A 47,004-nucleotide genomic window follows, 5' to 3' on the forward strand; every position below is an offset into this window, starting at 1 on the left:
ATTCTATCATTGGATTTGTAAAATTAAATTCCATATAAATTGATTTAGGGATGGAATTTAGTTTTTCAATTTACTAAATAGATATAATCTATAAACAAATGTGAATTTGTTTATAGATTTTTTATATTTTGTGCTATAATATATAAAAATATGTCTTGGAGGAGAATTATGAGCGAAAGTAGAATTTGTATTGCTTTAGATTTTCAAACAAAAGATGAAGTGAAAGCATTTCTAGATAAGTTTGAAGATGAAAAACTGTATGTCAAAATTGGAATGGAATTATTTTATGGTGAAGGAATTGAAATGATTAAAATGATCAAAGAAAAAGGACATAAAATTTTTCTTGATTTAAAATTACATGATATTCCTAATACTGTAAAAAGTGCCATGAAGCAATTAGCTAAATTAGATGTTGATATGGTTAATGTTCATGCTTCAGGAAGTATTGCAATGATGAAAGCCGCTATTGAAGGTTTAAATGAAGGATCACAAGGTGGAAAGCGTCCTTTATGTATTGCTGTAACATGTTTAACATCATTAGATCAAAAAGTTTTAGATGATGAATTATTAATTCATGAACCATTAGAAAATGTTGTTTTAAAATGGGCTCAAAATGCAAAAGAAGCTGGATTAGATGGTGTTGTGTGTTCACCATTAGAATCAAAAATTATTCATGAAAATTTAGGAATGGATTTTTTAACAGTCACACCTGGAATTAGACTTGCTAGTGATAGTGTTAATGATCAAAAACGTGTGACAACACCAGCTATGGCAAAAGAGTTAACATCAAGTTATATTGTTGTGGGAAGAACAATTACAAATGCTGAAGATCCAGTCGCAACATATAAAGAAGTTTATAAACAATTTCAAGGAGAGTAGAGAATTATGGAAAAAACAATAGCAAAAGATTTATTAAGTATTCAAGCAGTCTTTTTAAGACCAAATGAGCCTTTTACTTATGCATCAGGTATTAAATCACCAATTTATTGTGATAATCGTTTGACATTATCTTATCCTGAAGTCAGAAAAGATATTGAACAAGGATTAGCAAAACTTATTAAAGAACATTATCCATCATGTGAATGTTTAATGGGAACAGCAACTGCAGGAATTGCACATGCAGCCTTAGCAGCTGATATATTAGATTTACCAATGGGTTATGTACGTGGTGGAGCGAAATCACATGGGAGAAATAATCGTATTGAAGGTTTAGTGAAACCAGGTATGAAAGTTGTTGTGGTTGAAGATTTAATTTCAACTGGTGGTTCATCATTGGAATGTGTTGATGCTTTAAGAGAAGCAGGATGTGAAGTTTTGGGAATGGTTGCGATCTTTACATATGGTTTAGCAGATTCTACAAAGAATTTTGCAGCTAAGGAATGCAGTTTCCATACATTAACAAACTATGATACATTGATTCAGGTTGCAGTGGATCATAAATATATTGAAGCAGCTGACTTAGAAAAACTAAAAGCATGGAAAAAAGATCCTCATGATGAATCTTGGATGAATAAATAAGAAATATAAAAAAGCAAGTTATATCAATCATTTTATAAGGTTCTATTACTTGCTTTTTTTTGTTGTATTTCATTGTATATTGATGTAGAATATCATAGAAAACGTATAAGGTGGTGTAATATGAAATTAAAATATAAATCTTCTTTGTTTGTAATAAAAGCAGCTATTATTGGTTTTTTTGCAACGTTACCAATGTTTTTTCAATTGGAAGTCAATTCATTTCAAGAGATATGTAAATATCTAGGAGTTAAGAATGATATACATATATTAGATTCTTACTTAAATAAAATAAGATTTCTTATTGGAGATTTTTTAATGTCTTTTGATGGGAGTTCTGTTGCATTTTTAGTAATCTTTATAATTTTTATATGCTTATATTTAAAATTTAATAGTATTGCAGATAAGAAACTAAAAAAATGTATTATAATTCCATCATTACTATTTGCATTTTTTGAAGTATTTGGTGAATCGTTTGCAAAAACAGATAGTTGGAATTTGATTTTTACTAATTATAGAACAGTTTTGAAGGGTTGTGTTTTATTTATAGGATATACCTCTTTTTTCGTTATTATATTGGGGTTATTGTTTTATTATTTAAGTACGAAAAAATTATTCCATACTCAATTACAGGAAAAAGATTGGTTTACTGCAAATAAGAAATCTTTTTTTGTAGTTATGGGTATAATATTGCTATGTTGGTTACCTTCTCTTATTTTCAATTTTCCTGGTATTACTAACTATGATTTTTTTGATATGTTAGATAGTTTTTATGGAGTTGAAACATATAGTTTAAGAGCAGTCACATTAATTGATCCATCTGTAACATTAAATAATAATAATCCTGTTTTACAGACATTGTTAGCAGTTGGGTGTATGAAAATAGGAAATATATTGCATCTTCCATGGTTAGGGTTAATGATTTTCTGTTATGGGCAAGCTTTAATGTTTACGGCAGTATTGTCTTATGTTATATATAAGTTGGCTCAATTGGGAGTTCATAAATACATAAGAGTTGGTTTGGTTTTATTGTTTGGATTAGTCCCAGTTAATGCTAATTATGCTGTCACGACCTTAAAAGATGTCAATTTTGCTTTTGTGTTTGTATTGTATTTATTATGTCTTTTAGAGATGGTTAGATCTCCTGAAATATTTTTCAGAAATAAAAAGAAGCTTATATACTTTTCGGTAATAAATCTAATTTTAATGTTATTAAGAAATAACGGAGCTTATGTTTTAATACCAACAGATATTGTGTTATGTATTTATTTTAGAAAATATATTAAACAAATTATTTTCCCAACATTTATACCAGCATTTGTATTTGTTGTTATTATTTCTAATGTTATTTATCCTTATTTTAAAATTGCGCCTGGAAGTAAAAGAGAAATGTATTCTGTACCTTTTCAACAAACAGCTAGATTAGTTAAGGAATACGGTGATGAAATCCCCGAAGAAGACAGAATAATCATTAATAAGATCTTAAATTATGATACAATAGACGAAAGATATCAACCAGAGTTATCTGATAAAGTAAAGGCAACATACAAGAAAGATGCAACAGCTGAAGAAATGAGAGATTATTTAGGCGTTTGGGCAAAATGGTTATTCATTCATCCAGAAGTATATGTTCAGGCAACTATGAATAATTGTTATGGATATTTTTATCCTGAGGCAAAAAGCTGGATTGCCTATACTGAAATTACTCCACCAGGTAAACGATATGGTGTTTCGAGTCCAGAAGTTTTATCAACAGGACGTCGTATTGTTAATGAAATACCAGAAATAGTTCGTGATATACCAATCCTTGGTTTAACTGAAAGTATTGGTTTTTATACATGGCTAATGATTTGTAGTATTGCTTATTTGATATATATATCAAAAAAATCTGTAATATTAGTTTATACACCTCTTATAGTATTATTGTTGACATGCATGGTTTCACCAGCAAATACTATGATGAGATATATTTATCCATTAATTTTAGGAGTACCAATATTGATTGCATATATTTTGCATATACAAAATGAAGAAGGAGATGTCAATAATGTCTAAAATCTTAATTATCATTCCTTGTTATAATGAAAAGGAAAGTATATTAAAAGTTATAGATTCTATTAAGAAATTAACTATCTCTGTTGATTATATTGTTATCAATGATTGTTCTACAGATAATACCTTGGATATCTTAAAAAAATCAAATGTAAATTATTTAGATTTACCAGTTAACTTAGGTATAGGTGGTGCTGTTCAATCTGGATATAAATATGCTAAAGAAAATGATTATGATATTGCTATTCAAATAGATGGAGATGGACAACATGATCCACAATATATAACAGATTTGATTAATCCAATTTTATCAAATGAAGCAGATGTATGTATTGGATCTAGATTTATTAAAAAAGAAGGATTTCAATCTTCGGCATTGCGTAGATTAGGAATAAATATTCTTAGTACATGTATATCAGTATTTTATAAAGAAAAAGTTTATGATGTTACAAGTGGATATAGAGCAGTTAATAAAAATTTAATTGATATTTATGCTAATGATTATGCTCAAGATTATCCTGAGCCAGAAGCTCTTGCCACAGCTATTTTATTTCATCAAAGAATCAAAGAAGTCCCTGTTATTATGAACGAAAGAATCGGAGGACAAAGCTCAATACATAGTTTTAAATCTATCTATTATATGTTAAAAGTATCTCTTGCAATTATTTTTAAACGATTTAGTCATCGAAAGGAGAAGTAGGCATGAATAGACTTTTACAAGTTTCTATGATTCTAGCCATTATTTTTTATTTCATATGTTTGTTTTCTTTATTGAGAAAAAATAAAGTTACTTTAAAATATATATTATTATGGCTTTTTACGGGATTAATTATGTTTTTAATAGCTGTTTTTCCGGCAATATTAGAAGTACCTTTACATTTATTAGGAATTGTTGAATTCACGAATGGAGTATTTGCTTTGATTTTGTTTTTCTTAATATTAATTATTATGTTTTTAACAATTGCCGTCTCTGATTTAGGTGAAAAGCAAAGAATTTTGGTTCAAAAAATGGCAATTTATGAAAAGAGAATACGAGAATTGGAAGAAAGAGAGAAAATATCATGAAGATGTTAATATTATGTCTAGTAAATACTTTAATGATGGTATGTGGACAAATTCTATTTAAAATAGGAAGTAACGGCAAAGAAATTACTAGCCTAATTGATATGATTAGACTAATGTTTTCTCCAATTGTATTAATTGCATTGTGTTTATATGCTGGTACAACAATGTTATGGTTATATATATTAAGTAAAGTGGATATAAGTTTTGCTTATCCTATTCAGGCATTGGCCTTTCCTGTAGTTATGATTGTGTCTGCATTTATATTTCATGAACAAATACCAATGTTAAGATGGGTAGGAGTTATTATAATTTTTATAGGTGTGTTACTTGTTGTTCAAAAGTAGTATAATAATATTGCTTTTTGTGTTATAAGAAAAAAGAGTTTAATATACTCATTGGAGGACATTTATGTTTAAAAGTATAAAATATGTATTGCAAGAAAATTTTCATAATTTGTTTAGAATTTATTCGATTTCTAAATATGAACTTCTTGCGGATATGCGAGATTCTAAATTAGGATTGTTTTGGAATTTTGCACATCCATTAATTCAAGTTTTAACATATTGGTTTGCATTTGGAATCGTTTTTCAAAAAAAGGCTGTTACATCATATGGTGTGACAATTCCATATATTTTCTGGATGATGGGTGGAATGGTTGTTTGGTTTTTTATATCTCCATGTATTACCAATGGATGTAATGCTGTTTTTTCAAAAGTTAATGTCATTACAAAAATGAAATTTCCTGTAAGTATTTTACCTGCTACTGTTGTTATGAAAGAATTATTTAATCATTTTTGCTTGATGGTTATTTTAGTTATTGTCTTCTTATTTGGTGGTATATATCCAAGTTTACATTGGTTTGGTTTGATTTATTATGTGTTATGTGCAATTATTTTTTCAATTTCTTTATCATTAACCACATCAGTATTAAACATGTTGGCAAGGGATACGAGAAAACTTGTTTTAGCATGTATGCGTTTATTGTTATATTTAACACCTATTTTGTGGGACATTAATCAGTTGACACATATGCCAAAGTTTGTTGGGTGGATTATGAAAGCTAATCCGATTTATTATGTTGTACAAGGATATAGAGATTGTTTCTTTTATCATAAAGGGATTTTATTTTATTCACATTCGATGATTGCTTTTTGGATCATAACTTTGATTTTGTTTGTTTTTGGTAGTTGTATGATGTATAAATTTAAACATAAATTTATTGATTTAATTTAAGTGAGGTAAATCATGGAAAAAGAATATGCAATAGAATTTAAACATGTTTCTAAAATATACAATTTAAAATCAAAAGATAAGAAAAATTCAAATGATAAAAGGTTTTATGCGTTAAAAGATATTAATTTTAAAATACCTAAAGGTGAAGTTGTAGGCATTCTTGGAACAAATGGTTCGGGAAAATCAACATTGTCGGTTATTTTGGCAGGAATTAGTGAGATAGATGAAGGTCAAATGATTGTTAATGGTGAGCAGGCTTTAATTGCTATTAATACTGGATTGAATCAACAATTGACAGGTTTAGAAAATATAGAATTAAAAGGAGCATTGCTTGGTTTATCAAAGAAACGTATACAAGAAATTACAGAAGGAGTTATTGAATTTGCTGAGATTGGTGATTTCTTATATCAACCAGTAAAAAAATATTCAAGTGGTATGAAATCAAGATTGGGATTCTCTATTAATCTGTGTTTAGATCCTGATATTTTAATTGTTGATGAGGCTTTATCGGTTGGTGATAAAGGATTTGCACAAAAATGTATTAATAAAATGAAAGAATTAAAAAGAACTGGTAAGACTATCGTCTTTATATCACATTCCTTACCACAGGTTAGAGATTTTTGTGATACTGCAATGTGGATAGAAGGCGGAATGTTAAAAGAGTATGGTGATATTAAAGATGTTTGCGATCATTATGCTGAATACGTTGATTATTATAATTCTTTGGATAATGCTGGTAAGAAAAAAGAACGTGATGAGAAATTTAATAAAAGAATTATCCCCCATGTTAAAAGAAGAGGAATTTTTGATAAAATATTCGGATAGTGAGAAAAGAGGTATATCTAAAAATGAAAAGAGTTATTACATATGGAACATTTGATTTATTCCATGTTGGACATTTGAATATTCTAAAACGTGCTAAGGAGTTAGGGGATTACTTAGTTGTTGCAGTCTCAAGCGATGCTTTTAATGCTATAAAAGGAAAAAAATGTGCTATTCCTGATACTGAAAGAATGCAAATTGTAGAAGCAATTAAATATGTTGATGAAGTCATTCCTGAAAATTCATGGGATCAAAAAATAAATGATATAAAAACTCATAATATTGATGTTTTTGTTATGGGTGATGATTGGAAAGGAAAATTTGATTATTTAAAAGATTATTGCGAAGTTGTTTATTTGCCAAGGACGCCTGATATTTCTACAACACAAATAAAAAAAGATTTGAAGTTGAAATAAAGTTCGCATAGAAAGGATGTTTATAGTGAGTGATATAAAAGTTTCAGTTATTGTTCCTATTTATAATGTTGAGGAGTATTTGCCTCGTTGTATTGATAGTTTAATCAATCAAACATTAGATAGTTATGAAATTATATTAGTCAACGATGGATCACCTGATCAATCACAAAAAATAATTGATAAATATCAAAAGATGTACCCTGATAAAATTGTAGGGTTGATTAAAGAAAATGGTGGACTATCTGATGCAAGAAATTATGGAATTCCTTATGCAAAAGGTGAATATATTTCATTTTTAGATAGTGATGATTATGTGGATTGTACATTCCTAGAAAAAATGTACAATAAAGCTATTGATACCCAATCACAAATTGTTGTTTGTGGATACTATGGAGTCAATGAAATAAATGGAACATATAGATGGTTACAAAAAGGTAATATTGATATTTATAATCAAAGTGTGTTGGAATGCCCATCTTTAATCCATTTAAATGCTCCATATGCTTGGAATAAAATATATCATAGATCATTATTTGAACAGACAAAATTTTTATTCCCAAAAGGATGGATTTGGGAAGATATACCTACTATATATCCTCTTTTAGCAAAAGCAAATAAAGTATCTAAAATTGATGAACCATTAATTTATTATGTTCTTAAAAGAAAAGGATCTATTACAGCAACTTATTCTCGCAAGCAACTGCAGTTATTCCAATCATTACAATTGTTGAATGAGCGCTTTAAAGAATTGAATTTATTTGATCAATTATATGATGAATTATTATTTATTAATATGAGACATATCATATTTAGATTTAAAGAATTTCATAAGTATAAAGATGCAAAAATGAAAATATCTTTTGTGACTGAAGGATTTAAACATTTAAATAAATATTTTGCTGACTGGAAAAATAATCCGTATTATTTTACATTTTATGATGTGGGTAAACCTGTTAAACAATTCTTTATGAAGAAAAAAATTTATTGGTTTGCTTCCATATTAGTTCCTAATACAATTCATAAGATTTGTGCTAAGATAAAAAGAACTATGAAAAAAGCAAGAAAGATTTTTTCTAGAAATAATCGAGTGAAGTATTCTTATGCATATCATTATAAGCATAGTGAAATTATTGAAAATACAGTATTATTTGAATCGTTTCATGGTACAACAATATCTGATTCACCATTTTATATGATGAGGGAATTAGCGAAAACACATCCTGAGATGAAAATTTATGTAACAACTCAAAATTATGATACACATAAAGAATTATTAGATAAATATCAAATTAATGCAACGCTTGTAAAATTAAATACTAAAGAATATGCTAAGATTTTAGCAACTTGTCAATATTTAGTTAACAATGTATCATTCCCACCATATTTTATAAGAAGAAATGGTCAAAAATACATAAATACTTGGCATGGTACACCATTAAAGACATTAGGTAAAAATATGGTGGAAGGTATCGAAGATATGAGTAATATGCAAAGAAACTTTTTGCATAGTACTGATTTGCTTTTTCCAAATGATTTTACGATGGTTCATATGATGGAAGATTATAATTTGTTTAAACTTTTTACTGGTAGAGCGGTTTTATGTGGTTATCCAAGAAATACTATCTTTATGAATACGCAAGAAGCAATGAAAATAAGGGAACAGTTTGATCTAGTAGGAAAAGAAGTATTTGCCTACATGCCAACATGGCGTGGTGGACAAAGTAGTGGTGCAGTTAATGAAACATATGAAAAACAATTAAAAGATATATTAAATAAAATCGATAATGTTTTGAATGATAATCAGGTGTTTTATGTGAATTTGCACTCATTAGTTAAGGATTCTATAGATATTTCAGGGTATAAACATATTTTAAATTTCCCGAATATTGATAATTATGAATTTTTAAATTGTGTAGACATTCTTATTTCAGATTATTCAAGTGTTTTCTTTGATTATTCTATTACAAAAAAACCTATAGTATTATTTATGTATGATTATGAAGAATATATGAGTAATAGAGGAACATATTTTGATGTACGTACTTTACCTTTTGAAAAAATTTATACTATTGAAGATATGTTAGAATATATTCAAGGTAAACGAAAGAAAGTTGATCAATCTCAAGAAAGCCAAGATTATTATGATCAATTTACACAATATGATGATATTTATGCGACAAAGCTTCTCAATGATTATTTCTTTGATGGAAAAAATAACAATTTACAAGTATTTGACTATAGTTCAAATAAGTTAATAAAACATACATTATATTTTCCAAGCAAATGTTGTGAAAGAAAAGACTGTAAACAGTTAGAAGAAGTAAAGAATATGGATAAACCTATTATGTTTTTATTAAAAAATCAATTTAACTATTTGTTAAGAAAAACGTTATTAGATGATTATAATAATCATGTAAGTTATGTGGTAACGAATCCAAATATTCCATATACTTTATTTGAACGAATGAAATTATTTATATCAAAAATATTTTCTTTTATTAATATTGATTCGTTGATGCTGAGAGCATTTGATAATCTTTTACCACATATTCAGATACAAAAGATAGAGTATCGAGAGAATCCAAATAAATTTACAAGAAGGTTAGTTAATTCATATAACAGATTGAGTGATAGACTTAACAACAAGAGATAAATTATATAAATTTAAGTTTTTCAATTTCTTGTTTAAAAATAAATAACTATCATATAGGTATTTTAGACTAAAAAGTTTTAAGTTAGTAGCGGGGTATTTTGACCTCGCTTTTATTTTAAATGACCTTTTAAAGTTGAATAGATAATATTTGATTGATGACTATTTGCCGTCTTTTTTTCTATTTAATAGCTTTTTTATGCTCGTTTGCAGTATTTTTTACATATAAACAATGCGGATCTAGTGAATGTATGAACTTATTTTTGATTCTTTTAAATTTTTGAATTAAATCTGTAATATGGATGATTTTTTAATATCGCTATTTTTCATATATGTTAATTGATAAGTATTACTCATTATATGAGCAAAAAATAATGAAATGGGAAGGATGAATAGTTTGAAAGATATTTTATTATCTTTTCATAGATCAATGTCAAGAAGATCAGATGTAAAACTTTTTTACAATCAAAAAAAAAAAGTATACCGATAGTTATAAATGAAACATACTCCTGTTTTTTATAGATAATCTATAAATATAAAAGCATATTGATTTTTTATGTAGAATATTCATATTTAGTTTAAGATAAGTGTTATTTTGGAGAGTGTATAAAATGATATTTTAAGTATATGCATAATTTGTAGAATTACACAGAAATTCCATATTAGTGATATATATTTAATATACGAAAGTGAGGGAAGTATGAAACGAAATAAAAAAAAGTTAAATACATATCATGTCTTAACTTTAATTGTAATAATTTTAACAATCTTTATTATTGGACATGTGGTAATAAATAAGAATACTATATATTTGGCTGAAAATCTAGATAATATAAATCTTGAATTAGGTGAAGAATATCAATTGAGAGCAGTAGATGAAAATAATGAGGTCATAATATATGAATCAAAAGATCCAACTATTGCAAGTGTTGATGAAAATGGAAAGATTTTTGCTAGAAAAAGTGGTAAGACATTTATATATGTAGGAACCCAAAATAAAATGAAGCAAAAAAAAGTAGGTGTGAATATACCATATAAAAAAAATGATTTTGATAAATATCAACGTATTCATGTAAAGAATAAACCTAATTTAAAATTTGAAGTTAATACTGTATATGATTTAGATGCAAGTATAGATGAATCTTTTTCAAAAGGTGATAGATTAATTTATTCGTCCAGCAATACTAATATTGCAAGTATAGATGATTCTGGCAAGTTAGAAATGCTCCGTGAAGGCGTAGCTAAGATTACAGTACAAATTGAAAATACTGATATTAAAGAAGAGTATGATATACATATATTTAATAAGATCAAGAAAGTTCAGAAAATTATAGTAAATAAAAATCAGAAAAATATTTTAGAAGTAGGAGACAAAATGAATTTAAATGTTTCTGTTTTTCCAGAAGACGCAGACAATAAAGGTGTTAAATTTAGTTCAAGTGAATCTACTATTGCTTCGATAAATGAAAAAGGTGAAATCAAGGCAATTAGACCAGGTATCACAATTATTAATATGATTTCTGAGGATGGTAATACTAAAGAAAAATTTAAACTTAATATTTCAAGAAAAAAAGCTTATTTGACAAATGAGATATTAAAAACCGCAGGTATAGATGAATGTAATAAAGTTATGTTTGTTGCTCATCCAGATGATGAAAGCTTGTGGGGCGGAGGTCATTTGTTGGAAGATAAATATTTTGTTGTATGTATGACAAATGAATTTAATTCTGTTAGAAAAAAAGAGTTTTATAAAGCTTTGGAATATACACAAGATAAGGGAATTATATTACCTTATCCAGATTTGGTAAATGGAAATAAAAGTAACTGGAATCACAATAAGGAAGGTGTTAAAGAGGAAGTAAATTTAGTTCTTTCTTATAAACCTTGGGATGAAATTGTAACACATAGTCCTAGAGGGGAAACAGGGCATAGGCATCATAAGTTTGTTAGTCAAATAGTTACATCAAGTGTAAAAAATAATAATTTATATGATAAACTATTGTATTTTGGTAAATTTTATGAAAAAAACGAAGTTCCTTCTTCATTGGAATCTAATTTAAAACAGGAGATAATTGATAAGAAATATAAATTATTGGATATTTATGCAGCAGAAAAGAAATCAATAGAAGCTTTTTGGAAACAAATGGTACCATTTGAATATTGGAAGAAAGCTGTTGTTTGGAAAGATAATTAAATTATACATGATAAAGTTAGCAGTTCATTATTTATATTTTTGTAAAATTTAAACGTCAATTGACGATGATATAATTTATAATCTTAATACAAATCAAAGTCTTTTTATAGATGTATGAATGAAATAGAATAAATATAAAAAATTACATAAATACCTATAAAAATGGATCTAAAATAAGACAATAAAAAATATAAGTTACGTCTGATAATGTATATAGAAAAATCAAAATATAGTTTAGCGTTTGATAAGTTTAGATGGTTTTTTAAAGATGAAAGTAAAACCAAATTCAAATAAAAGGGAGTTGCTCCCTTTTTTATTTAGTGATAAACTATATACGATTGGAGAAGTGAGAAAATGTTTGTTTTAAGAAAAATAAAAAAACTAGCTGGATCGATTATTAGAATTTTATATAAATTAACATATCATTTTATCTCTATTGATGATAAATTGGTTATCTTTATATCTTTTCATGGAAGAGGATATTCTGATAATCCAAGGGCTATTTATGAACAGATGAGAAAAGATCCTAGATTTAATGATTACAGGTTTATTTGGTTTATTAAAAATCATAAAAAGAAAAATGTCAAAATAGAAGGAGCTGAAATTAAAGAATACTTAAGCTTACCTTATTTTTATTATATGTCAAAAGCAAAATATTGGATCATCAATTGTAAAATGCCTACATATATATGCAAGAAAGATAAACAAATTTATTTGCAGACATGGCATGGGACTCCTTTAAAAAGATTGGGGCATGATATTATAGCATCTGAAGATACTACTTTTTATAGATCTGGTATGTCTTTTGAACAAATGACAAAATCATATGATATAGATGTTGAAAGATATAATTATATGATTTCTCCAAATGCCTTTTGTACTGAAGTTTTTCAAACATCATTTCAAATTAATAAAGAGCGTTTAATTGAAACAGGTTATCCTAGAAATGATTTTATTACGAATGCTACAAAAGAAGATGTCATCAGTTTAAAGAAAAAATATCATTTACCTTTAGATAAGAAAATAATTTTATATGCTCCAACATGGCGTGATAATTCATATGTGGCTTCTGGCTATACTTTTGAATTAGAAGCTGATTTTCATAAATGGAGAAAAGCGTTAGGTGATGACTATGTTGTTGTATTTAAACCTCATTATCTTATTATTAATAAGTATGAAAATGATGAAACTTTAACTGGCTTTTTGTATTCTGTGAAGGCTGAAGCTGAAATAAATGAGCTTTATGTTATGAGCGATATTCTTGTTACTGATTATTCAAGTGTATTTTTTGACTATGCCGTGTTAAATCGTCCCATTTATTTCTATATGTACGATTTAGACCAATATAAAGGTGAACTCAGAGGCTTTTATTTAGACATATATACAGAATTGCCTGGAAGAATTTATGAAGATGAAAGCAAGCTTTTAATAGATATTAAAGAGAGTGTTTATGATTATTCATTTTTAGAATCTTTTAATCAAAAATTTAATGCTTGGCAAACAGGAAATTGTGCTCAAAAAGTTATTGATATTATTTTTTCAGATATAAAATAATTTTCTTGAAATCAGATACATAGTTTTATCATATGATGGAAAGTAAGAAGGGAACTTCTTGCTTTTTCTTATTTTAGATGAACATCATATCAAAGATGTTGAAATCTTTATAAAAAGTAATATAACCATTTATATGGTGATGAAAAATAAAAAAATATTTGTTAGAAACTTTTATAAGTGATTTTATTTATGTGGATAATAAGTAGTAAGAAAGAATGAAATAAACCTATTTTATGATAGACTCTTTTTTAATGCACAAAAAGATGTTAAAATAGAGCCATAGGAGATTGAATATGGGATTACAGAAGATTATTTTAAATATAGTATTAAAAATTGAAGTTTTTTTTATTTCATTTTTTAAGATTCACAATAATAGAATCACTTTTATATCTTTAGAAGATAATCATTTGACATCTGATTTTTTAAAGATTTATCAACAATTGCCACTAGAAAAATATGATGTGCGTTTATGTCTCATTCATTACAAGAAGAATTTATGGGGACAGTTTTTATATTTTATCAATTGTATGAAACAATTGTATTATGTATATACATCAAAAATTATTTTTTTACATGATAATAACTATGTGGTTTCACATTTTAAAAGAAAAGGGGTACAAGTGATTCAGGTATGGCATGCTTGTGGAGCTATAAAGAAATTTGGTAATGTGATTGAACGTCAGTATCCTATTTCTAATTATGACTATGTTTTAACAACTTCATCTTATTGGAAGGAAGCATATAGTCAAGCATTTAGTGTTCAACAAGAACAAGTCTTGCCTGTGGGAATGCCAAGAACTGATGAATTATTTCATCAACAATGGATTGATGAAACGAAAGAAAAACTTTATCAAAAATATCCAATGCTGAAAAATAAGAAGATTATTTTGTATGCACCGACTTTTAGAGGGAATATATATAAAGGATTTTCAGCGATTCATTTTGATGCTCAAAAAGTGATGAATCAGTTAAGCGATGATTTTGTGTTGATATATAAATTTCATCCTTTAATGGGAAATTATCATTTACAAAAAGATAATCGTATTTTGAATATGAATCATGAAGATACACATGAATTATTTTGTATAAGTGATTATTTGATTTCGGATTATTCATCTATTGTTTTTGATTTTATGATTTTAAAGAAACCGATGCTTTTCTATATTCCTGATTATGAGCAGTATTGTCAAGATTTAGGGGTATTTGTAGATGTGAGGGATTTAGGTTATCCAGTTTGTTATTGTGAAGAAGACGTTGTACAGTCATTACAAACTTATCATGTTGATGAAGATCTGTTTCAAAAAATGAAGAATCAATTTTTTGAAATTCATGATGGTCATAGTACATTACGTGTTGTAGAACTGGTGGAAAAATTATGTGAAATGGAGAATGATATCAATGAGTAAAATAGCAATTATTGGAACTGGAACATGGGGAATAGCGCTTGCAAACATGTTAAGTGAAAAACATTGTGTGAAAGCATGGTCAGCGATTCCTGAAGAAATTGAATATATTCAAAAAAATCATAAACATCCTAAATTAAAAGATGCAATCATTTCTTCATCTATACAATTGTCCTGTGATTTATCAGATACTTTAGATGATGTAGAAGTTATTGTTATGGCTGTTCCATCTATTTTTGTAAGAGAAACAACGAGAAAAATAATTCCATACTTAAAACCTGAACATATTATTGTTGATGTCGCAAAAGGAATGGAAGCTCAAACATTAATGACAATGTCAGAAATCATTTATTCTGAAATTCAAGATCAGATGGATTTTGAATATGGTCATATTGTTGCTTTATCTGGACCCACTCATGCAGAAGAAGTTTCAATAGGTTTACCATCTACTATTGTATCAGCTTCAGTAGATGAATTGATTGCCCAAAAGGTTCAGGATATATTCACGAGTTCTTTTATGCGTGTTTATACAAATAAAGATATTAAAGGTGTAGAAGTTTGTGGTTCTATGAAAAATATTATCGCTTTAGCAGCTGGTATTTCTCATGGTTTAGGTTATGGAGATAATGCGATTGCAGCTTTAGTGACAAGAGGAATTCATGAAATATCACGTTTAGGAATTGCTATGGGATGTTCTATTCATACTTTCTATGGACTGGCAGGGTTAGGTGATTTAGTTGTCACATGTACAAGTCAAAATAGTCGTAATAATCAATGTGGAACGTATATTGGTCAAGGATATGAAGTGAATGAAGCCATAAAAAAAGTAGGAATGGTTGTTGAAGGAATTAATGCATTAGATGCTGCCGATCTTTTAAGTGCTCGTTATCATGTTGAATTGCCAATCATTAGAGCGGTATATGATGTTGTGAAATTTGGTTTGGAACCACAATTATCGGTTCAAAGATTATTCCAGAGAAAAAGTAAATCTGAAATTCCTTTTTCAATATTAGAACTTGTTCATGAAAATAGAGAAATGAAAAATCAAAGGGGTGTAAAAATGAAAAGAGTCATTACATATGGAACATTTGATCTTTTGCATTATGGACATATCAATTTATTAAGACGTGCAAAAGCTTTAGGTGATTACCTTATTGTTGCTTTATCAACAGATGAATTTGTTAAATTACAAAAGCATAAAGAGTGTTATTTTAGTTATGCCGAGAGAAAATCTTTACTAGAGGCTATGAGATATGTTGATCTTGTTATACCTGAAGAAAACTGGGATCAAAAGAAGGAAGACTGTCAGCAGTATCATATTGATGTTTTTGTAATGGGTGACGATTGGGAAGGACAGTTTGATTATTTACGTGATCAAGGTGTTGAAGTCGTTTATTTGCCTAGAACACCTGAAATTTCAACATCGCGTATAAAAAAAGATTTACATGAATAAAATGCATGAACATTGATGTTATAAAGTTAAAGAGTTCACTTCTGATAGTGGACTTTTTATATATCATTATGTTTTTATCTTTTGTTCTAAATTCTTTTTCTATTCATATATTAGTTGTATGATAGGAGGACATTATGAATAGGGGAGAAATTTATTATGCAGATTTATCGCCAGTTATAGGAAGTGAGCAAGGAGGATATAGACCCGTATTAATCTTACAAAACAATAAAGGAAATAAATATTCGACGACGGTGATTGTAGCACCTATTTCTTCAAGAATGACAAAAAATGATTTACCAACACATGTGATTATTGAAACACCATTTTTAGAAAAGAAATCAGTCATCTTGTTAGAACAGATACGAACAATTGATAAAAAAAGAATAGATGAACGTTTAGGAGTCTTGTCAGAATCCTTGATGGATAAAGTGAATTCGGCCATTAAAACAAGTTTAGACATTAAATAAGAGATATGATATAATGGTTGCAATTAAGGAGTGATATAGATGAATATTAGAAAGATTAAAGAAAGAGCCAATCAACTGTTGAGTGTTGATAAGCAACAATATATACGTATTCTTATGATATTAGTATTGTTGGAATTGATTCCAACTTTATTTAGTACAGGACATGATATATTATCACGCATAATTTATATCATAATAAGTCTTGCTTTTATTGCTGTTTCACATGGATATGTTGTCAGTTCATTAAAAATGGTTAGAAATCAATCTTCATTATTATCTGATGATGATGCTCTTGTAGGGTTTAAAAGATTTAAAGGATTGTTTTCTACATATTTATTGAATAACATTGTTTTATTTTTTATTACTTTTGCTGCTATGTTTATTTTAATGATGATTTTTGGTGCTTTTTTATCAGGAATTCAATTAGATAGTTTTGCTAATGAAATATCATTATCAGGAAATTATACACAAGTATTATTGAGTATTTTCAGTCAATCACCATCACTTTTAGCTGCATTTATATTGTTTTATATGCTTATGATTGTTATTGTGTTTGTGATATCTTCTTATTTGTTTGCAGTTCCATATTTACTTGAAAGATATCAAATGACAAATTTAATGGCTATTAAAGAATCTTATCGTTTTATGAAAGGACATATTTTTGATTATATTAAATTAAATCTTTCATTTTTAGGATGGATTCTTGGATTGATGATTATTCAAATGGGATTAAATCGATTATTGATGTTTTTACCTATTTTAGGCGCTTTAATAAGTGCTATTATTACAGGTATTATTGGGGTTTATACTTATTTACCACGTTATCAATTATCAAAAGCTATTTTCTTTGAAGAATTAGCATATTATCGTTATGATCATCATCAGACATACGGTGGAGATGAAAATCATGTTTAACCAACATTTTAGTAGAAGAGTGCCAACTCAAGTGAAATGGATGTTTATTTTAGTGATTTTACCACTTTATATGTATTGTGGTTCATTGATTTTGAGTGCTCTGTTTAAATTTATTATTTTACAATTTCATATTCAGTTTGATTATAATCAATTAAATGCCTATTTAAATCTTATTTTTGATTTGATCTTATTGGTTTTAGCTGGCTGGTTATTGAAAGATAGTATGATTGAACAGTTTAAAGATTTTAAGAAAAATATCAAAAACAATTTGTTTTATGGTTGTATTGTAGGTGTTTTATTGATTTATGTTTGTCAAATTATTGGTGGATTGCTGACACTGGCATTAGGTGGAAATCAGACAAGTGAAAATCAGCAGTTAATTGAATCTATCACAACTTCCTATCCAGTGATTATGATTTTTGTATCATGTATATTGGCACCTATTGTGGAGGAAATGTTATTTAGAGGGATTGTTTTTGGATGGATTTATGAATGGAATCCAAAGATGGCACATTTGATTTCAGCCTTTATATTTGGTTTTATTCATATTATGTCAGCTGTTTTTGCAGGCAATCTTTTAGAATGGGTACAAATTTTTTCTTATGGATTGATGGGATTTGCATTAAGTTATTTATATGAAAAACAAAATAATATATATGTTCCCATTTTATCGCATATGATGAATAATATCATTTCGATGTGTTTAGTGTTATTGTAGTGTAAAGGTTTTTGAAAAGTCAAAAACCTTTTTTCATACAAAAAAAGCAACCCCAAAGGGTTGCCTATATCAAATAAATAAGAATTCCAATACTGATTCCTAAAATCATACCACAAATAACATCACTCAAAAAATGAACAAATAAATAAATTCTAGATAAACCAATAAGAAAGGCAAAAAGATAAGCGAAAAGACCATATGTAGGGAAGAAAAGAAAAAGAATAGTGCTACATGCAAAAGAAGAGGTTGTGTGGCTAGAAGGAAATGATGAGTCATTTGGAGTTGGAACAAGTAATTGAACTTCGGGATACAGATGACATGGACGTTTTCTTTTGATAAGAGATTTGATTGAAATTTGTCCAATAAGCGCAGAAACAATCAATGCCATCAGCATATGAATAGACATGGAACGGGCTGCAGGAATTACATTGGTTAATAAAATAATAATAAGCCATATAATACCAAAATCACCACATGAACTGATGAACTTCATAATGCGGTTAAGTACATGATGGTGATACAAACTGATCATGTAAAAAGATACACGTAAATCCAAACGATGGATTTGATTAAGAATAGTCTTCATTATCGGAATCTCTCCTTAAAATATAAATAATGATTTTGATAAAACTAATAAGAATAATCTGAAAAATAAAAATATTGAAAAGTTGAACACCATCTAAAGAAAACATCTGATTATGCATAATGTAATCCTGGTAGGATGGTATCATAGGTATAATAGTATGCAAACTGTTAAAGAATACCTTAAAGCAGGCCTCTATTATACTATAATATCCTTGAAATAGAAGAGCTAAAATATGGAAGAACCCCTGATCATTTTCAAATTGAGGAATAAAAGCAATATAAACAATAATTCCTACAAAAATAATCAAAAATGAAGTTGCAACAATATAAATAAAATTAAAAACAAGATTTAACCACGAAAAAGATGTATCACTATCTTCTTCATCATCTGTGATATCAATTTGAGATTCATCTGTTTGTTCTTCATGAATAACAGGAGAATGATTTTTATAATTGATTTGTGAAAGTAGAGCAGTGAGTTCCTCTTCTTCCTGTTTATTTAATGAAGAAAAAGTTTGTTTTTTTGTAGATGAAGTGTCTTCTTCTTTTTTCTCTTGAGGTGTAGATTCTTGAAAGAAATCTTTTTGTTCATTTTCATCATCAAATTGAAATGTTTTTCTAGGACGTGTCTTTTGCATATAGACACTCCCATCCTTAACAACAGGTTCATTAAGATGGGATAAATGATATGCATAGGTTTGATTCACAATTTGATTTAACTGTGAATCATCAGGATAGTCCTTTTGCCATTTATCTTTGACTTGTTCTAATTCTTGCTTAGACATATGTTTATGCATTCCAAGCAAAGCAGAATACATATCCATTTCATTATAACGATCAAATAAAAGCACATTTAAAACTTCAAAAAGATTATGACAGGTCTGATAAGACGTTTCTTTTTCATATGTTCCAGCTGGTTTTAAATCTTCACAGAAAATGACATTCATATGTAATTGACAACTTGCTTTATTAAGAGCTTCAAAAGAAGAAATGACTAAAGTGTTTTCAGGTTTGATATGAAAATGTTCAGTTATATTTTCAAGAATTTCCGTGGCAGGAAGAGGCATGCTGACCATATCACTACCAATAATATAATGAACTTTCTGATCAAGATGACACATAGAAAGATATGTTTTGGCATCTTTTTGACGATGAGTAGATATAATTGCAATAGGAATATTTTTTTGGTGTAAATATTCAATCAATTCTAACAGCCCATCTTTTGGCTTTAAACCTTTATATGTCAAATATTGCATCATTTCTCTTTCAATTTTTGCATTAAAAAGTCCTTCGCTCATGATTGTTTGGATAGGACAGTCTTTGTACATATCATACATGTTAGAAAGATGATGATAAAAATCATCTAGAGAATAGCTAAGATGATGACTCTCGCAGAAATGATGTGTATAGTTGTATCTATATCTATTTAAGTTAAAAATAGTTCCGTCTAATGGAAGAATAGCAAGCTGAATATTTTGAATAGATTGTTTATACATCATATCACCACCTTTATGCTTAACATTATATCAAATATTATGTAAATATTCCATTTAAATATCTTGATTTTTCTTAAAGTTTAGTGTATTATATATTCGTTAATCATCTCTCCGTAGCTCAGCTGGCAGAGCATCTGACTCTTAATCAGAGGGTCCACGGTTCGATTCCGTGCGGGGAGACCAGTAGAAAATAAAAGTCTGCATGTTATTGTGGACTTTTTTATTTATATTTTACATAAAATTAATATAAATTTCATATCGAAATGATTTTTATATATGTTATTTTTGTTAGAATGATAGTGGCTATTGTGTAAGTCATCTTAGTGTCAGTTCTGTTTATGCAATAGTTGAAATAAAGGTATACCTTATTTCGAATAATTCTCACTATCTCATGTTGTCAAAACCAATCTCTTAACACACAAAGACAACACATAAAAAATCAGATTTGTTCTGATTTTTTATTTTTTTATTTGATTGTATTTACAATAAGAGAAAAGAGGTTTAAACTTATAGTTAGCGATATTTAACTTGAAAGAAGGAAATGATATGAAAAGATTTGGAAATGATGAATGTTGGTGTGGGAGTCATAAAAAATATAAAAAATGTCATGAAAAATTTGATGAAAGACTGCAATATTTAAAAAAACAGGGATATGTTATTCCAAAACGTGCAATGATTAAAAATGATAAGCAAATAGAAGGAATCAGACAGGCTGCCATTGTGAATAATGGGTTATTAGATTATATTGAAGAACATATTTGTGCAGGGATGACAACTCAGCAGATAGATGATATGACTGTTGAATATTTAAATAGTCATGATGCTTCTTCAGCTGATCTTCATTATGAAGGCTATCCTAAAAGTATTTGTACATCTGTTAATGATGAAGTCTGTCATGGGATTCCTAGTGATGATGTGATATTAAAGGATGGAGATATTATTAATGTTGACGCAACGACATGTTATAAAGGATATTATGCTGATGCCTCACGTATGTTCATGATCGGCAATGTCAGTGATGAAGCTAAACAGCTGGTTGCAGTTACACGTGAATGCTTATATAAGGGGATAGAATCTATTCAACCATTCAAAAGTACCATTAGTGATATTGGTAGAGCTATTGAAACGCATGCACATCAATATGGATATAGTGTTGTCAGAGAGTTTTGTGGACATGGTGTCGGTTTATCTATGCATGAAGATCCTTATGTACTTCACTTTGATCCACATTGTCCTACAACTGTGCTTGTGCCAGGTATGGTGATAACAATTGAACCGATGATTAATGCAGGAGAGCGCTTTATTCATATTGGCTCTAATGATTGGACAGCTTATACAGATGATGGCTCATTATCAGCCCAATGGGAACATACACTTTTAGTGACGGATACAGGAGTAGAAATTCTTTCTATGTAATACCGATTAATTTCGGTATTTTCTTTTTATGAAATTATGATTATCTCCAATTGAAAAAGGTGTAAAATATTTTTCATAGAGGAGGTATATAAAATGAGTTTTCCTAAAAATTTTTTATGGGGAGGAGCAGTTGCTGCAAACCAATGTGAAGGAGCATGGCTAGAAGATGGAAAGGCTCCTAATGTAACTGATGTCATGGTTGGTATTGGATCTAAAGATCCTGGGTTGAAATGGAATCAAGATACGCAAAAATACGAAATGTGTCTAGATCCCAATAAGGTTTATTTAAGTCATGAGGCTATTGATTTTTATCATCGTTATGAAGAAGATTTAGAGTTAATGGCTGGAATGGGATTTAATTGTTTTAGAACTTCTATTGCCTGGGGTAGAATTTTCCCTAATGGCGATGAAGAAGAACCTAATGAAAAAGGTTTGGCATTTTATGATCGCTTAATTGATAAGATGTTAGAGTTGCATATGGAACCAGTTATTACATTAAGTCATTATGAAACACCATTACATCTTATTACAGAATATGGAGGATGGCGTGATCATCGTTTGATTGATTTTTGGAAGCGTTATGTGACAACTGTCTTTGAGCGTTATAAAGGGAAAGTGAAATATTGGTTGACTTTTAATGAAGTGAATAATATGATGCGTAATCCTTTAGTTGCAGGAGGCGTTTTGACATTAAATCCAGAAAATCCTGAAGATCCAATTGGATCAACAACATTTGAAGATAAATGGCAGGCTTATTATCATTTATGTGTAGCCAATGCCTGGACAGTGAAACTTTGTCATGAAGTGGATCCACAAGCCAAAGTAGGATGCATGTTAACATGTTCATCAGTAGCAACTTATCCATATAACTGTGATCCTGATAATGTATGGGGTGCATTTGATACTGTAAGAATGTCTAATTTCTATTTTGGAGATGCTTTCTGTTTTGGTGAGATTCCAGGTTATGTTAAACGTGTCTGGAATGAACATCATTTTGAACCAGTGATGGATCATCAGGAACTTCAATTAATGAAAGAAAATACAGTTGAATTTTTCTCTTTTAGTTATTATCGTTCTTCAACTTACGATAAAGAAAGTGATGTTCATGGGGATACTGGCGGATTGACTGGAAAAGAGAATCCATATCTTGAAGGATGTTCACCAAAGCCTTGGTCTTGGCCAATTGATCCTCAAGGTATTCGTTATGTATTAAATGTTTTATATGATCGTTATCATTTGCCATTATTTATTGTTGAAAATGGTATTGGTTTAGATGAAAATCTTGATGAAAATGGACATATTGATGATGCTTTTAGAATGAAATATGTTGAAGATCATTTAAAATATGTACATGAAGCAATCCTTGATGGTGTAGAAGTGATGGGATATCTTTATTGGGGACCTATTGATGTTGTATCAGCGGGTACTGGTGAAATGAAAAAACGTTATGGTTTTGTTTATGTTGATCGTTTTAATGATGGTCATGGCACTCTAGAACGTCATATCAAAAATTCTTATTATCGCTATAAAGAGATTATTGAAAGTAACGGAGACATTCTTTTATAAATATAAAAAAGTTTTAGGTCATTAAAAAAGTACCTAAAACTTTTTATTCAAATAAAGTAAATCCTAAATAATAAACCAGTTCATGAAACATCTTTGTGTTAAATCCATAACAGATACAATCATCCTGTGTACCATCCCAATCATTATTCAATTGATCTAATAAGGGTTGAACTTGATCTGGTGTGATATCGTCTGTTGCATAAAATTCACTATGATCTTTAAGACCAGCATATTCTCTAGCAGGTGAAATAGACAATGTTGGTCTTATTTGGTAAAGTAAATCTTTAATCAGTTTTTCATCTTTTTCATTTTCACTTGAAATAATAACATGAAGTCTAAAAAACATAATATCCCTTCTTTCTAGGATATTTTAACATATTTTTGGTAGATGAAAAGATGTATTTCATAAAAAAATAGTGTATAATAATTCTTCAAGGTTGGGAGGTTCAATGATATGAAAAAAATTGTGATTGGCATATTGGCACATGTTGATGCAGGAAAAACAACGTTGTCTGAAAGTATGCTTTATCTTTCAGGACAGATACGACAATTGGGACGTGTAGATCATCAAGATACATTTTTAGATTATGACAAACAGGAACGTCATCGTGGCATTACTATTTTTTCTAAACAGGCGATGTTTCCATGGAAAGATACACAGTTTGTTTTGATAGATACACCAGGCCATGTTGATTTTTCAGCTGAAATGGAAAGAACTTTACACATTCTAGATTATGCGATTATTGTGGTCAATGGAATGGATGGTATACAGTCACATAGTGAAACAATTTGGCATTTATTAGAACATTATCATATTCCCACTTTTATTTTTATGAATAAGATGGATCAGACAACTTATTCTCGTGAATACTTATTTCAAGAATTGACAGAAAAATATCATGAAAACTGTTTAGATTTCTCGATGCCAGTAACACAGCTTTATGAAAATCTGGCTCTCGTTAATGAAACATTGTTGGAAGAATATATGGACCATCAAGTGATTGATTTGGGACATATTCAAGAATGTATTATGAAAAGACAAATTTTTCCAGTGTTCTTTGGCTCAGCTTTAAAAAATGAAGGGGTCAGCGCTTTTTTAGATTTACTAGATACCTATACCATAGAACCAACATATAAGGATTCATTGGATGGCTTTGTTTACAAAGTGAGTCATGATGAACACGGCAATCGTTTAACACATATAAAAATAACTGGTGGAACATTGCATGTGAAAGAAAAGATTCATGATGAAAAAATTGATCAGATTCGTTTATATGAGGGACCAAAATATACGTTGCTACAAGAAGCAAAGGCAGGAGATGTGGTTGCTTTAAAAGGTTTAAAAAGTTTTCTTCCAGGAATGACACTTACAAATCAGACATTCACGCAACCTGTGATGATGCCTTACATGACTTATCGTGTTGTTTTATCTCCTCATTGTGATCAGCACCAAATGTTAAAGAATCTACAGACTTTAGCTCAAGAAGACCCAACATTACATGTGACATATATGTCACAGACACAAGATATCTATATTCAATTGATGGGTGAAATTCAAATTGAAGTTTTACAAAATATCATTCGTGAAAGATTTCATGAGGAAGTCAGTTTTGATCATGGTGAAATCTTGTATAAAGAAACACTTAGTGAACCAGTGGAGGGCGTTGGACATTTTGAACCATTGCGTCATTATGGAGAAGTTCATGTCTTATTGGAACCACTTGCTCAAGGGAGTGGTCTGGTTTATGAAAGTCAATGTACAACAGATCAGCTGCCATTACAGTATCAGCGTTTGATTATGACACATTGTCAAGAAATAGAACATCCAGGTGTTTTAACAGGAGCTTCTATAACTGACATAAAAATCAGTTTAATAGCAGGGAAAGTTCATCAAAAACATACTGAGGGTGGTGATTTAAGAGAAGCTACATATCGTGCGATTCGTCATGGGTTAAAAAGAGGAAAATCTATTTTATTGGAACCATATTATGATATTCATATTCATATACCTAAAGATGCGTTGAGTCGTGTTTTGTATGATATGGAAAAAAGGCACACCAAAGTGAGAATTGAAGAACAGATTGATAGTATTGATTTATATGGTGAAGGGCCAGTGGCCTGCTTACAAGATTATCAGCAAGAAGTGATTGCTTTAACAAAAGGTAAAGGACGCATGATCTGCCATATGAAAGGGTATTTTCCTTGTCATAATCAAGAAGACATTATAAAACAAAAAGGATATGATAGTGAAACAGATCAGGCTCATCCAACAGGTTCAGTCTTTTGTCAACATGGAGCAGGTTTTTATGTGGCATGGGATGAAGTTGAGCAATATATGCATATTCCTTATCAATATACAAAAAATAAAAATACGCATCATACATATCATGATGCACCACAATATCAAAATGAAGATGAAGAATTGGATGCTATCTTTCAAAAAACATATGGACCTATCAAACGTCGTTTAGCTGATGATTATTATCGTCAGCATCAGCCTCAAGAAACATCTATGAGTGTTAAAATGAAACCTGAATGCCTTTTGGTTGATGGATATAATGTTATTCATTCGTGGCCAGAACTCAAAGATTTAGCAAGCACAAACTTAGGTGTTGCACGTGATCGACTGATTGATATACTTAGTAATTATCAGGGGTATAAACAATGCCTTATGATTATTGTTTTTGATGCTTATAAGGTGAAACAAAATCTAGGGAGTCAAGAAAAGCATCATAATGTTTATGTTGTTTATACCAAAGAAGCCCAAACTGCAGATATGTATATTGAACGTGTGACCCATCAATTAGCAAGTGATTATCGTGTTGTTGTTGCAACTTCTGATGCTTTGGAGCAGTCCATTGTCATTGGACGAGGAGCACGTCGTATGTCGTCACGAGAACTGGCTTTAGAAGTGAAAGCTGTAACGGAAGAACATTTTCATGAATTTCAAAGAAAACAGCCTCAAAACCATGAGTTTTTATTAGAAGATGTCAAAGATTATCATAAATAAAGAACCGTAGACGAAAGCCTACGGTTTTAAAATAATTGTAGAAAAATGCCTATAATCGTTGCACTTACAAACATGATAAGAACAATTCTTAAAATGTCTTTTTTATTATCATACATACGTAACAAGACAAGTAAACCAAGTCCTGTGCTCGTCATAAGTCCTGCAAATAAAGAACCAAAGCTTAAGACCTGATCAAGATAGAGCTGTGATAAGATGACACTTGCTGCACAGTTAGGAATAAAGCCAGTAAGAGCAGCGATAACAGGTTGAAAAATAGAACCATGAACTAAAATATAATTCAATGTATCTGCACCAATTTCTTCAATCAGCCATGTTAATGCAAAATTAACAATAAAGACAAAAACAAAGATTTTGAAAGTGTGTAATAAAGCTAAATAAATAATACCATGTCCATGTTCTTCTTCTTTACAGTGTTCATGTATATCATGTAAGCTATGATTGTTAGAAAGACGATGAGATTGAATTAATCCATCCACCAGATAACCAACAACAATTGCCACAATGATTTTTAAACTAATAATCACAAATAATGTCTGTGCCTGTTTTGGTTGGGCAATTAAAATAGGAATAGCATCATCACTTGTAGCAATAAAAACAGCTAACAAAGTTCCTAAACTGATACTTTGATTCATATATAATCCACTGGCAATGACAGAAAATCCACATTGAGGGATGATTCCTAAAAGACTACCAATCAGTGGTCCTAATTTTTGCGTACGTGCCAAAAGGTTTTCAAACTTCTGATTATTTCTATGTTCAATATATTCCATTAATAGATAAGTCAGAAATAAAAATGGAAGCATAGGTATTAAATCTTCTAAAGAATGTTCAAGTATATGTAACATATTTACCTCCAATAGGTCATTATCATAACATAATAATTTTTAAATTACCAATGAAATGATATGAGAATTTTTATAGGCATATAAGTGGTCAAATGTTTTTATGCTGTGATACAATGCCTTCAAGGATGTGAAAAAAATGGATATGAATGAAGATATGATCACACTATTTTTAGATAAAATAGGTCATCAAAAATTAAAAGATGTTTTTTATAAAATGATTCAGGATTTTGCGATTGGAAGAGAGCATTTACAGCGTCTTTATGAAAAGTGGAGTACGTTTTATAAAGAAGGTATGACTTCTCATGAAGCTTTGATCAGTTTGATTCAGGCAAGTGATGAACTGACAAGTGTTGAGGAACCTTTCTGGGAAATGATTGCAGGTCGTTTTTTGGTATATGATATCATTTGTCAGGTTCAATGTCGCAATGAAATGTTGGGAATTTCAACTTTTTATCAAAAAATTCAATATTTAACACAAGAAGGATATTATGGAAATTATATTTTAGAACATTATCAATCTGATGAAATTGAAGAATTATCACAATACATTCAAGATCAACGTAATGAATTATTGAATTATAGTGGTTTAGATATGTTATATAAACGTTATTTGATTCGAGATCATGATCATCATGTTTTAGAAACACCACAGGAAATGTTTATGGGGATTGCGATGCATTTAGCGATGCTAGAAAATGATTGTGTTTATTGGGCAAAACAATTTTATGATATTTTAAGTACACTTAAAGTGACAATGGCAACACCAACAATGGCGAATGCCAGAAAACCATTCCATCAGATGAGTTCGTGTTTTATTGATGTTGTTGATGATTCATTGGATGGTATTTATAAAAGTTTAGATCATTTTGCTCAAGTTTCTAAACATGGTGGAGGTATGGGACTCTATTTTGGAAAAGTCAGGGCGAATGGCAGTGATATTCGTGGCTATAAAGGTGCAGCTGGTGGTGTGATTCGCTGGCTGAAACTGGTTAATGATACAGCGATTGCTGTTGATCAGTTAGGTGTCAGACAGGGAGCAGCAGCTGTTTATTTAGACGTCTGGCATAAAGATTTGCCAGAGTTTTTGCAGATTCGTACAAATAATGGAGATGATCGCATGAAGGCGCATGATATTTTTCCAGCTGTCTGCTATCCAGACTTATTTTGGCAATTGGCCAGAGATGATATAGATGCCCCATGGTATATGATGTGTCCTCATGAAGTTTATCAGATCAAGGGTTATCATTTAGAAGATTATTATGGTCAAGAATGGCAGGAGCGTTACTTAGATTGTATCCAGGATGAACGTATTTCTAAAAGAGTCATGAGTGTCAAAGAAGTTGTCAGATTGATTATTAAATCGCTGGTAGAAACAGGAACACCTTTTGCCTTTAATCGTGATCGTGTCAATGAAATGAATCCTAATCATCATCAAGGTATGATTTATTGTAGTAATTTATGCAGTGAAATTGCGCAAAACATGAGTGCTATGACTTTTTTAGATAAGGAAGTTATACATGTTGATGGGGAAGAGGTCGTTGTTGAAAAAACAAAACCAGGAGATTTTGTAGTGTGTAATCTTGCATCCTTAACATTAGGAAAAATAAATGTTGATGATGAAGCAGAGTTAAGACATATTATTCATGTTGTTGTGAGAGCTTTGGATAATGTTATTGATTTGAATGATTACCCATTACCATTTGCTCAAATAACGAATCAGAAATATCGTGCCATTGGTTTAGGAACAAGTGGTTATCATCATATGTTATGCCAAAAGGGCATTCCTTTTGAAAGTGAACAGCATTTAGAATTTGTTGATCAGTTATATGAAAAAATAAATTACTATACACTAGAAGCATCATGTTTATTGGCTAAAGAAAAAGGTCGTTATCACGGTTTTGAGGGTAGTGATTATGATACCGGTATGTATTTTCAAAAACGTCATTATCAATCTAAAGAGTGGCAACAATTAGAAACCATGATTCATCGTTATGGTTTACGTAATGGTTATTTAATGGCTATTGCACCCACTTCTTCTACATCTATTATTGCTGGAACAACAGCTTCTATTGATCCAATCATGAAAAAATTCTTTATTGAAGAGAAAAAAGGAAGTATGATGCGAAGAGTGGCACCAGATTTAAATCCAAAAACATTCTGGTTATATAAAAATGCACATTATATGGATCAAGAATGGCTAATCAAAGCTGCTGGGATTCGACAACGACATATTGATCAGTCGCAGTCATTAAATATTTATATGACACAGGAATTTACATTTAGAAAACTTTTAAATTTATATATTTTAGCATATGAAAATAATGTTAAGACGATTTACTACGTAAGAAGTCAATCTTTAGAAATTGAAGAATGTGAATCATGCAGTGCATAGAGGGAGGAATTATGGAATTAAAAGCAAAGGCATTATTTAATGCACAAGGCGATATTGATGTAAGAAAACGTCGTATGATTAATGGAAATACGACGAATCTGAATGATTTTAATCATATGAAGTATCAATGGGTACATGACTGGTATCGTCAGGCAATGAATAATTTTTGGATACCTGAAGAAATCAATTTAACTCAAGATGTCAAAGATTATCGTTTGTTGAAAGATGAAGAAAGACAGGCTTATGATAAAATTCTATCGTTTCTTGTGTTTTTGGATTCTTTACAAACAGCGAATTTACCACATATTGGAGAATATATTACAGCCAATGAGATTAATTTATGTTTAACAATTCAGGCGTTTCAGGAAGCTGTACATTCACAAAGTTATAGTTATATGTTAGATACAATTTGTTCACCAGATAAACGTGATGAAATTTTATATCAATGGAAATATGATGAACATTTATTAAAACGTAATCAATTTATTGGTGAACAATATAATGATTTTTTACAGCATAAAGATGCATTTCATTTAATGAAAACGATTATGGCAAATTATATTTTAGAAGGTATTTATTTTTATAGTGGTTTTATGTTCTTCTATAATTTAGGAAGAATGGGAAAAATGTCTGGTTCAGCACAGGAAATACGTTATATTAACCGTGATGAAAATACACATTTATGGTTATTCAGGAATATGATTTTAGAATTACAAAAAGAAGAACCACAACTCTTTGATGATGAAAAAATAGCTGTTTATCGTCAAATGTTAAAACGTGGTGTTGAGGAGGAAATAGCCTGGGCACAATATGTGATAGGTGATCGCATTGAAGGGTTAACCATGACTATGGTCAGTGATTACATTCATTATTTGGGTAATTTACGTGCGACTTCACTAGGGTTTGAACCGCTTTTTGAAGGTTATCAGGATGAACCAGAAGCAATGCAGTGGGTAAATCTTTATAGTCAGGCTAATCAAATTAAAACAGATTTTTTTGAGGCAAAATCAACAGCATATGCCAAATCGAGTGCAATTGAAGATGATTTATAAAAAAGGGGCAGACAAATGATTTTGTCAATGCCCTCTTTTGATCTTTTTGGCTTCTAGCCATAACATATGTAAAACTTCTAAAAGCATATTACGTGTTTTGGGTTTTAATAAAGTGATTTCTTTAATGCCATTCATGATATGTTTATAGGAAATGTGTGATAAATCAGAAAAATTATATAAATTTAAATTGTCAAATAATGAAAACATCGCTTCCACAAACTGATGTTTTTCTTCATAACTTAATTTTTCTAAGAAAAGGATAACTTTAATAGCAAATTGAACACTTTCATATGACAGTTCATCACATTCAAAATGATGGGCATTGATTTGCCATGAATAAGCATTATGTTGCATCATGCCTGTTTCCTGACTTTTGACAACGGTATAGTTTTCTTCATGACCTAAAACAATACCAAAAAATGAATAGTGAGGAATATAGCTATGAATGCGGGGAAGCATGTTTTGGTAAGCCTTTGATTGAATGATTTCATCCTGAAAACCGGGGCCATCAAAATTATCAATTTGAATAATACGATCTTGAATATGCTGATGACAAAAACATCCAGCAAAGATAGCTAAATTGCCACCCTTAGAATGTCCTACTAACCATAATGGACGATGCTGACGGTATTGAAAATGTTTTTTTAAACGTTGCCATAAAGAAGGCGCTAGGAATTTATTTTTTAAGTCATGCATCAATGAAGAAGTAATATTCTGTGAGGCAATCTCTTCTAGAAAATGTACAGATGATTCTTGAGCAGGTACAACTTTTTCACAAAGCATTAAAAAATCTTCATGCCAGCCAATCAGTGAATCATCGGTACCACGATAGGCTATCACAATGCGACCATCTTCTAATAATAAAGCCAATGCTGCAAACTGTTTGATCAGTTCTTTATTGACATCATTGACATAGTTTAAAATTTGAATGTTTTGATAACGAGGACTGTGAGCCATTTTTTCAAAAAGTTCATGACTAGGGACAAGAATCTTTTTTAAATTTTCAGGTGTCAATGTGGCGTTTCTTTGTTGATATTTTTGAAAGGCTTGTTGTAAAGTGATGGGTTTTGTGTCGTTGAAAATATCATCAAGATAAACATAAGCCAGCTCACTAAATATCAGGGCATCAATTTCATTATAGGGAAATTGACTGGCTAAAAGATCACCACGTAAGTCAACATAATGAAGTATTGTATTAACGTTCATGAAATCACCCTTTCTGTTGATATTGGCAAATATTTTACATGATTTTTTAGGAAAATGCAAACTGTAACGGTAGAATTCGTTGATAAAAATGTCGAAATATGATACCCTATCGAAAAGGATGTGTCATAATGAAAAAAATAGATAATAAATATATACGTCGTATTGTATATAGTATTCAATTTTTGATGTCTATAGTTTTACTATCAACGATGTATTTTATTCGTTTTATACCAATGAAATATATGATGATAGTTGGAGTTATTCTCATTGCTTTGATGGTGGGAGAATATTTCTTGATTTTCTATAAAAAACAGGGAAGTAAACGTTCTTTATTGACGCAGTTTTTGAGCCTTGTTTTAAGTTGTTTGATGGTTGTTGCTTCATTTTATGTTTATAGAACAGGGCAAGTCGTTGATTTGCTTGGTGATGAACAGTTTCAGACACGTGCTATTTCTGTTATTGTTTTAAAAGACTCACCAATTAAGAATGAATATCAGCTACCTGAACATTTACTTTCACATGTTTCTTATGTGGATGAATCAACAATGGATTATACGGTATCGCAAATAGAAAAAGAAGTGGGACAGATTTCTTTAGATGATTCATCTGATTTTCATCAGCTGGTTACAAAATTATATCAGAAAGATGTTGACGCTATTATTTTAGATGAAGCTTTTAGAAGCTTGGTTGAGCAGGAAAAAGAAAGTTTTTCTGATGATACACGTGTTATTTTTCAGGTTAAACGTGATGAAGCTGCGGTGAATGCGAAAAGTGTTGATGTGACTGAAAAACCATTTTTGGTTTATATTAGTGGTAATGATGAATATGGAGATTTAACGGCTGTATCACGTAGTGATGTGAATATGTTGGTAGGTATTAATCCTACAACCAAGCAAATATTATTGATTAGTATTCCCCGTGATATTTATTATCCATTACATCGAAATGGTGAATATGATAAATTTACGCATACAGGAATGTATGGATTACAGGAAAGTATTGATACTTTAACAGATATGGTTGATCAGGATATTAATTATTATGTGCGTATGAATTTTACATCATTTATGGATATTGTAGATGCATTGGGTGGTGTGACAGTTCATTCTCCAGAAGAATTTACAACAAAGATTGGTGGCTATCAGATTCAAGAAGGAGAAAATCATCTGAATGCCAAGGAGGCATTGGCTTTTGTAAGAGAAAGAAAATCATTTGTTGATGGAGATTTTGCAAGAGGAAGAAACCAGCAACGCATGATTTCGGCTATTGTAAAAAAAGTTTGCTCACCAGCAATATTAACATCTTTTTCACAAGTTTTGGATACAATCAGTCAAAGTATTGAAACCAATATGCCAAGTGACGAAATGAATGCGCTTGTTCAAATGCAGTTATCTCAAATGCCAAATTGGGATATTCAGTCTTATCAGATTATAGGTGATAGTGCTTCTATGCCATGTTATTCAGTGGGAATGAATGCATCTGTCATTATTCCTAATGAGTTGTCTATTACACAGGCATGTGAATATATTGATCAATTCATGGATAATGAAAAAATTGAAACAGAATTAGGCGATTTGGAACAATAAGAAAGGATTATTATGAAAGATACAATTTTAATATATCGTTTAAGTGATGATATCAAAGGAAAGATAAAAGAAATAGCAAATGAATTAGATATTGATGTAAGAGATATTTCTATACAGCATCTATATCAGAAAATGGGTTATTTATTAAATATGGATGGTTATACATATCAGGAACAGATGTTGCCTTCTTCATCTATGGATCAACCTTTTGTTTTCTTTGCTTTAAATAAAGATGAACAATTAGATTTATTATTACAATTGTTTAGAATGAAAGGAATACCACATATTCCTTATAAAGCTGTTTTAACACAATATAATGTTGATTATACATTTGCCAGACTTTATCAAAGTGTAGCTAGTGAATATCAGCAAATGATGCAAATGAACCTAAAAAAATAGGTTCTTTTTCTATAAAAAAATCCTAAGCACTGGCATGCTTAGGATCACAAGTTAAGTTCATTTTGAGTTTTCTTAATGTTTCTGTATCTTTATTACTTAAAATGACAGTTGAATGAATTTCACAGTCCTTTAATAAAGGAAGAGCTTCTAGACATTTTTTAGCATTCTGGTCTTGAGCTGAAGCAATGGTGAGTGTTAAAAGGACTTCATCAATATCCAATAATGGTGTTTTCATATTTAAATAGTCATTTTTTAAAGATAGAATAGAATGCAGCATAGTTGGTGAAATTAATTCAATATCTTGTTCAATACTAGCTAAATATTTTAATGCATTTAACATAGCTGCACTGGAAGCACGTAATAATGATGATGTTTTCCCACTGATTAAATGACCATCATTTAATTCTATTGCACAGACAGGACCTTGACGTGTCTTTGCAACTTCTCTGGCCACAATGGCACATTTACGGTTTTTCGCATCGACACCTGCCTGAGATAATAACATCTGCATTTTTTCTAAAGACTGATCATTGATTTTACCCATTAAATAATCAACTTGCGCATGATAATAACGACGTACAATTTCACGACAGCTGGCATCTTTAGCCGCTTCATTATCAATAATTGCATAACCAGCCATGTTGACTCCCATGTCAGTAGGAGAAGCGTATGGTGATTCTCCAAAAATTTTCTTAAACATTGTATTTAATACAGGGAAAATTTCAATATCACGATTATAGTTGACAGTTGTTTCTCCATATTTTTCAAGATGGAAAGGATCAATCATATTGACATCATTCAAATCAATGGTTGCTGCTTCGTAAGCAAGGTTAACAGGATGTTTTAATGGTAAGTTCCAAATTGGGAAAGTTTCAAATTTTGCATATCCAGCACGAATGCCATGAAGATGTTCATGATAAAGCTGAGATAGACATGTTGCCATTTTTCCTGAACCAGGACCTGGAGCAGTTACAACAACTAATGGCTTTGTCGTGATAATATAATCATTTTTACCAAATCCTTCTGGTGAAATAATATGATCAACATTATGAGGATAATTTTCGATAGGATATTGCATAAAAACTTTAATGCCACGTTTTTCTAGCTTTGTTTTAAAAGTATCGGCAGAATTTTGATGCTGGTACTGTGTAATTGTGACACTTCCTACATATAATCCAACGTTTTCATATTCATTAATTAATCGAATAACTTCATCATCATATGAAATACCTAAATCTCTTCGCATTTTATGTCTTTCTAAGTCTTTAGCACAAACAGCGATAATCACTTCTACTTTATCTTTTAAAGTTAATAACATCTTTAACTTGCTGTCGGGTTCAAAACCAGGTAAAACACGAGAAGCATGTGTATCATCGAAAAGTTTTCCCCCAAATTCTAGATATAATTTATTGTCGAATTGAGCAATTCTTTCTTGAATGTGTTTAGATTGTAGTTCTACATATAATTCATTACTAAATGCTTTTTTCATTTTCTCTCACTCCTAGTCAACATTATATAGAAAATGGTTTGAAGATAAAGAAAATAATAAAAAAATATTATGTCGATAAATATTGATAATTATAAATAGAGAGGACTTTTTTGATTGTTGTTATTGTGTGGAAAATATGATATATTGTAAAAAAGATAAAAGTGGTAAAGGAGTCTTATTATGTTTAATATGGTCTTTTTAAGAATTGTTTTGAACTTTTTAGTGGGATTTATTTTGGTGTTGGCTGTTATGCCAAAAGCGATTCAATATTTAAAAAAATTAAAATTTGGACAGGTAGAAAGAGAAGAAGGTTTACAGTCGCATAAAGCAAAAGGTGGTACACCAACAATGGGTGGAATTGTCTTTATCTTATGTGCTGTAGTTGTGGTTTATATTTTGAATTTCACTTCGTTAAATAATCCTTATATACATCTTTTAACTTTTTCTTTTGTAGGTTTTGGATTGGTTGGATTTATTGATGATTATTTAATTGTTGTCAGAAAGACAAATGATGGATTGAAACCTTTATATAAATATACATTACAATCAGTTGTGGCCATTGCTTTTTATATTTTAGCTAAGTTTTTTATACCTGGATTTGATACTGCAATTTCTATCCCTTTATTACATATAGAAATTGATATTGGATGGTTATATCCTATTTTGGTATATTTTATGTTTACAGCGGGCAGCAATGCGGTGAATTTAACAGATGGATTAGATGGTCTAGCAACAGGACTTTCGATGATTGCGATTTCTGTTTTTGTTATTTTTGCGATTATGAATAAAGATTATGACATTGCCATCTATGCTATGGCAGTGGTGGGAACATTACTAGGATTTATGTGTTTTAATTATCATCCTGCACGTATTTTTATGGGAGATACTGGTTCATTAGCTTTAGGTGGATTTTTAGCAGCTTTGGCTGTATTAACACGTCAGGAACTTCTGTTTATTTTAATTGGTGGTGTTTTCTTGATTGAAACTTTATCAGTGATTATTCAGGTTGTATCTTTCAAAACAAGAGGCAAACGTGTGTTTAAGATGGCACCTATTCACCATCATTTTGAAATGCTTGGATGGAGTGAACAACAAGTTGTCATTTCATTTTGGTTTTTAGGTTTTATTTGTGGAATTATTGGGATTGTTTTAGGAGTTATGTAATATGTTGAACGGGAAAAAAGTTTTAGTTTTAGGATTGGCTAAAAGTGGTCAAGCAGCAGTCGAATTATTGACTGCATTACATGCAACTATCACAGTGAATGAATATGCTAGTCGTGAAAAGATTGCTTGTTATGATGAATATGTGCATCGTGGTATCGAGATGATTACAGGAGGACATCCACAAGAACTGTTTGAAAGAGATTTTGATTTTGTTGTGAAAAATCCAGGAATTAATTATCATAAACCATTTGTTTTAAGGTTGAAAGAAAGAGGAATTCCAGTTTATACTGAAATTGAACTGGCTTATCAAGTTGCTAAAATGCAAAATTATATTGCTGTTACAGGAACAAATGGGAAAACAACAACAGTGACATTAATTGATGAGATTTTAAAACATGCCCATCATTTGTCTTGTTTGGCAGGTAATGTGGGTATACCTTATTCCTCTTGTGTTCTAGACAATGATTTGCTTCATCGTGATGGGTATGATGTGGTTTTAGAAATGTCTAATTTTCAATTATTAGATATTGAAAAGTTTCATCCACATATTTCTACAATTATAAATCTGACTCCAGATCATTTGGATTATATGGCTTCACTGGATGAATATTATGCTTCTAAAACACGTATTTATATGAATCAAGATAAGCAAGATTATTTTATTGAAAATTTGGATGATGAAATCTTGCAGAGTTATTTAAGAAAATATCCTGTTTTGGCTCAAAGAGTGACTTTTTCTTTAACTAAACCAGCTGATTGTATGATTCAAAATCAAGCGATTTATTATAAAGGAAATCATGTTATTGATTTGGATGAAATAAAAATAGTAGGTGATCATAATATTCAAAATATGATGATTGCGATTATTGCCTGTGCATTAAGTCATGTGTCTTTATCAGATATTCATGATACTTTGGCTTCTTTTCAGGGAGTAGAACACCGTATAGAATTTGTAAGAGAATATCACGGTGTTAAATATTATAATGATTCTAAAGCGACAAATACAGATGCAGCAATTATTGCTTTAAAAGCTTTTAAACAGCCGGTTATATTATTAATGGGTGGTCATGAAAAAGGTCTGGATTTAACAGAGATGGCATCTTATGCTTCAAAGATCTCAACGCTTATTTGTTTTGGTGAGGCAAAGGAAAGATTTGCTAGAGAAATGCATATAGACAATACAATTGTTGTTGAACATATGAAAGATGCTGTTTTAAAGGCTCAACAAATAGCTCATGAAGGAGATGTTGTATTATTATCCCCTTCAACAAGTTCATATGATGAATTTAGTGGATATGAAGAAAGAGGAAGAGTTTTTAAACAGATTATTAATGAATGGAATTTATAGTCAAAGGAGTTTATAAAAGTCAAAATCATTGTGACTATGACTTGACGAATGAGAAATATGTGATAAAATGTGAGTGCTTGCTCGGAAGGTGAGCCATTCATGAGAAATGGTGAGCTGGATAAGGCTACAGGTTGAAATACCTGTTTCTTATCCAGTTTTTTATTTCTACAAAAAAGGAGGATTATATGGATTTTATTCACGGAAAGATAAGACCAATATATTTTAAATATTTGGCTGCTGCTTTTGGAAGTGCATTAGTCACTTCTATTTATTCAATTGTAGATATGGCCATGGTTGGACAATATCAAGGTCCTGATGGAACAGCTGCTTTGACGGTCGTTGCTCCAATATGGAATATTATTTATAGCCTTGGCTTGTTAATGGGAATAGGTGGAGCAGTTATTTTTAGTACAATTAAAGGACAGGGATCTCAAAAAGATGATGAAGCAGGGGAAGTTTTTACTGTTTCAGTGATAGGCTCTATATTATTAGCTTTACTATCATGGTTTGTTATTGTTGTTTTTGATCAGCCGTTATTAACATTTTTGGAGCTGAAAAAAATTTACTTCCACTTGGTTTAAGTTATCTCAAACCGATTCAATTCGTTGTGCCATGCTTTTTGTTTAATCAGATGTTAGCAGCGTATTTACGTAATGACAATGATCCGGCTCTTGCAACGGCGGGTGTCCTTTCTGGAGGGATATTTAATATTTTTGGAGATTATGTTTTTGTATTTGTGTTTGATATGGGAATTTATGGTGCAGGTTTGGCGACTGCTATTGGAGCAGTCATTTCGACACTTGTTATGCTCACTCATTTTTAAAAAAAGAGCAATACCTTAAAGTTAGTCAGACCAAAACATTTTATGGCTAGATTGTCTCAAATAACGGTGACTGGTTTTTCAACATTTTTTATTGATGTGGCTATGGGAATTTTAACAATCTTATTTAATCGTCAGATTATGAAATATTTGGGAACAAATGCTTTATCTGTATATGGTATTATTGTGAATGTTTCAACTTTTGTGCAATGTTGTGCCTATAGTGTGGGACAGGCAGCGCAACCTATTATTTCTGTTAATTTTGGTGCCCATCAACCTCAACGTATTCAGGAAGTTTTAAAATATGCACTTATGAGTGTTGCATTTTTTAGCCTTTTATGGACAGCATTGTCTTTATTTGCGCCAATGCTATTTGTTTGTATTTTTATGATGCCAACACCTGAAATTATGAAAATAGCTCCTTGGATTATAAGATGTTATGGTTTATCATTCCTTTTATTGCCTTTTCATATTTTTTCAACATATTATTTTCAGGCTATATTAAAACCAAGAAGTGCCTTTATTGTTTCAGTTTCTAGAGGATTGGTCATCAGTGGAGTCTTGATTTTCATTCTGCCACTTATAAATCCTAATGCTTTATGGTTAGCTATGGTATTGACAGAAATCATTGTGGCTATTTATGCTGGTGTATCAATGATTAAATATACACGTCATTTATCAACACAATGAAAAATCTATAGATAAGAAGATGCGAAGATGTATCTTCTTTTTTTGTCTTTTTTTCATATAGTAAAATGATGGAGGTGCCACCATGAAAACAAAAAAAATCACGATTTTAACAATCATCATTGTCATTATAGGATTAATAAGTGTTTATAGTTCTTCTCATATTTGGGCACTTTATAAATATGATGATGCTTTGTATTACATCAAAAGACAAATGATTTTTGCTGTTTTAGGTTTTATAGCCATGTTTGTGACTTCACGTATTGATTATCATCTTTACAAAAAATATTATAAGTTTATTTTAATCATCTGTTTTCTTTTATTAATTCTTGTCTTAATACCAGGTTTAGGGGTTGTCAGAGGTGGGAGTCGCAGCTGGTTTAATTTTGGTATTTTTGCATTGCAGCCAAGTGAGTTGTTTAAAATTGGTATTATTATTTTTAGTGCGGTTTATATGGAAAAGCATTACTATCATATGAAAAAAATCAGATATAGCCTGCCAGTTTTACTTATGCTGGGACTAGGTTTTTTGTTGATTATGTTACAGCCGGATTTTGGGAGTGGTGTTGTTATGGCATGTAGCGTCATTGTGATGATGATTGTTTCGCCATTTCCCTTTCGTTATTTTGTGGGGTTGGGAATACTGGGAGTCATTGGAATTGTGATTATGATTTTATCTGCTCCTTATCGTATGGAGCGTATATTGTCTTTTTTAAATCCATTCCAGGATCCATTAGGCAGTGGTTTTCAGGCTATACAGGCTCTATATGCCATTGGACCAGGTGGATTATTAGGCGTTGGATTTGATAAAAGTATTCAAAAACATTTTTATTTACCAGAACCCCAGACAGATTTTATTTTTGCGATTATAGCAGAAGAATTTGGCTTTATAGGGGGAATTATTGTGATTGGATTATATACCAGTCTATTTAAGACGGTTTTAAAGGTGAGTCAAAATGCACCTGATCTATTTGGTGGCTTTTTGATGATTGGAATTATTTCGATGATCGGTATTCAGACTTTAATTAATCTGGGAGTTGTGGTAGGATTATTTCCGGTGACGGGTGTAACCTTGCCATTGATGTCATATGGTGGTACAAGTTTAGTTATAACATTAATGAGTATAGGAATTTTAATTAATATCTCGAAATCTTGTCATGATATGTTATAATGTGAATTAGGAGTGGTGAGAAATGAAAATAATTGTAAGTGCAGGGGGAACAGGTGGACATTTGTATCCTGCTTTAGCCCTTGTTGAGTATATCAAAACACAAGATGCCAATGCTAAATTTTTATTTGTTGGAACAACTGATCGTTTAGAATCACAAATTGTTCCTGAACTAGGGTATCAGTATCGTGGATTGGCAGTTAAAGGATTAGTTGGTAATCCTTTACAAAAGTTAAAAAATGCTTTCATTTTTATGAAATCATTAAAAGAATCAAAACAAATCTTGAAAGAATTTCAGCCAGATATTGTGATTGGATTTGGAGGCTATCCAAGTGCTTCTATTGTCATGGCTGCTTCTCGATTGAAAATCCCTACAATGATTCATGAACAGAATTCTATTATTGGTTTAACAAATAAAGTTTTAATAAAAAGAGTGAATAAGATTGTATGTTGTTATCAAAAAGCGTATAATGAATTTCCAAGCAATAAGACTGTTTTATTAGGAAATCCACGTGCTAGCGTGGTGACAAATCAGGAACTTAAAGATATTCATGATCTTTATCACATTCCTGCCAAACGTCAGACAGTTGTTATTGTGATGGGAAGTCTAGGTTCATCATCAGTGAATCGTGTGATGAAAGAAGCATTGCGACAGATGCAATATGATGATTATGATGTTATTTATGTTACAGGTAAAAAATATTATGATGAAATGAAAGAGGAATTAAGTGATTTAAATGACTCGATTCACTTGGTCAATTATATTGATGATATGCCTAGTTTGATTTCAAGCTGTGATATTATTGTTTCACGTGCTGGAGCGACAACACTTGCTGAAATTACAGCTTTAGGGGCAGCTTCTTTAATTATTCCTAGTCCTTATGTTGTAGCGAATCATCAGGAATATAATGCTCGAGAACTTGTGAATGCAAAAGCAGCGCGAATGATCTTGGAAAAAGATTTAACAGCGGATCGATTTGTTAGTGAAATTAGATATTTATTAAAAAATCAATCAGTATTAAATTCGTTAAAGGCTCATGCATGTCAATTAGGAAAACCACATGCTTGTCAAGATATTTATCAGGAGATTTTAAAGACATTAGAAAGGAAATAAGCATGGATTTTGAAAATATATTTTATGATTTAGTAGATTTGCAGTTAGGTGAGATTTTAGAAAATGAACCTTTATATAAACATACAACATTTAAAGTAGGAGGACCTGCCAGATTATTTGTTTATATTCAGGATGTTGAAGCTTTAAAAAGAGGGATTCAATATTGTCGTCAGCATCAAATTAAGCATATGGTGATTGGTAGAGGATCTGATCTTTTGTTTTCAGATAAAGAATATGAAGGTGTTATTTTTTCATTAAAGAATTTAGATAAAGTTCATTTCAATGGTGTTGAAATTCGTGCTCAGGCAGGTGTGAGCATGATTTATTTAGCGTATGAAGCTGCCAAAGTAGGGCTATCAGGCTTTGAGTTTATGGGAGGTATTCCTGGAACTATTGGTGGTGGCGTGTATATGAATGCCGGTGCATATAAATATTGTGTTAGTGATGTTTTTACTTCTGCAATTATTTTAAATGATAAGGGCGAACTTGTGACTTTAAATCGAGAACAGATGGAGTTTGATTATCGTACGTCTATTTTGCAAAAACATAAAGATTGGATTTTAATTGAAGCAACATTTACAATGACTTCACGTGATCCTAAAGATATTATGCATGTTCTTGATAAGCGTAAAGAAAAACGTATGGCAACACAGCCATGGAATTTTGCAAGTGCAGGAAGTATTTTTAGAAATCCAGAACAAAAACCAGCATGGCAATATATTGATGAATGTGAACTGAGAGGTTATGAAATTGGAGGTGCTCAGGTTTCACCTAAACATTCTAATTTTATTGTGAATAATGGATATGCAAGTGCTAAGGATATTTTAGATTTAATTTTACTTGTAGAAAAGAGTGTATTTAATCGTTTTGGTGTGGAATTAGAAAAAGAGGTTATATTGATTAATTGGGAGTAGGTGATATGTATGTCCCAGCAACAATATTATTATAATGAACATGATGAAAATCAAGTGTTACGACTGAGGAAAGATAAACGTAAACGTAAATTAAAGCGTAAGATTAAAGTGGTGTTGATTCTTTTTGTAATGCTGCTGATTGCTGGCTATTTTGTAAGTGATATATCTCGTGTACATGATATTAATATAACAGGGTTACAGGAAGTTTCCAAGGACGATATTGAAAAATCAATTTCGGTTCATGAAGGAGATATCGTTTTGTTTGTCAATACTGGAAAAATAGAAGATGAGATAGCTAAAATGCCCTTCATTAAAAAGGTAAAGGTGACAAAATCGTTGCTAGGTTCTGTTCAAATAGAAGTAGAAGAAGCTCAGAAAGTCGCATACTGTGTCATTGATAAAAAAACATATGTTATTGATGAATTGGGAAATGTCAGTGAAACAGATGATAAAGATTTGATTGCATCATTGCAATCTACACCACAAATAACAAAGTTTAAAGACTTACAATTATTAAAAGAATTTGCAAAGGAATATGTGGATATTCCAGAAATTATAAAAAGTCAAACGAGTGATATTATATATGATCCTCAAAAAGCTGATGAAACACGTTTGAAATTCATTATGGATGATGGTAAGATTTTATATCTGCGTATTGAAGACATGGTTGAACAATTAAATAAATTCGATTATGAAGCAAATAAAGAAGTTTATAAAGATAAATGTGTTTTTAGTTTTGAGGGAAACTATGTTTATATGAAAGATTGTGAATAATGCATCTGTTGGTGCATTATTTTTTTGATTTGTAGTTCTCTTTTTCGTCATTTATATATTTTCTTATGAAAAAAATTATGGTACAATAATAAAGAAGTATTTTTTGAAGGAGAATCGTATATGAAGAATATCTATGCTGTATTAGATATAGGAAGTGCAACGGTAAAAATGCTTGTTGGTGAGGTTGTAAGTGCGAATATAAATGTACTTTTTGCCAAGAAAATCACAAGCCATGGAATTCGTAAAGGACAAATTGAAAATATGCCTGTTGTTGTGAGTGAAATCAAACAATTGGTTGACGAAGCTTCAAAGGCTTTAGGGGCAACTATTTCAAAAGTCGCTTTATGTATACCGTCTTTTCATGCCTGTATTTATCAAAGTGATGGAATCACAAAAGTCAATTCTCCTTTGGATCAGATTACAAGTGAGGACATTGTACGTGCATTAAAACTTTCTAAACGTTTTACGTTAAAAGAGGATGAAGAAGTTATTTCAGTCATTCCAGCAATGTTTTATTTGGATACGAAATCAATGAAAGATATTCCTATTGGTGAAAAATCAGCATCATTAAAAGTAGAATCGTTAGTGATAACGACAAAGAAGAAATTGCTTTATAGTTATATTAATGCTGTTGAAAAAGCCGGAGTGGAAGTTTTAGATATTACAATTAATGCTTATGCGTGTGCTAAAGAGGCATTTGATGCTGTTTATCTTCAAGAAGGTGCTATTTTGATTGATATTGGATATCGTAGCTCAACTGTTGCTTTTTTTGAAGATGGTTATTTAAAATATATTGCTCAAGCCCATGTTGGTGGTTATGATTTGACACGAAAGATTGCAACATCATGGCAAATTCCAATGGATAAGGCTGAGTTATATAAGGTCAAATATGGTACATGTGATCTTCATATTGGTGATGAAGATGTCATCCATACGACAAGTCAAAATGATATAGAAAAACACTTTACTCAAAAGGATCTGGCTCAGGTCTTAACTGATGGTGTTCAGGAAATTATGGAAATCATTAAAACAAAAATCGAAGTGATTAATGATGGAAGAAGTTATGAAACTGTTATCGTTGGTGGCGGTGGAGAGTTGCCTGCTATTGATGAAGTGGCAACTCAAGTGTTGAATAGTGCTGTAAGAACATATCGTCCTGATACGATAGGAGCACGAGATATGTCATTTGTTTCTTGTCTTGGTATGATGTATTATTTAAATGACCGTTTAAAGATTTTTGGTCAAATGGATTCATCTCTTGTTTTACCAGATATTTCTAATACAATGAGTATTAGATTTAAAGGTCTGACAAAGACAAAAACTGCTTATAATTCGGATACAAAGAAAAAAGGAAAATTGACAAAAGTCATTGAAAATTTATTTAGTGAAGAAGATTAATATAAAAGTGAGGATAGAAATATGGATGGGAATTTAGATTTTGTTCAAGTTGCAAAAATTAAAGTCATTGGTGTTGGTGGCGGAGGCTGCAATGCTGTAGCAAGAATGGCTAAAGATGGTGTCAAAGGTGTTGATTTTTATGTTGCCAATACTGATGCACAGATTTTAAAAGGAATTGATATTGAAAACAAAATTGTTTTAGGTAAAGAATTGACACATGGTTTAGGAGCAGGTGGTAATCCAGAAGTTGGACGTAAAGCTGCTTTAGAAACTGAAGAAGAAATCAAGTCAGCTTTATCAGGTGCCAATATGGTTTTTATTGCTGCTGGTATGGGTGGTGGAACTGGAACTGGAGCCGCACCTGTGGTTGCAAAAATTTCACGTGAATTGGGTGCATTAACAGTTGGTGTTGTCACATCACCTTTCACATTTGAGGGACCTAAAGTTTTAAGACAGGCTAAAAGTGGTTTGGCTGAATTAAGAGAAAATGTGGATTCTATTATTGTTGTTTCTAATGATCGTTTATTAGAAGCTATTGGTCGTAAACCAATGGGTGAAGCATTTAGAGAAGCAGACAATGTATTAAGACAAGGGGTACAGACAATTACTGATTTGATTGCTATTCCAGCATTTATTAATCTTGACTTTGCTGATGTTTCATCAGTTATGAAAGATAGAGGTTCTGCTCTTATTGGTATTGGTATGAGTGATGGTGAAAATAAAGCAGAAGAAGCTGCTATGCGTGCTATTTCATCACCATTATTAGATGTGTCTATTGCAGGTGCAAAAGATGCAATTGTTAATGTTACTGGTGGAACAAATATTACTTTATATGATGCAAATACGGCTCTTGCAACAATTAGAGAAGCGGTAGGTAATGATGTCAATACTGTTTTAGGTGTTGCTATTAATGAACAATTAGATGATCAAGTTATTGTAACTGTTATTGCGACTGGATTTGAAGATGAAGAAGAACCTGCACCAGTTAAACAGACATCTTCATTTGAATCTGTTGTGAAACCATCAATGTATGATGATGACGATGACGACGATGATGTGCCAGCTTTTTTAAGAAATCGTAAATTATAAGCTAACAATTTGTTAGCTTTTCTTTATATGGAGGTACAAGATGAAAAAGATAGGTTTTATTGGTTTTGGAAATATGGCGAGTGCTATTGCTTTAGGAATAATCAATGCAAAATTTTTGAATGCAAATGAAATAATAGTGTATGATATTGATGAGAATAAAGCAGAAAAAATGCGTTCTTATCATATTGATGTGGCACATGATATTGATGAATTGATTGCATGTAGCGAATTCATATTTGTTGGGGTAAAACCTCAAGTTGTTGAGTCTGTATTAGACCCATATATTCAAAAGTTAGAAAATAAAGCGATCATTTCTATTGCATTGGGATATGATTTTGATAGATATCAGACATTTTTAGATGATTCTACACGTCATATTTTTGTTATGCCAAATACACCGGTTCGTGTTTTGCAGGGAATGTCATTAATTGAAGAGAAACATTCATTAAAAGATCAAGAGTTTGAATTTGTCAAAAATATGTTCAGTGCCATTGGGCAGGTAGAGGTTGTATCATCACATTTAATGTCAACAGCTGGCACATTGAGTGGATGTGGGCCAGCGTTTGTCTATATGATGATAGAAGCATTGGCAGATGGTGCTGTTAAAGAAGGTGTTCCAAGAGAAATGGCCTATACATTGGCATCTCAGACATTAATGGGCGCTGCTAAAATGCAATTGGAAACACATTTACACCCTGGAGTTTTAAAAGATCAAGTATGTTCACCAGGTGGTTCAACGATTTGTGGTGTAGAAGCATTAGAAGATGGGAAATTGCGAGCTACTTTAATATCAGCAATTTCTGCAGCAGTACATTATCAAGAAAAGAAATAGTTATAGTTGTTATTATGATTGAAATAAGAAGCTCATTCCGATTAGGAGTGGCTTTTTTTGTGGAAAAATAGCTAAAATACCATCAAAAAACAAAAAAATGAAAAAAAGTAAAAAAAAGACTTGCAAAGGTAGAGGATAGATGGTATTATAGATGAGCACTCGACGAGAGGGCACAG

At 30.6% G+C, this 47,004-nt stretch carries 42 protein-coding genes and 1 tRNA gene; 37 read left to right on the forward strand and 6 right to left on the reverse strand.

The annotated features are described in order from the left end of the window. Positions 1 to 168 precede the first annotated feature (168 nt). The 17 genes from pyrF to ACESR5_RS10685 all read left to right on the forward strand — a co-directional run bounded on the left by pyrF (position 169) and on the right by ACESR5_RS10685 (position 18,457). Positions 169 to 879: an orotidine-5'-phosphate decarboxylase gene (gene pyrF, locus ACESR5_RS10605; RefSeq protein WP_373155639.1), complete on the forward strand. Its 711-nt coding sequence runs from the start codon at positions 169 to 171 to the stop codon at positions 877 to 879. Between the two features lie 6 nt (positions 880 to 885). Next, entirely contained in the window at positions 886 to 1,518 is a 633-nt protein-coding gene (gene pyrE / locus ACESR5_RS10610; protein WP_373155642.1) for an orotate phosphoribosyltransferase, read from the forward strand. Positions 1,519 to 1,638: 120 nt separating this feature from the next. Beyond that, positions 1,639 to 3,570 carry a DUF6020 family protein gene (locus ACESR5_RS10615; protein WP_373155644.1) on the forward strand — a complete coding sequence of 644 codons (1,932 nt, stop codon included), beginning with the start codon at positions 1,639 to 1,641 and terminating at the stop codon, positions 3,568 to 3,570. Next, the gene (locus ACESR5_RS10620) at positions 3,563 to 4,267 is read left to right on the forward strand and encodes a glycosyltransferase family 2 protein (protein WP_087298049.1); all 705 of its coding nucleotides are present in this window, start codon (positions 3,563 to 3,565) and stop codon (positions 4,265 to 4,267) included. Before ACESR5_RS10615 ends, ACESR5_RS10620 begins: the two co-directional genes overlap by 8 nt. A 2-nt stretch (positions 4,268 to 4,269) precedes the next feature. After that, the gene (locus tag ACESR5_RS10625) at positions 4,270 to 4,632 is read left to right on the forward strand and encodes a DUF2304 domain-containing protein (RefSeq protein WP_373155646.1); all 363 of its coding nucleotides are present in this window, start codon (positions 4,270 to 4,272) and stop codon (positions 4,630 to 4,632) included. Then, positions 4,629 to 4,976 (forward strand): EamA family transporter, encoded by a 348-nt coding sequence (locus ACESR5_RS10630; RefSeq protein WP_373155649.1) that lies wholly within the window; start codon positions 4,629 to 4,631, stop codon positions 4,974 to 4,976. Before ACESR5_RS10625 ends, ACESR5_RS10630 begins: the two co-directional genes overlap by 4 nt. Before the next feature lie 64 nt (positions 4,977 to 5,040). Continuing rightward, positions 5,041 to 5,865: an ABC transporter permease gene (locus tag ACESR5_RS10635; protein ID WP_373155652.1), complete on the forward strand. Its 825-nt coding sequence runs from the start codon at positions 5,041 to 5,043 to the stop codon at positions 5,863 to 5,865. A gap of 12 nt (positions 5,866 to 5,877) precedes the next feature. Further along, on the forward strand, positions 5,878 to 6,690 hold the full coding sequence (locus tag ACESR5_RS10640; RefSeq protein ID WP_373155655.1) for an ABC transporter ATP-binding protein: 813 nt from the start codon (positions 5,878 to 5,880) through the stop codon (positions 6,688 to 6,690). A gap of 23 nt (positions 6,691 to 6,713) precedes the next feature. After that, the gene (tagD, locus tag ACESR5_RS10645; protein ID WP_373155656.1) at positions 6,714 to 7,103 is read left to right on the forward strand and encodes a glycerol-3-phosphate cytidylyltransferase; all 390 of its coding nucleotides are present in this window, start codon (positions 6,714 to 6,716) and stop codon (positions 7,101 to 7,103) included. A gap of 25 nt (positions 7,104 to 7,128) precedes the next feature. After that, on the forward strand, positions 7,129 to 9,756 hold the full coding sequence (locus tag ACESR5_RS10650; protein ID WP_373155659.1) for a CDP-glycerol glycerophosphotransferase family protein: 2,628 nt from the start codon (positions 7,129 to 7,131) through the stop codon (positions 9,754 to 9,756). A gap of 697 nt (positions 9,757 to 10,453) precedes the next feature. Then, on the forward strand, positions 10,454 to 11,947 hold the full coding sequence (locus ACESR5_RS10655; protein ID WP_373155661.1) for an Ig-like domain-containing protein: 1,494 nt from the start codon (positions 10,454 to 10,456) through the stop codon (positions 11,945 to 11,947). 354 nt (positions 11,948 to 12,301) lie between these two features. Continuing rightward, positions 12,302 to 13,501 carry a CDP-glycerol glycerophosphotransferase family protein gene (locus tag ACESR5_RS10660; RefSeq protein ID WP_373155663.1) on the forward strand — a complete coding sequence of 400 codons (1,200 nt, stop codon included), beginning with the start codon at positions 12,302 to 12,304 and terminating at the stop codon, positions 13,499 to 13,501. Positions 13,502 to 13,794: 293 nt separating this feature from the next. Beyond that, positions 13,795 to 14,907, forward strand: coding sequence for a CDP-glycerol glycerophosphotransferase family protein (locus tag ACESR5_RS10665; RefSeq protein WP_373155666.1), 1,113 nt, complete (start codon positions 13,795 to 13,797; stop codon positions 14,905 to 14,907). After that, positions 14,900 to 16,357 carry a glycerol-3-phosphate cytidylyltransferase gene (gene tagD / locus ACESR5_RS10670; RefSeq protein ID WP_191340741.1) on the forward strand — a complete coding sequence of 486 codons (1,458 nt, stop codon included), beginning with the start codon at positions 14,900 to 14,902 and terminating at the stop codon, positions 16,355 to 16,357. Before ACESR5_RS10665 ends, tagD (ACESR5_RS10670) begins: the two co-directional genes overlap by 8 nt. 134 nt (positions 16,358 to 16,491) lie before the next feature. Further along, entirely contained in the window at positions 16,492 to 16,824 is a 333-nt protein-coding gene (locus ACESR5_RS10675) for a type II toxin-antitoxin system PemK/MazF family toxin (protein WP_087245446.1), read from the forward strand. Positions 16,825 to 16,863: 39 nt separating this feature from the next. Further along, positions 16,864 to 17,739, forward strand: coding sequence for a DUF975 family protein (locus tag ACESR5_RS10680; RefSeq protein ID WP_087245444.1), 876 nt, complete (start codon positions 16,864 to 16,866; stop codon positions 17,737 to 17,739). Beyond that, positions 17,732 to 18,457 (forward strand): CPBP family intramembrane glutamic endopeptidase, encoded by a 726-nt coding sequence (locus ACESR5_RS10685; RefSeq protein WP_087245442.1) that lies wholly within the window; start codon positions 17,732 to 17,734, stop codon positions 18,455 to 18,457. The genes ACESR5_RS10680 and ACESR5_RS10685 overlap by 8 nt, the downstream gene beginning before the upstream one ends. Positions 18,458 to 18,521: 64 nt before the next feature. Here the strand turns inward: ACESR5_RS10685 and ACESR5_RS10690 are convergent, their stop codons facing one another. Continuing rightward, positions 18,522 to 19,043, reverse strand: a complete 522-nt coding sequence (locus ACESR5_RS10690; RefSeq protein WP_129737870.1) for a phosphatase PAP2 family protein — start codon at positions 19,041 to 19,043, stop codon at positions 18,522 to 18,524. Continuing rightward, positions 19,027 to 20,541: an HAD hydrolase-like protein gene (locus ACESR5_RS10695; protein WP_373155670.1), complete on the reverse strand. Its 1,515-nt coding sequence runs from the start codon at positions 20,539 to 20,541 to the stop codon at positions 19,027 to 19,029. The genes ACESR5_RS10690 and ACESR5_RS10695 overlap by 17 nt, the downstream gene beginning before the upstream one ends. Positions 20,542 to 20,645: 104 nt before the next feature. Between ACESR5_RS10695 and ACESR5_RS10700 the strand changes: the two genes are divergently transcribed. The 3 genes from ACESR5_RS10700 (at position 20,646) to ACESR5_RS10710 (ending at position 23,520) form a co-directional block, all read left to right on the forward strand. Beyond that, a tRNA-Lys gene (locus tag ACESR5_RS10700) sits at positions 20,646 to 20,721 on the forward strand. Between the two features lie 363 nt (positions 20,722 to 21,084). Beyond that, positions 21,085 to 21,954, forward strand: coding sequence for a methionyl aminopeptidase (locus ACESR5_RS10705; RefSeq protein WP_191341332.1), 870 nt, complete (start codon positions 21,085 to 21,087; stop codon positions 21,952 to 21,954). A 93-nt stretch (positions 21,955 to 22,047) separates the two neighbouring features. Further along, positions 22,048 to 23,520 carry a glycoside hydrolase family 1 protein gene (locus tag ACESR5_RS10710; protein ID WP_373155673.1) on the forward strand — a complete coding sequence of 491 codons (1,473 nt, stop codon included), beginning with the start codon at positions 22,048 to 22,050 and terminating at the stop codon, positions 23,518 to 23,520. A gap of 43 nt (positions 23,521 to 23,563) precedes the next feature. Here ACESR5_RS10710 and ACESR5_RS10715 read toward each other — a convergent pair whose 3' ends face one another. Continuing rightward, positions 23,564 to 23,866: a hypothetical protein gene (locus tag ACESR5_RS10715; RefSeq protein WP_129737865.1), complete on the reverse strand. Its 303-nt coding sequence runs from the start codon at positions 23,864 to 23,866 to the stop codon at positions 23,564 to 23,566. A gap of 108 nt (positions 23,867 to 23,974) precedes the next feature. On the opposite strand from ACESR5_RS10715, the gene ACESR5_RS10720 reads away from it, so the two are divergent. Then, on the forward strand, positions 23,975 to 26,530 hold the full coding sequence (locus ACESR5_RS10720) for an NYN domain-containing protein (protein ID WP_373155676.1): 2,556 nt from the start codon (positions 23,975 to 23,977) through the stop codon (positions 26,528 to 26,530). Positions 26,531 to 26,556: 26 nt separating this feature from the next. On the opposite strand, the gene ACESR5_RS10725 is transcribed toward ACESR5_RS10720, so the two are convergent. Next, positions 26,557 to 27,396: a putative manganese transporter gene (locus ACESR5_RS10725; RefSeq protein ID WP_373155679.1), complete on the reverse strand. Its 840-nt coding sequence runs from the start codon at positions 27,394 to 27,396 to the stop codon at positions 26,557 to 26,559. Positions 27,397 to 27,532: 136 nt separating this feature from the next. Here ACESR5_RS10725 and ACESR5_RS10730 point away from each other — a divergent pair, with 136 nt between their 5' ends. Continuing rightward, positions 27,533 to 29,788: a ribonucleoside-diphosphate reductase subunit alpha gene (locus ACESR5_RS10730; RefSeq protein ID WP_373155681.1), complete on the forward strand. Its 2,256-nt coding sequence runs from the start codon at positions 27,533 to 27,535 to the stop codon at positions 29,786 to 29,788. Between the two features lie 11 nt (positions 29,789 to 29,799). Further along, complete coding sequence (locus ACESR5_RS10735; RefSeq protein ID WP_087245659.1) at positions 29,800 to 30,840, forward strand: ribonucleotide-diphosphate reductase subunit beta; 1,041 nt, start codon at positions 29,800 to 29,802, stop codon at positions 30,838 to 30,840. 24 nt (positions 30,841 to 30,864) lie between these two features. Here ACESR5_RS10735 and ACESR5_RS10740 read toward each other — a convergent pair whose 3' ends face one another. Beyond that, on the reverse strand, positions 30,865 to 32,046 hold the full coding sequence (locus ACESR5_RS10740) for an Mbeg1-like protein (protein WP_373155684.1): 1,182 nt from the start codon (positions 32,044 to 32,046) through the stop codon (positions 30,865 to 30,867). Between the two features lie 128 nt (positions 32,047 to 32,174). Here ACESR5_RS10740 and ACESR5_RS10745 point away from each other — a divergent pair, with 128 nt between their 5' ends. Beyond that, positions 32,175 to 33,632 (forward strand): LCP family protein, encoded by a 1,458-nt coding sequence (locus ACESR5_RS10745; RefSeq protein WP_373155687.1) that lies wholly within the window; start codon positions 32,175 to 32,177, stop codon positions 33,630 to 33,632. A 12-nt stretch (positions 33,633 to 33,644) separates the two neighbouring features. Next, positions 33,645 to 34,031, forward strand: a complete 387-nt coding sequence (locus ACESR5_RS10750; protein ID WP_087297342.1) for a DUF3783 domain-containing protein — start codon at positions 33,645 to 33,647, stop codon at positions 34,029 to 34,031. A 22-nt stretch (positions 34,032 to 34,053) separates the two neighbouring features. On the opposite strand, the gene ACESR5_RS10755 is transcribed toward ACESR5_RS10750, so the two are convergent. Then, positions 34,054 to 35,520 carry a DUF1846 domain-containing protein gene (locus ACESR5_RS10755; RefSeq protein ID WP_087305023.1) on the reverse strand — a complete coding sequence of 489 codons (1,467 nt, stop codon included), beginning with the start codon at positions 35,518 to 35,520 and terminating at the stop codon, positions 34,054 to 34,056. Between the two features lie 180 nt (positions 35,521 to 35,700). Between ACESR5_RS10755 and mraY the strand changes: the two genes are divergently transcribed. The 12 genes from mraY to proC all read left to right on the forward strand — a co-directional run bounded on the left by mraY (position 35,701) and on the right by proC (position 46,828). Next, positions 35,701 to 36,684, forward strand: coding sequence for a phospho-N-acetylmuramoyl-pentapeptide-transferase (gene mraY / locus ACESR5_RS10760; RefSeq protein WP_087245669.1), 984 nt, complete (start codon positions 35,701 to 35,703; stop codon positions 36,682 to 36,684). Between the two features lies 1 nt (position 36,685). After that, a complete protein-coding gene (gene murD, locus ACESR5_RS10765) occupies positions 36,686 to 38,032 on the forward strand; it encodes a UDP-N-acetylmuramoyl-L-alanine--D-glutamate ligase (RefSeq protein WP_129739567.1) in 1,347 nt (448 codons plus the stop codon). Positions 38,033 to 38,217: 185 nt separating this feature from the next. Further along, positions 38,218 to 38,613: an MATE family efflux transporter gene (locus tag ACESR5_RS10770; protein ID WP_242492100.1), complete on the forward strand. Its 396-nt coding sequence runs from the start codon at positions 38,218 to 38,220 to the stop codon at positions 38,611 to 38,613. Between the two features lie 38 nt (positions 38,614 to 38,651). Continuing rightward, positions 38,652 to 38,855 (forward strand): polysaccharide biosynthesis C-terminal domain-containing protein, encoded by a 204-nt coding sequence (locus ACESR5_RS10775; RefSeq protein WP_242492101.1) that lies wholly within the window; start codon positions 38,652 to 38,654, stop codon positions 38,853 to 38,855. Between the two features lie 42 nt (positions 38,856 to 38,897). Continuing rightward, entirely contained in the window at positions 38,898 to 39,542 is a 645-nt protein-coding gene (locus ACESR5_RS10780) for an MATE family efflux transporter (RefSeq protein WP_373155693.1), read from the forward strand. 82 nt (positions 39,543 to 39,624) lie between these two features. After that, a complete protein-coding gene (gene ftsW / locus ACESR5_RS10785) occupies positions 39,625 to 40,710 on the forward strand; it encodes a putative lipid II flippase FtsW (protein WP_373155696.1) in 1,086 nt (361 codons plus the stop codon). A gap of 22 nt (positions 40,711 to 40,732) precedes the next feature. Further along, positions 40,733 to 41,821 (forward strand): undecaprenyldiphospho-muramoylpentapeptide beta-N-acetylglucosaminyltransferase, encoded by a 1,089-nt coding sequence (murG, locus tag ACESR5_RS10790; protein WP_087298153.1) that lies wholly within the window; start codon positions 40,733 to 40,735, stop codon positions 41,819 to 41,821. Between the two features lie 2 nt (positions 41,822 to 41,823). Then, positions 41,824 to 42,735, forward strand: a complete 912-nt coding sequence (gene murB / locus ACESR5_RS10795; RefSeq protein ID WP_087298154.1) for a UDP-N-acetylmuramate dehydrogenase — start codon at positions 41,824 to 41,826, stop codon at positions 42,733 to 42,735. Positions 42,736 to 42,744: 9 nt separating this feature from the next. Continuing rightward, positions 42,745 to 43,509: a cell division protein FtsQ/DivIB gene (locus ACESR5_RS10800; RefSeq protein WP_373155700.1), complete on the forward strand. Its 765-nt coding sequence runs from the start codon at positions 42,745 to 42,747 to the stop codon at positions 43,507 to 43,509. A gap of 120 nt (positions 43,510 to 43,629) precedes the next feature. Beyond that, entirely contained in the window at positions 43,630 to 44,907 is a 1,278-nt protein-coding gene (ftsA, locus tag ACESR5_RS10805; protein WP_087298155.1) for a cell division protein FtsA, read from the forward strand. A gap of 21 nt (positions 44,908 to 44,928) precedes the next feature. Next, positions 44,929 to 45,996 (forward strand): cell division protein FtsZ, encoded by a 1,068-nt coding sequence (ftsZ, locus tag ACESR5_RS10810; RefSeq protein ID WP_087245983.1) that lies wholly within the window; start codon positions 44,929 to 44,931, stop codon positions 45,994 to 45,996. A 40-nt stretch (positions 45,997 to 46,036) separates the two neighbouring features. Continuing rightward, positions 46,037 to 46,828: a pyrroline-5-carboxylate reductase gene (proC, locus tag ACESR5_RS10815; protein WP_373155703.1), complete on the forward strand. Its 792-nt coding sequence runs from the start codon at positions 46,037 to 46,039 to the stop codon at positions 46,826 to 46,828. Positions 46,829 to 47,004: the final 176 nt, after the last annotated feature.

Origin of the sequence: Clostridium sp. AUH-JLR23 (assembly GCF_964238065.1) — a bacterium.
Classification (GTDB): Bacteria; Bacillota_I; Bacilli_A; order Erysipelotrichales; family Coprobacillaceae; genus Allocoprobacillus; species Allocoprobacillus merdigallinarum.

Excerpts from the sequence above, each read along its gene's own strand:
- pyrF (WP_373155639.1), top strand. The coding sequence starts at position 169 with ATGAGCGAAAGTAGAATTTGTATTGCTTTAGATTTTCAAACAAAAGAT.
- pyrE (WP_373155642.1), top strand. The coding sequence starts at position 886 with ATGGAAAAAACAATAGCAAAAGATTTATTAAGTATTCAAGCAGTCTTT.
- ACESR5_RS10615 (WP_373155644.1), top strand. The coding sequence starts at position 1,639 with ATGAAATTAAAATATAAATCTTCTTTGTTTGTAATAAAAGCAGCTATT.
- ACESR5_RS10620 (WP_087298049.1), top strand. The coding sequence starts at position 3,563 with ATGTCTAAAATCTTAATTATCATTCCTTGTTATAATGAAAAGGAAAGT.
- ACESR5_RS10625 (WP_373155646.1), top strand. The coding sequence starts at position 4,270 with ATGAATAGACTTTTACAAGTTTCTATGATTCTAGCCATTATTTTTTAT.
- ACESR5_RS10630 (WP_373155649.1), top strand. The coding sequence starts at position 4,629 with ATGAAGATGTTAATATTATGTCTAGTAAATACTTTAATGATGGTATGT.
- ACESR5_RS10635 (WP_373155652.1), top strand. The coding sequence starts at position 5,041 with ATGTTTAAAAGTATAAAATATGTATTGCAAGAAAATTTTCATAATTTG.
- ACESR5_RS10640 (WP_373155655.1), top strand. The coding sequence starts at position 5,878 with ATGGAAAAAGAATATGCAATAGAATTTAAACATGTTTCTAAAATATAC.
- tagD (WP_373155656.1), top strand. The coding sequence starts at position 6,714 with ATGAAAAGAGTTATTACATATGGAACATTTGATTTATTCCATGTTGGA.
- ACESR5_RS10655 (WP_373155661.1), top strand. The coding sequence starts at position 10,454 with ATGAAACGAAATAAAAAAAAGTTAAATACATATCATGTCTTAACTTTA.
- ACESR5_RS10660 (WP_373155663.1), top strand. The coding sequence starts at position 12,302 with ATGTTTGTTTTAAGAAAAATAAAAAAACTAGCTGGATCGATTATTAGA.
- ACESR5_RS10665 (WP_373155666.1), top strand. The coding sequence starts at position 13,795 with ATGGGATTACAGAAGATTATTTTAAATATAGTATTAAAAATTGAAGTT.
- tagD (WP_191340741.1), top strand. The coding sequence starts at position 14,900 with ATGAGTAAAATAGCAATTATTGGAACTGGAACATGGGGAATAGCGCTT.
- ACESR5_RS10675 (WP_087245446.1), top strand. The coding sequence starts at position 16,492 with ATGAATAGGGGAGAAATTTATTATGCAGATTTATCGCCAGTTATAGGA.
- ACESR5_RS10680 (WP_087245444.1), top strand. The coding sequence starts at position 16,864 with ATGAATATTAGAAAGATTAAAGAAAGAGCCAATCAACTGTTGAGTGTT.
- ACESR5_RS10685 (WP_087245442.1), top strand. The coding sequence starts at position 17,732 with ATGTTTAACCAACATTTTAGTAGAAGAGTGCCAACTCAAGTGAAATGG.
- ACESR5_RS10690 (WP_129737870.1), bottom strand. The coding sequence starts at position 19,043 with ATGAAGACTATTCTTAATCAAATCCATCGTTTGGATTTACGTGTATCT.
- ACESR5_RS10695 (WP_373155670.1), bottom strand. The coding sequence starts at position 20,541 with ATGATGTATAAACAATCTATTCAAAATATTCAGCTTGCTATTCTTCCA.
- ACESR5_RS10705 (WP_191341332.1), top strand. The coding sequence starts at position 21,085 with ATGAAAAGATTTGGAAATGATGAATGTTGGTGTGGGAGTCATAAAAAA.
- ACESR5_RS10710 (WP_373155673.1), top strand. The coding sequence starts at position 22,048 with ATGAGTTTTCCTAAAAATTTTTTATGGGGAGGAGCAGTTGCTGCAAAC.
- ACESR5_RS10715 (WP_129737865.1), bottom strand. The coding sequence starts at position 23,866 with ATGTTTTTTAGACTTCATGTTATTATTTCAAGTGAAAATGAAAAAGAT.
- ACESR5_RS10720 (WP_373155676.1), top strand. The coding sequence starts at position 23,975 with ATGAAAAAAATTGTGATTGGCATATTGGCACATGTTGATGCAGGAAAA.
- ACESR5_RS10725 (WP_373155679.1), bottom strand. The coding sequence starts at position 27,396 with ATGTTACATATACTTGAACATTCTTTAGAAGATTTAATACCTATGCTT.
- ACESR5_RS10730 (WP_373155681.1), top strand. The coding sequence starts at position 27,533 with ATGGATATGAATGAAGATATGATCACACTATTTTTAGATAAAATAGGT.
- ACESR5_RS10735 (WP_087245659.1), top strand. The coding sequence starts at position 29,800 with ATGGAATTAAAAGCAAAGGCATTATTTAATGCACAAGGCGATATTGAT.
- ACESR5_RS10740 (WP_373155684.1), bottom strand. The coding sequence starts at position 32,046 with ATGAACGTTAATACAATACTTCATTATGTTGACTTACGTGGTGATCTT.
- ACESR5_RS10745 (WP_373155687.1), top strand. The coding sequence starts at position 32,175 with ATGAAAAAAATAGATAATAAATATATACGTCGTATTGTATATAGTATT.
- ACESR5_RS10750 (WP_087297342.1), top strand. The coding sequence starts at position 33,645 with ATGAAAGATACAATTTTAATATATCGTTTAAGTGATGATATCAAAGGA.
- ACESR5_RS10755 (WP_087305023.1), bottom strand. The coding sequence starts at position 35,520 with ATGAAAAAAGCATTTAGTAATGAATTATATGTAGAACTACAATCTAAA.
- mraY (WP_087245669.1), top strand. The coding sequence starts at position 35,701 with ATGTTTAATATGGTCTTTTTAAGAATTGTTTTGAACTTTTTAGTGGGA.
- murD (WP_129739567.1), top strand. The coding sequence starts at position 36,686 with ATGTTGAACGGGAAAAAAGTTTTAGTTTTAGGATTGGCTAAAAGTGGT.
- ACESR5_RS10770 (WP_242492100.1), top strand. The coding sequence starts at position 38,218 with ATGGATTTTATTCACGGAAAGATAAGACCAATATATTTTAAATATTTG.
- ACESR5_RS10780 (WP_373155693.1), top strand. The coding sequence starts at position 38,898 with ATGGCTAGATTGTCTCAAATAACGGTGACTGGTTTTTCAACATTTTTT.
- ftsW (WP_373155696.1), top strand. The coding sequence starts at position 39,625 with ATGAAAACAAAAAAAATCACGATTTTAACAATCATCATTGTCATTATA.
- murG (WP_087298153.1), top strand. The coding sequence starts at position 40,733 with ATGAAAATAATTGTAAGTGCAGGGGGAACAGGTGGACATTTGTATCCT.
- murB (WP_087298154.1), top strand. The coding sequence starts at position 41,824 with ATGGATTTTGAAAATATATTTTATGATTTAGTAGATTTGCAGTTAGGT.
- ACESR5_RS10800 (WP_373155700.1), top strand. The coding sequence starts at position 42,745 with ATGTCCCAGCAACAATATTATTATAATGAACATGATGAAAATCAAGTG.
- ftsA (WP_087298155.1), top strand. The coding sequence starts at position 43,630 with ATGAAGAATATCTATGCTGTATTAGATATAGGAAGTGCAACGGTAAAA.
- ftsZ (WP_087245983.1), top strand. The coding sequence starts at position 44,929 with ATGGATGGGAATTTAGATTTTGTTCAAGTTGCAAAAATTAAAGTCATT.
- proC (WP_373155703.1), top strand. The coding sequence starts at position 46,037 with ATGAAAAAGATAGGTTTTATTGGTTTTGGAAATATGGCGAGTGCTATT.